General features: G+C 50.3%; 56 protein-coding genes and 5 pseudogenes (1 of these 61 cut by a window edge). 23 read left to right on the plus strand and 38 right to left on the minus strand.

Translation table 11 applies throughout. The annotated features are described in order from the left end of the window. The 33 genes and pseudogenes from WMO20_RS14545 to mobQ (WMO20_RS08165) all read right to left on the minus strand — a co-directional run. Positions 1 to 137 (minus strand): annotated as a pseudogene (locus tag WMO20_RS14545) (DNA topoisomerase); the annotation flags it as partial. Between the two features lie 19 nt (positions 138 to 156). Further along, on the minus strand, positions 157 to 378 hold the full coding sequence (locus WMO20_RS08010; protein WP_097777333.1) for a transposon-encoded TnpW family protein: 222 nt from the start codon (positions 376 to 378) through the stop codon (positions 157 to 159). Positions 379 to 500: 122 nt separating this feature from the next. After that, positions 501 to 2,378, minus strand: a complete 1,878-nt coding sequence (locus WMO20_RS08015) for an AAA family ATPase (protein ID WP_349186428.1) — start codon at positions 2,376 to 2,378, stop codon at positions 501 to 503. Positions 2,379 to 2,394: 16 nt separating this feature from the next. Beyond that, a complete protein-coding gene (gene mobQ, locus WMO20_RS08020; protein WP_435387762.1) occupies positions 2,395 to 3,903 on the minus strand; it encodes a MobQ family relaxase in 1,509 nt (502 codons plus the stop codon). A 231-nt stretch (positions 3,904 to 4,134) separates the two neighbouring features. After that, entirely contained in the window at positions 4,135 to 4,431 is a 297-nt protein-coding gene (locus WMO20_RS08025; RefSeq protein ID WP_128132530.1) for a DUF3847 domain-containing protein, read from the minus strand. Positions 4,432 to 4,520: 89 nt separating this feature from the next. Beyond that, on the minus strand, positions 4,521 to 5,237 hold the full coding sequence (locus WMO20_RS08030; protein WP_158420702.1) for a hypothetical protein: 717 nt from the start codon (positions 5,235 to 5,237) through the stop codon (positions 4,521 to 4,523). Further along, a complete protein-coding gene (locus tag WMO20_RS08035) occupies positions 5,234 to 5,794 on the minus strand; it encodes an RNA polymerase sigma factor (RefSeq protein ID WP_005922902.1) in 561 nt (186 codons plus the stop codon). The genes WMO20_RS08030 and WMO20_RS08035 overlap by 4 nt, the downstream gene beginning before the upstream one ends. An 84-nt stretch (positions 5,795 to 5,878) precedes the next feature. After that, complete coding sequence (locus tag WMO20_RS08040) at positions 5,879 to 6,193, minus strand: hypothetical protein (protein WP_097769766.1); 315 nt, start codon at positions 6,191 to 6,193, stop codon at positions 5,879 to 5,881. A gap of 170 nt (positions 6,194 to 6,363) precedes the next feature. Then, positions 6,364 to 6,690: a TnpV protein gene (locus WMO20_RS08045; RefSeq protein ID WP_349186429.1), complete on the minus strand. Its 327-nt coding sequence runs from the start codon at positions 6,688 to 6,690 to the stop codon at positions 6,364 to 6,366. Beyond that, the gene (locus tag WMO20_RS08050) at positions 6,687 to 8,561 is read right to left on the minus strand and encodes a recombinase family protein (RefSeq protein WP_055185909.1); all 1,875 of its coding nucleotides are present in this window, start codon (positions 8,559 to 8,561) and stop codon (positions 6,687 to 6,689) included. The genes WMO20_RS08045 and WMO20_RS08050 overlap by 4 nt, the downstream gene beginning before the upstream one ends. Positions 8,562 to 8,577: 16 nt before the next feature. Continuing rightward, complete coding sequence (locus WMO20_RS08055) at positions 8,578 to 10,020, minus strand: DNA topoisomerase (RefSeq protein WP_349186430.1); 1,443 nt, start codon at positions 10,018 to 10,020, stop codon at positions 8,578 to 8,580. A gap of 76 nt (positions 10,021 to 10,096) precedes the next feature. Beyond that, positions 10,097 to 10,828 (minus strand): DUF4366 domain-containing protein, encoded by a 732-nt coding sequence (locus WMO20_RS08060; protein WP_349186431.1) that lies wholly within the window; start codon positions 10,826 to 10,828, stop codon positions 10,097 to 10,099. Continuing rightward, positions 10,812 to 11,075 carry a DUF4315 family protein gene (locus WMO20_RS08065; protein ID WP_097785686.1) on the minus strand — a complete coding sequence of 88 codons (264 nt, stop codon included), beginning with the start codon at positions 11,073 to 11,075 and terminating at the stop codon, positions 10,812 to 10,814. The genes WMO20_RS08060 and WMO20_RS08065 overlap by 17 nt, the downstream gene beginning before the upstream one ends. A gap of 13 nt (positions 11,076 to 11,088) precedes the next feature. Beyond that, positions 11,089 to 12,822 (minus strand): C40 family peptidase, encoded by a 1,734-nt coding sequence (locus tag WMO20_RS08070; RefSeq protein ID WP_349186432.1) that lies wholly within the window; start codon positions 12,820 to 12,822, stop codon positions 11,089 to 11,091. After that, complete coding sequence (locus WMO20_RS08075; protein ID WP_349186433.1) at positions 12,819 to 15,209, minus strand: VirB4-like conjugal transfer ATPase, CD1110 family; 2,391 nt, start codon at positions 15,207 to 15,209, stop codon at positions 12,819 to 12,821. Before WMO20_RS08075 ends, WMO20_RS08070 begins: the two co-directional genes overlap by 4 nt. After that, positions 15,172 to 15,546 (minus strand): PrgI family protein, encoded by a 375-nt coding sequence (locus WMO20_RS08080; RefSeq protein WP_349186434.1) that lies wholly within the window; start codon positions 15,544 to 15,546, stop codon positions 15,172 to 15,174. Before WMO20_RS08080 ends, WMO20_RS08075 begins: the two co-directional genes overlap by 38 nt. Positions 15,547 to 15,559: 13 nt before the next feature. Then, entirely contained in the window at positions 15,560 to 16,426 is an 867-nt protein-coding gene (locus tag WMO20_RS08085) for a VirB6/TrbL-like conjugal transfer protein, CD1112 family (protein ID WP_349186435.1), read from the minus strand. Between the two features lie 264 nt (positions 16,427 to 16,690). Then, entirely contained in the window at positions 16,691 to 17,164 is a 474-nt protein-coding gene (locus WMO20_RS08090) for a hypothetical protein (RefSeq protein ID WP_149794206.1), read from the minus strand. Positions 17,165 to 17,196: 32 nt separating this feature from the next. Beyond that, positions 17,197 to 17,640 (minus strand): hypothetical protein, encoded by a 444-nt coding sequence (locus tag WMO20_RS08095; RefSeq protein ID WP_149794207.1) that lies wholly within the window; start codon positions 17,638 to 17,640, stop codon positions 17,197 to 17,199. Continuing rightward, complete coding sequence (locus WMO20_RS08100; protein WP_097839633.1) at positions 17,618 to 18,100, minus strand: DUF3990 domain-containing protein; 483 nt, start codon at positions 18,098 to 18,100, stop codon at positions 17,618 to 17,620. Before WMO20_RS08100 ends, WMO20_RS08095 begins: the two co-directional genes overlap by 23 nt. 84 nt (positions 18,101 to 18,184) lie before the next feature. Then, the gene (locus WMO20_RS08105) at positions 18,185 to 18,400 is read right to left on the minus strand and encodes a Maff2 family mobile element protein (RefSeq protein WP_055186938.1); all 216 of its coding nucleotides are present in this window, start codon (positions 18,398 to 18,400) and stop codon (positions 18,185 to 18,187) included. Positions 18,401 to 18,540: 140 nt separating this feature from the next. Then, positions 18,541 to 19,359 (minus strand): annotated as a pseudogene (locus WMO20_RS08110) (VirD4-like conjugal transfer protein, CD1115 family); the annotation flags it as partial. Positions 19,360 to 19,400: 41 nt separating this feature from the next. Further along, a complete protein-coding gene (locus tag WMO20_RS08115; protein WP_148336321.1) occupies positions 19,401 to 19,562 on the minus strand; it encodes a transposon-encoded TnpW family protein in 162 nt (53 codons plus the stop codon). Positions 19,563 to 19,704: 142 nt separating this feature from the next. Further along, complete coding sequence (locus WMO20_RS08120; protein ID WP_349186436.1) at positions 19,705 to 21,576, minus strand: AAA family ATPase; 1,872 nt, start codon at positions 21,574 to 21,576, stop codon at positions 19,705 to 19,707. Then, positions 21,573 to 23,069 carry a MobQ family relaxase gene (mobQ, locus tag WMO20_RS08125; protein ID WP_349186437.1) on the minus strand — a complete coding sequence of 499 codons (1,497 nt, stop codon included), beginning with the start codon at positions 23,067 to 23,069 and terminating at the stop codon, positions 21,573 to 21,575. The genes WMO20_RS08120 and mobQ (WMO20_RS08125) overlap by 4 nt, the downstream gene beginning before the upstream one ends. Continuing rightward, the gene (locus WMO20_RS08130) at positions 23,035 to 23,394 is read right to left on the minus strand and encodes a DUF3847 domain-containing protein (protein ID WP_046415456.1); all 360 of its coding nucleotides are present in this window, start codon (positions 23,392 to 23,394) and stop codon (positions 23,035 to 23,037) included. The genes mobQ (WMO20_RS08125) and WMO20_RS08130 overlap by 35 nt, the downstream gene beginning before the upstream one ends. A gap of 128 nt (positions 23,395 to 23,522) precedes the next feature. Next, positions 23,523 to 23,924 (minus strand): hypothetical protein, encoded by a 402-nt coding sequence (locus WMO20_RS08135; protein WP_033121559.1) that lies wholly within the window; start codon positions 23,922 to 23,924, stop codon positions 23,523 to 23,525. A gap of 328 nt (positions 23,925 to 24,252) precedes the next feature. Then, positions 24,253 to 24,396, minus strand: coding sequence for a hypothetical protein (locus WMO20_RS08140; RefSeq protein ID WP_164979630.1), 144 nt, complete (start codon positions 24,394 to 24,396; stop codon positions 24,253 to 24,255). 138 nt (positions 24,397 to 24,534) lie between these two features. Next, entirely contained in the window at positions 24,535 to 24,879 is a 345-nt protein-coding gene (locus WMO20_RS08145) for a TnpV protein (protein WP_257367346.1), read from the minus strand. Then, on the minus strand, positions 24,876 to 26,762 hold the full coding sequence (locus tag WMO20_RS08150; protein WP_349186453.1) for a DUF4368 domain-containing protein: 1,887 nt from the start codon (positions 26,760 to 26,762) through the stop codon (positions 24,876 to 24,878). Before WMO20_RS08150 ends, WMO20_RS08145 begins: the two co-directional genes overlap by 4 nt. A 147-nt stretch (positions 26,763 to 26,909) precedes the next feature. Beyond that, a pseudogene (locus WMO20_RS08155) lies at positions 26,910 to 27,290 on the minus strand (type IV secretory system conjugative DNA transfer family protein); the annotation flags it as partial. Between the two features lie 36 nt (positions 27,291 to 27,326). Next, entirely contained in the window at positions 27,327 to 27,500 is a 174-nt protein-coding gene (locus tag WMO20_RS08160; RefSeq protein WP_117554711.1) for a hypothetical protein, read from the minus strand. A 14-nt stretch (positions 27,501 to 27,514) separates the two neighbouring features. Beyond that, on the minus strand, positions 27,515 to 29,092 hold the full coding sequence (mobQ, locus tag WMO20_RS08165; RefSeq protein WP_349186454.1) for a MobQ family relaxase: 1,578 nt from the start codon (positions 29,090 to 29,092) through the stop codon (positions 27,515 to 27,517). A 104-nt stretch (positions 29,093 to 29,196) separates the two neighbouring features. Between mobQ (WMO20_RS08165) and WMO20_RS08170 the strand changes: the two genes are divergently transcribed. Both WMO20_RS08170 and WMO20_RS08175 read left to right on the plus strand, forming a co-directional pair. Continuing rightward, positions 29,197 to 30,009, plus strand: coding sequence for a PD-(D/E)XK nuclease family transposase (locus tag WMO20_RS08170; RefSeq protein ID WP_117533170.1), 813 nt, complete (start codon positions 29,197 to 29,199; stop codon positions 30,007 to 30,009). A gap of 16 nt (positions 30,010 to 30,025) precedes the next feature. Beyond that, positions 30,026 to 30,214, plus strand: a complete 189-nt coding sequence (locus WMO20_RS08175) for a hypothetical protein (RefSeq protein ID WP_349186438.1) — start codon at positions 30,026 to 30,028, stop codon at positions 30,212 to 30,214. 9 nt (positions 30,215 to 30,223) lie between these two features. Here the strand turns inward: WMO20_RS08175 and WMO20_RS08180 are convergent, their stop codons facing one another. Continuing rightward, complete coding sequence (locus tag WMO20_RS08180; RefSeq protein ID WP_349186439.1) at positions 30,224 to 30,541, minus strand: DUF3847 domain-containing protein; 318 nt, start codon at positions 30,539 to 30,541, stop codon at positions 30,224 to 30,226. 114 nt (positions 30,542 to 30,655) lie between these two features. On the opposite strand from WMO20_RS08180, the gene WMO20_RS08185 reads away from it, so the two are divergent. From WMO20_RS08185 to WMO20_RS08205, 5 genes are all read left to right on the plus strand, one after another. Beyond that, entirely contained in the window at positions 30,656 to 31,318 is a 663-nt protein-coding gene (locus WMO20_RS08185; protein WP_097784655.1) for a response regulator transcription factor, read from the plus strand. Next, a complete protein-coding gene (locus WMO20_RS08190) occupies positions 31,315 to 32,331 on the plus strand; it encodes a sensor histidine kinase (protein WP_349186440.1) in 1,017 nt (338 codons plus the stop codon). The genes WMO20_RS08185 and WMO20_RS08190 overlap by 4 nt, the downstream gene beginning before the upstream one ends. A 126-nt stretch (positions 32,332 to 32,457) precedes the next feature. Beyond that, positions 32,458 to 33,228, plus strand: a complete 771-nt coding sequence (locus WMO20_RS08195; RefSeq protein ID WP_349186441.1) for an ABC transporter ATP-binding protein — start codon at positions 32,458 to 32,460, stop codon at positions 33,226 to 33,228. Continuing rightward, entirely contained in the window at positions 33,215 to 35,230 is a 2,016-nt protein-coding gene (locus tag WMO20_RS08200; RefSeq protein ID WP_349186442.1) for an FtsX-like permease family protein, read from the plus strand. Before WMO20_RS08195 ends, WMO20_RS08200 begins: the two co-directional genes overlap by 14 nt. A 3-nt stretch (positions 35,231 to 35,233) precedes the next feature. Continuing rightward, on the plus strand, positions 35,234 to 35,368 hold the full coding sequence (locus WMO20_RS08205) for a hypothetical protein (RefSeq protein ID WP_349186443.1): 135 nt from the start codon (positions 35,234 to 35,236) through the stop codon (positions 35,366 to 35,368). A gap of 188 nt (positions 35,369 to 35,556) precedes the next feature. Here the strand turns inward: WMO20_RS08205 and WMO20_RS08210 are convergent, their stop codons facing one another. The 4 genes from WMO20_RS08210 to WMO20_RS08225 all read right to left on the minus strand — a co-directional run bounded on the left by WMO20_RS08210 (position 35,557) and on the right by WMO20_RS08225 (position 38,354). Further along, entirely contained in the window at positions 35,557 to 35,763 is a 207-nt protein-coding gene (locus tag WMO20_RS08210) for a hypothetical protein (RefSeq protein WP_349186455.1), read from the minus strand. After that, a complete protein-coding gene (locus WMO20_RS08215; RefSeq protein ID WP_349186444.1) occupies positions 35,756 to 36,073 on the minus strand; it encodes a hypothetical protein in 318 nt (105 codons plus the stop codon). Before WMO20_RS08215 ends, WMO20_RS08210 begins: the two co-directional genes overlap by 8 nt. Positions 36,074 to 36,177: 104 nt before the next feature. Then, a complete protein-coding gene (locus WMO20_RS08220) occupies positions 36,178 to 36,564 on the minus strand; it encodes a TnpV protein (protein ID WP_349186445.1) in 387 nt (128 codons plus the stop codon). Beyond that, positions 36,561 to 38,354: a recombinase family protein gene (locus WMO20_RS08225; RefSeq protein ID WP_349186446.1), complete on the minus strand. Its 1,794-nt coding sequence runs from the start codon at positions 38,352 to 38,354 to the stop codon at positions 36,561 to 36,563. The genes WMO20_RS08220 and WMO20_RS08225 overlap by 4 nt, the downstream gene beginning before the upstream one ends. Positions 38,355 to 38,616: 262 nt before the next feature. On the opposite strand from WMO20_RS08225, the gene WMO20_RS14550 reads away from it, so the two are divergent. From WMO20_RS14550 to WMO20_RS08305, 16 genes and pseudogenes are all read left to right on the plus strand, one after another. Next, the gene (locus WMO20_RS14550; RefSeq protein ID WP_242699903.1) at positions 38,617 to 39,636 is read left to right on the plus strand and encodes a DUF6017 domain-containing protein; all 1,020 of its coding nucleotides are present in this window, start codon (positions 38,617 to 38,619) and stop codon (positions 39,634 to 39,636) included. Between the two features lie 32 nt (positions 39,637 to 39,668). Beyond that, a complete protein-coding gene (locus WMO20_RS08235) occupies positions 39,669 to 39,887 on the plus strand; it encodes a DUF5348 domain-containing protein (RefSeq protein ID WP_156066441.1) in 219 nt (72 codons plus the stop codon). A 47-nt stretch (positions 39,888 to 39,934) separates the two neighbouring features. Continuing rightward, entirely contained in the window at positions 39,935 to 40,411 is a 477-nt protein-coding gene (locus WMO20_RS08240) for a PcfB family protein (RefSeq protein WP_156066439.1), read from the plus strand. Further along, complete coding sequence (locus WMO20_RS08245) at positions 40,408 to 42,177, plus strand: VirD4-like conjugal transfer protein, CD1115 family (protein WP_156066437.1); 1,770 nt, start codon at positions 40,408 to 40,410, stop codon at positions 42,175 to 42,177. Before WMO20_RS08240 ends, WMO20_RS08245 begins: the two co-directional genes overlap by 4 nt. Before the next feature lie 212 nt (positions 42,178 to 42,389). Then, positions 42,390 to 42,605, plus strand: a complete 216-nt coding sequence (locus WMO20_RS08250) for a Maff2 family mobile element protein (protein WP_045147112.1) — start codon at positions 42,390 to 42,392, stop codon at positions 42,603 to 42,605. 16 nt (positions 42,606 to 42,621) lie between these two features. Further along, positions 42,622 to 43,491 carry a VirB6/TrbL-like conjugal transfer protein, CD1112 family gene (locus WMO20_RS08255; protein WP_156066435.1) on the plus strand — a complete coding sequence of 290 codons (870 nt, stop codon included), beginning with the start codon at positions 42,622 to 42,624 and terminating at the stop codon, positions 43,489 to 43,491. Between the two features lie 32 nt (positions 43,492 to 43,523). Continuing rightward, positions 43,524 to 43,919, plus strand: a complete 396-nt coding sequence (locus tag WMO20_RS08260; RefSeq protein WP_156066433.1) for a PrgI family protein — start codon at positions 43,524 to 43,526, stop codon at positions 43,917 to 43,919. Continuing rightward, positions 43,876 to 45,369: pseudogene (locus tag WMO20_RS08265) on the plus strand (VirB4-like conjugal transfer ATPase, CD1110 family); the annotation flags it as partial. The gene WMO20_RS08260 and the pseudogene WMO20_RS08265, both read left to right, overlap by 44 nt. Positions 45,370 to 45,925: 556 nt before the next feature. Continuing rightward, positions 45,926 to 47,605 (plus strand): group II intron reverse transcriptase/maturase, encoded by a 1,680-nt coding sequence (ltrA, locus tag WMO20_RS08270; RefSeq protein WP_156066431.1) that lies wholly within the window; start codon positions 45,926 to 45,928, stop codon positions 47,603 to 47,605. 82 nt (positions 47,606 to 47,687) lie between these two features. After that, positions 47,688 to 48,611: pseudogene (locus tag WMO20_RS08275) on the plus strand (VirB4-like conjugal transfer ATPase, CD1110 family); the annotation flags it as partial. Then, positions 48,608 to 49,594, plus strand: a complete 987-nt coding sequence (locus WMO20_RS08280) for a DNA cytosine methyltransferase (RefSeq protein ID WP_156066427.1) — start codon at positions 48,608 to 48,610, stop codon at positions 49,592 to 49,594. The pseudogene WMO20_RS08275 and the gene WMO20_RS08280, both read left to right, overlap by 4 nt. A gap of 53 nt (positions 49,595 to 49,647) precedes the next feature. Then, a complete protein-coding gene (locus WMO20_RS08285; RefSeq protein ID WP_349186456.1) occupies positions 49,648 to 51,729 on the plus strand; it encodes a C40 family peptidase in 2,082 nt (693 codons plus the stop codon). A 41-nt stretch (positions 51,730 to 51,770) separates the two neighbouring features. Continuing rightward, on the plus strand, positions 51,771 to 52,031 hold the full coding sequence (locus WMO20_RS08290) for a DUF4315 family protein (RefSeq protein WP_156066425.1): 261 nt from the start codon (positions 51,771 to 51,773) through the stop codon (positions 52,029 to 52,031). After that, the gene (locus WMO20_RS08295) at positions 52,021 to 52,722 is read left to right on the plus strand and encodes a DUF4366 domain-containing protein (protein WP_156066423.1); all 702 of its coding nucleotides are present in this window, start codon (positions 52,021 to 52,023) and stop codon (positions 52,720 to 52,722) included. The genes WMO20_RS08290 and WMO20_RS08295 overlap by 11 nt, the downstream gene beginning before the upstream one ends. Beyond that, on the plus strand, positions 52,719 to 54,818 hold the full coding sequence (locus tag WMO20_RS08300) for a DNA topoisomerase 3 (protein ID WP_349186447.1): 2,100 nt from the start codon (positions 52,719 to 52,721) through the stop codon (positions 54,816 to 54,818). The genes WMO20_RS08295 and WMO20_RS08300 overlap by 4 nt, the downstream gene beginning before the upstream one ends. Before the next feature lie 126 nt (positions 54,819 to 54,944). Continuing rightward, a protein-coding gene (locus tag WMO20_RS08305) for a YodL domain-containing protein (RefSeq protein WP_156066419.1) crosses the window boundary here: on the plus strand, positions 54,945 to 57,064 show its 5' portion. Its footprint extends 1,081 nt past the window's final position; the window shows 2,120 of its 3,201 coding nt (coding positions 1-2,120); the start codon lies at positions 54,945 to 54,947; its stop codon lies beyond the right edge, outside the window.

Here is a 57,064-nt window from a genome sequence, read left to right on the forward strand (position 1 = left end):
TCCAGAAAGCCCTTCTGCACCAGCTTTTCAATGGTGGCTGCTCTGGTTGCCGGAGTACCGACACCCTGACGCTCCACACCCTCCGGCATACTATCCGCACTGGTGGTTTCCATAGCGTGCAGCAGGGTATCCTCTGATACGCTTTGTCAAGGGTGTTTAAGAAATTTTTTCGCTTTGTTCAAACTCTTTTGCACAATCATTCAAAATAAGCCGCTTAATCTTATCGGTCATCGTTTCCTTGCTCGTTTCGCTGAAATGCAGCTTGACACGATAGGTTGTCTTTCCAATCCTCTTTACCATAACGGGCTGCTGTGTGCCTTGTGCGGTCAGAGGGGAAGCGGTAGGGGTGGCGGTGCGGGTGTTGGTTTCGTTGCTCATAGGCTCTCCTTTCCATGAGAAAAGCCCCATGCGGTCATACATGGGGCGGTGGTTTTGAGGTTGAAGTGGCGAAGTGGCAAAGTGGCAAGGTATCTGGGTTTTGCCACTTGGATTTTGCCGTTTCACTTTTTAAGAGCGTGATACCATGCCGCGCCAATGCGCTTTGAGGTAATGCGCCCGTCAAGGTTTTTCTTTGCCGCCCGGACAGTACGGGCAGAAATCCCCGCGTCGGCTGCGGCTTTCTCTATGTCCTCGCTGGCAAGCTCTTTTCCGTCTGCCAGTAGGTCAAGTATCAGCTTTTCAGCCTGTTCGGTTTTGGTGGCGTTATTGCTGCCCGCGCCGGACAGCAGCTCGTCGGCGGTTATATCATATTCGCCTATCCACTCAAAGCCTGTTTCCGGGTCAAGGCAAAAGGCAACGGGCTTTCCCTCCGGCGCAAGGGAAGATTTGTCGTGAATGATAACGCGCACATTCGGCTCACGCTTCACGCGCCCAATTAAAAGGACGCTCCTTGCTGCGGCGCGGAAGTCGATAGAACCTAATCCCCGGTATGCGCTCTGCCCTCCGGCAGCTTTGTTGAGATGTCCGATAAGGATAACGGCGCACCCGGTACGCTCGGCAACATCGGCAAGGCGGCGGAACATGGGGCGCACTTCGTTTGCCCGGTTCATGTCGGTCTTTTCGCCCATATACGCCTGTATGGGGTCAAGGATAATCAGCCGCGCCCCGTTTTGCGTGATTGCTTTCTCTATGCGCTCGTCGGACAGGGTAAGCTCCCGCTTGGCTTCATCAATCACAAGCACCCGGTCAAGGTCGGCTTCTGCTTCCATCAAGCGGGGCTTGACGGTATCGCCCAGCCCGTCCTCGGCGGTCTGGTAAATCACTTGGAATGGCGGCAAGGATTTCATTCCCGGCAGCGTTCCCCCGGTGGTGCAGGCGGCGGCAAGGCGTAGGGCAAAAGTGGTCTTACCTTCGCCGGGATTGCCTTGCACAATGGTTACTTTCCCAAAGGGGATATACGGCTCCCATAGCCATTCAACGGTCTGTGTATCAACCTCGCTCATGCGGATAATCTCAACGGTTTCTTCCTGGGTTGGCTCTTTCAAGCCGTAAATCGCTTCACGGATATACTTCCCGTCTGTGATTTCTGCTCGGTGCTGCAATACCTCGTTCCAGTCCTTAAATAGCGGCACAAGACGGTGGACGGTCAAGCCCTCCGGCATAAGCCCCACAAGGCGGCTGCAAGCGTCGTTTCCGGCTTGGTCGCTGTCAAGGCAGAGGTAAACGGCCTTGATGTTCGGACGGTCAGAAAGGAAACGCAAAAGGGCTTTTTCGCCCACGCCGCCCAACGCCAGATAGCTTTGCCTCTGCCAGTCCTTTTTGAACAGACAGAGGAAAGATAAGAGGTCTATCGGGGCTTCAAAGGCAAACAACCTTTCGCCCTCACCCCGGTAGCAGAAGTTAAAGGCTTTGTCGCTGCCTTTCACATCAAGCCGGAAGCTCCCGGCTGTGCCGCGCTGGTGGGCGTAGCGTGGTACTCCGTCCTCGTCCCGCCCTACGAATACGGCGTTGTGGTGGGCGGCTTCCTCGTAAATATCCCCGGTGGCAAAGAAAAAGCCCGTCACATCTTCGTCAATGCGGCGGGCGGCTGTGAGGTAGTTCCTCGTTGTTCGGTTGTCGGTGTTCCGGGGTGGTAGCCGGAAGTTGGAGAGGGGCGCGGGGCTTGGTCTGTCCGGCGGTAGGGCGGCTCCTTTCTCGCCTGTGAGAAGTTCAACGGCTTCGGTAAAGCTCTTGCCGAAAAACTCCATGACAAAATCAATGGGTGCGCCGCCCTTACTCTGGCTGTGCCTGTACCATTTGTTTCCCCGGACGGTCAGGCTGTCGTGCCGTTTCCAACGGTATTCCTGTCCGGCGCGGGTAAGCTGCTCGCCCTGTGATTGCAGGAAAGAAACAAGGTCGGCTTGGTTGGCGCGGTCTATTTGTTCTTGGGTGTAATACATAAAAGTTCAACTCCTTTCAGCGGTCTATATCATGCCGCTTGGTGCGGTTCTGTGTCTGTTCCGGCTGGTCGGCGCGGAGTGCAATATCCACACACCTGCGGATTTTTTGAAGCTCGGCAACCTCGGCGCGGGTTTCTTTCAGTTTGGTATAATCGCTGTCCCTTTGTGTTTTGAGGTCAGCATATTCCTGTTCCCATTCCGCAATAGGCAAGGTCTTTGTTCCTTTCGGCAGATTTGCATGGAGATAGCGGTTTGCCGCGTCCCATAGGGTAAGCTCGGCGCGGCGGGCTTCCGCAAACTTCTCCTGTTTTCCTTTCCAGCGGATTTGCCGATACTCGTCCTGTATGGGCTTGTAGGTCTGATAATTTCTGCCTTGCTCCATGAGTTTTTGCAGTTCTTTCATGCGCTGCTCGGCGGTTTTCATTCCCTCCCGGATTGAATAGGCTCTATCACTGACAGAGGAAAGGGAAGCGTCCAGCTCATCAAGATTAGAGATACCATGCTCGGAAAGATAGTTGACCGCCGCCGCTATGGTTTTCAATTCATCGGCTGCGTGTTGGTGCTGCCAACTTTGCGAATACTTCCGGCTCTTTTCTCTCTGAACGCTCAAATACTTCATCAGCAGATTTGCAAGGTTGGGAGATTGCGGCGGCGGCTCCGGGGCGGTTTCCCGCGCTTTGAACAGGTCGGCAATCCATTCTTTGAGCTTCCCAATCTGCGCCCGGATTTCCCGGATAAGGCGGTTTGTCTTTTGAATACTGCGGTTCAGTTCGCCTTTCTCGGTGGCTACACCTTTCTTCTCCATCTGGCAAGCCGCCACGCCCATGTGGACGGTGGGCAGCTCGTCAATTCCTCTCTCGGCGTTGCTGCGGTGGTCGATACGCTCCGGGCTTCCGTTCCTCTCCAAAAAGTCGTTGGTATAGTCAGCCCATGCCTTGCGCCACAAGAGGGTGTTGTCCTTGTCATTCCAGCCTGTAAGGTCAATTTTGTGCGTCTTGTATCTGCCGCTTGGCAAGCGGATACGCTCGCCGTTTTCGTCAAGGTCATATTCCTTTTTGGATTTCGCTGTCCATGTGCCGCGCTCGTCAAGTGGTCGCATAGTCAGCATGATATGACAATGGGGGTTGCCCTTGTCGGTGTCGTGAATGGCAAAATCCACACACATTCCTCTGGAAACAAATTGAGAGGAACAGTATTCCCGGACAAGCCGGATCTGTTCCTCTCTGGATAATTCTATGGGGAGCGCTGCGTCAATCTCACGCGCAAGCTGGGCGTTCCCGGCTTTCTCATAAAGCTCCACGCTGTTCCACAAGGTTGAACGGTCAGAGAATGAGGGTGGCGCGTGGGGCGGCAGCATGATTTCTGTATGGACAACGCCGCCTTTGCGGGTGTAGTCATGGGTCATTCCGTCCCATTCGTTTGTCAGCTTTTCGCCGCTTCGGTAGGCGGCTGCGGCAACGGCTGATTTGCCTTTTCCTCGGCTCACAATGCCGATGTTCCAATGGTAAATGGCTATGGGTATCACCTCCCGGATAGGATAATAAAACCCGCAAAAAAGGTACAGACGCCAACGGCGGGTGTACTGTTTTTGTGGGTGTGCAGGGATAGCCGCAAAGCGGCGCAAGGGGTGCAGCCCCTTGTTGCGGCAAAGCCGCCATATCGTAGCGCGGGGAAAGTTCCCTGTGCGGAGATAAGCCCTCGGCAGAGCGCACACGCCCGCAAGGGTGTATAAGTGCGCCCTTAGTTCCTAAGGGATTTATCCGGCGTTCCCGCTTTCGGCTCGTTTTTTCAAAAACTCCCGCGCTGGCTCACTGGTTAGGGCAAGCCGGAGAAGCGCGGCAGCTTCCTCGTCGGTCATGGTCTTTGCTTCCGGCACAATGCTCTCAAAGACCGCGCCCCGGACGATAAGGTGGTGACTGCGCGTTCTGCGTTCCTCTTTGGATAGCTTCTGACGCAGCATCTTTTCCCGGTTCTCAAACTGCCGGATTTTCTTCTTTCCGTCCTCAATCTCGGCTTGCAATTCCTCGCGGGTTTTCTCTCTTGGCTTTGTCATGGTTGGGCGCTCCTTTCTGCTCATAAGCATAGAAAAAGGACAGTCGATTTTCTCGGCTGTCCTGATGGTAGTATTAAATTTTCATGGGGTTATCCGTTGAAAGAACTTAGGTCAAGCGCACCATTATTTATCAGCTCTTGGATAATGGTAGCCAAATCGTTTTTCACACTTTCGCTTTCAGTTTTTGCACCCGCATTTTCAACATATACGGTGCTATCTCCCAACTTAAAAGTCGCATAGTAAATTACATTCTGTTCTCCCACGCTGTTCCGGTCTGTTACAAAATATCCTGCCGTCACGCTTGTGCCATTTACTTCGCTACTTTCTTCACTTCCTACAATCTTCGTATCAAGTAGTGCTATATCCGTTGTAGATATTACCACTTTGGCATTTTCGATTTTTCCCTCAAAACCAATCAATTCTTTGTTGCTGTCGGAAACAGTATCATCAACACGAAAAACTGCATGAGCTGTAACGGTCAAGTTTGGAAAAAGAGATGCAGCTTCCGTTTCCGTAAGTTGCCTTGTTGTTATAGTCCCGTCAATGTCAATGCTTGAGCCAGCAGTTTCCGATTTTACAAAGATGATTTCATTTCCGTTGTCCAAAGTGGCAATGTCAGTTTTGTTCCCGAACAATCCATTTTGAAATACGCCTACGCCTAAAACAGCAATTACTGCAAAGCAAGCTGCAATAGCCCCCCACTTTACCCAAATGGGCTTTTTGGCTTTCTTCTTGTAGTTGAGAGCTTCATCGACATATTTTGTGTCAAGCTCGCTCATAGCGTCGGAAAACTTCTTTGCATTCATACGAATACCTCTCTTTCAATCAAATATTGCTTCATCTTCTCGCGGATACGGGTCAGCCGGACAGAAATGTTTTTTTCTGAAAGCCCCATAAACTCGGCTATGTCCTTATAGCTGTCGGAAAACCAATAGCGGCGCATGAAAATAACGCGGTTTTCGGTAGTCAGCGTGTCTAAAAATGCTTCAATGATACGGGCTAACTCTTTGGCTTCGATTTCTGCTTCTACTGTATTCGGGGCTGCTATACAGGCTTCAATTTCTTCCAAAGCAATCGTGTAATGGCTGCTTCGTTTGGCTGCTTCCTTTCTCCAATAGATTTTGAGTGAAATGTTCCGAACGATTTTAACAAGATAAGATAGCAGCGGGTTAGGTCGTGCCGGGGGAATGGCGTTCCATGCGCCTAAATAAGCGTCGTTTACACATTCCTCCGCGTCTTGTCTGCTGCCTACGATATGGTAGGAAAGATTGTGGCAGACCTTTCCGTATTTTATATCCAGCTCTCGTATGCCTTGTTCTGAACGTCCAAAAAACATTTCTATGATTTTTTCGTCGTCTATCATCTCACCGCCTCCTTTCGGGCTTCACCTATGTACTACGGTTTCAGCGGCAAATACTACATCTAATCCGAAACTTTTTCAAAAAAATTATAGCACATCTTTTTGAATAGGGTGTGTCAAGTTGCCGGAATGTTTCTTTGCCGCTTTGCTGGCGGCGTTCCTCCGTTCCTCACTGTATGGGGCGGTCAGACGGAAAGAGAAACGCCCCTTTGCAATATCAAACTCCATGCAGCCCGTTTCGGGGTCTGCGTCGGTTTGGCAGCACTGGTCGGGGTACTGTCCGGCGTAGGCGGCAAGCCGCTTCTTTAAGTCGGTGTTGTGGGTGCGGATATGGATAAGGGGGTCTTTCTCGTCAAACCAAATATCGGTGGTCTTTTCCTGCTTCGTAAGCCCTGTTCTCATAAACTCTCCTTTCTGCGCCCCTGTTACGCAATAGGGGCATTTTTCGGGTGTTTTTCCCGGCTCTTGACTTGGGGAAAATGAGGATTTTCAAATAGAAACCGCCCGGACGAGGAGTGTATCGTCAGGGCGGCTGTTATCGCAAGATTTCTGTTTTTTCCGGCTCTTGACCGTCAAGCATAGATTAGCTCATATTTTACGATTTCTTCTGCCTGTGCTTTGCAAGCGTTCATCAGTCCTACCCACTTCATAGGGTCGGCGGCTTTTAATTCCTCGGTGGCTCCCGCGCTCTTTGCAAGCTGCGGCATGATAAGGTCAATCCGGCTCCGGGCGGCTTCGTCAATCTCGGCGCAATGCTCATGCAGCTTCTCATTTGCGACAAGGGCGGTGTAGAGGTCGGGGCGGTACTGTTCAAGGTAGGCTTTCCGCAACCGCCCGTAATGCCCGATATACGGGCGCGGGGCGGCGGGGGTGTTGCCATTGTCAATGAGTATTCTCATGCTATGCGTTCTCCTTTCTCGGTGGAAGCAGCGGGTAATTCAAGAGCTTCCTGCTGTTCTTTCTCCCGTTCCTGTTGCTCTTTCCATTGTCTGCGCTTCTTCTCCATATAGCGGCGGTTATACTCGGCTTTCTTCGCCCTGCGTCGTTCCTGTTCCGCTAATGCTGCCTTTTCTTCCTCTGTTAGTTCAATTTCTTTGCGCGGGATTTCTACCTTGCCGATAAAGTTAAAGAAAATCTCGACTTCCTGTGTACGGCTTGCGCCTTTGCCCTCGGCTTGATGAACAAGGATTTTTTCAACAAACTCATTTATCATTGCGGGGGTGAGTTCGGAAAAATCCGTATATTTTTTGACAAGGGCAAGAAACTTCTCGGCATTGACGGTTTCCCTGCTTATGCGGTCAAGCTCCTGCTGGTCTTGTGTGATACTATCGGTCAAGCCCTCTAACTCGGCTTCAAAATCATGCAACATTTGTTCAAAGAGCTTGTCTGAAAGCCGCCCATTTACATTGTCCTCATAGAGCTTGCGAATTAAGCGGCTCAATTCGTCGGTGCGCTTTTCGCTGCGCTGTTTCCTCTGTCGGATAGCTTTAGCCGCTTTTGCCTGTCTGTCCTCGGAAGCGGAACAGACTTGCGCCATAAACTCGGCTTCGTTGTTCTGTGCATAGTCGCAAACTTCCTTTATCGCTTCAAGCAGTAATTCATTAACAACGGCAGTACGGATAAGGTGTGTGGTGCAATAATCATCAAAGTGTTGATTGCCTAAATCATAACGGGAACAGTTGTATTCGTCGCGGTCTGGACGTTTCTTTCCAGTTGGTCGCCCTGCCCAATCCCGCGCATTGCCAGCCTTGCCCCTGTGGTTATACATCTTCGCCCCGCAATCAGCACAGAACATCAAGCCTGTTAAGGGATTTGCTGTGCCTATGGTATCTGTCCTACGGATTGTCTTTCGCAAGGTCTGAACGCGCTCCCATGTTTCCTTGTCAATAATTGCTTCCTGCGTATTCTCAAAAATGACTAAATCCTCTTTTGGTGTCATTTTGGAGTGTTTGTCCTTGTAGCTCTCCTTATAAGTCCGAAAGTTTACCGTATGCCCGATATATTCCGGCTTGGATAGAATATCTGCAACTGTGCCGCCGCGCCATGTGTATGGCTCGTCGGGGTTGTAACTGGTTTTATGTTTGCCTAAACCGCGCTGTGCAAGGTAGTAGGACGGTCTTTCAACTTTTTCCGAAGCAAGAATACGAGCGATTTCATACGGGCCTTTTCCCTCTATCGCCATGCGGTAAATCCGGCGAACAACCTCGGCGGCTTCATCATCAACAATCCAATGGTTTTTGTCGTTAGGGTCTTTCTTGTACCCATAAATACCAATGGAATTAGTGTGTATGCCAGACATTCCCTTTGCCCGGAGAACGCTTTTGATTTTGCGGCTTGAGTCCCGAACATACCACTCATTCATAATGTTCAAAAAGGGTGCAAACTCGCTGCTTTCGCGCTTGTCGCTGTCAACGCCGTTTGCAATGGCAACGAAGCGAACGCCATGCTCTCTAAACATAACTTCGGTATAAAAACCCACTTGCAGATAATCTCTACCAACGCGGCTCAAATCCTTTACCAGCACATGGGAAACCTCTCCGGCTTCTATGGCTGCAATCATGCGTTTCCAATTAGGGCGGTCAAAGTTTGCGCCAGACCAGCCGTCATCAGTAAAGTGGACACAATTCGTAAATCCATGCTCCTTTGCATAATCTTCAAGCAGCTTCTTTTGATTGATTATACTGTTACTGTCGCCTGTGAGGTCGTCGTCGCGGGAAAGACGCTCGTATAGTGCGGTTATCTTGCCGTTGTCCGTTTTCTTTGCTTTCATTGAAAAACTCTCCTTTCTATGGGCGATTTCTTATCCCCCTTTCATAGCATATAACATCGGTAAAGTGCTTCGGCGGGGAGGTTTGGCCCTCTTTCAGTTCGGCATTGAGGATGCCGCACTCATTTTCTGCGACATTGGGCAGGGCGGTGAGTTCCTGCTTCCGGTTCAGGATGTTTGCCAGCACCTTGCGCTCCACAGCTTTCCAGCCTTCCTCCAAAACCTCCTTGCCCTTGGCGGTAAATTCCTCCCCGGCGCATTCGGTGGTCAGCAGGGTCTCCAGATAACGGAAGGGCTTGCTTACCGCCATCAGCGTCCGGGCGATGATGAGCTTCAGGACATTCTGCTCGCCCTTGGGCAGTGCGTCCAGATCTGCTTGCAGCATACTGCGAGTGGGCAGAATGGCGTGGTGGTCGGTGACTTTTTCCCGGTTGACGGTGCGCCGTGTCCGAGGCACAGCCTCGTCCACATCTGCCGAGGTAATGTCGAGAAAACCCTCCAACTCCTCAGTCAGTTCCTCCAGCATCTCCTCGTCATCGTCGGTGATATAGCAGCTATCAGTTCTGGGATAAGTGGTAAGTTTCTTCTCATACAGGCTCTGTACATAGTCCAAAGTCTGCTGTGCGCTGTACCCCAGCAAGCGGTTAGCGTCCCTCTGAAGGGTGGTCAGATCATACAGTGGTGGTGGATTCTCGGACTTTTCCTTGCGGGTGATGCGCTGGATCGTTGCTACCATCTCCTTTCGGCAGGCTTTCAACAGGTTTTCAGCAACGGATTTTTCAGGAATGCGGCGGCTGGATGCCGTGCAGCCGCTGGTCAGTTCCAGATCCACCGTGTAGAATTTTTCCGGGGTAAAGGCGGCGATGGCGGCTTCTCGCACCACCGTCATGGCAAGCACCGGGGTCATAACACGCCCCACCGCCAGCGGCTGACCGTACAGGCACGAAAAAAGCCGGGATGCATTGATGCCGACCATCCAGTCGGCGCGTTCCCGGCAGAGTGCTGCGTTGTACAGCGCATCGTATTCAGTTGACGGTTTGAGGTGGGCGAACCCTTCCCGGATAGCGTTTTCCTCCATGCTGGACAGCCATAGACGAGAGAAGGGCTTTTTGCACTCCGCTTGCTGGTAGACAAGTCGGAAGATCAGTTCTCCCTCCCGTCCGGAATCGCAACTGTTCACAATGCTGTCTACATCCGGGCGGTGCATCAGTTTTTGCAGGATGCCAAACTGCTTTTTGGTACTGGCAGACACCAGATACTGCCACTTCTGCGGTAGGATGGGCAGGTCTGCAATGCTCCACTTGACGTATTTGTCATCGTAGACATTAGGCGGAGCCAGTTCCACCAGATGACCCACACACCAGCTCACCAGATAGCCGTTGCCCTCAAGGTAGCCGTCCTGATGATTGGTGGCACCAAGAACTTTGGCATAGGACATGGCAACCGACGGTTTTTCTGCCACGATCAATTTTGCGATAAGAATCCCTCCAATCTGTTTCGGATTGCAATATGTACGGCGGCAAATGCCGCCAATAGAATTATTCTTCTGCGTTATCCTCCTCGCCGGTCTCATCCGGCTCATCCTCCACAGGGATTTCAAAGTCGCCCTTGTCCTCAGTGTAGTTTGCATCGGGGTCAAGGGCTTCTTTTTCTGCCTGCTTTTTCTGCTTCTGCTTCATAAAGGTGTAAATGCCACCGCCAGCAACCAAACCGACCAGTGCCAGTACGCCTAAGAACGTAGCAGCATACTTCGTAACTTTGTTGCCACCAGTCTGTTCCGAACCGGATGCCGCCGCTTCTTCCGCAGCCTTTTGCGCATCCTCCTCGGCCTGTTTGCGCTCCTGTTCTGCCTGCGCCGCCGCTTCTTTTTCAGCGGTGTAGGCATCGGCATCTTCATCTTCCATCAGGGAAAGAAGGTCGGCTTCGTCCACAAGATTCATGAAATGAACGGTGTTTTCCCCCTTGTCGTTGCGGTCGATGACCAGATAGAATGTGTTGCCAGACTTCGACACCAGCGTGATGAACTGCTGGCCAGAGCCATCCGAATAACTGGTGTGGTAATCATCCACCAGCGTCAGATTGCCCTCTGGGGTCAGGGCACCAGAGGTTTCGTCCGTGATGGTGACAACATCCTCCTCCACGACCTCCGGCAGAATCGGCTGCTCCACCGAGGCAGCTTCGCCCTCAAAGGCAAAGGCAGGAGCCGCCATACCAGCACACAGTGCCACCGACACCAGCAGTGCGCTCAGTTTCTTAATCTTCATCTGCATCCTCCTTCTCGAAAGTGGCACCCACGGCAGACAGCGCAGCCGGGTTCGGGGTGGTGGTGGCAGACTGCCGCAGCAGGGCGGCAAGCTGTTCCGGCGTGACTTTTGCAGTTCGCACCATCTCGTTGACCTCGGCGGAATCCTCCTCCTGAATGCGCCGCTCCAAAATCTCGATGCGGTTGTTCAGCTTGATGCGGCGCTCCTTCTCTTTTGCCAGCATCGCCCGCAGCTTATCCGATTTTTCGCTCATAAAACTCCTCCAATCATTTTGAAAGCCGTCCAAACCCGGCGAGATGCTTCTCCCAGTAGGACGAGTGAATGTTTGCGTACTTGATGGGGTCTCCGGCACTGACCATCATGCCGTTGCCGAGATAGATTCCAACGTGGCTTTTTCCCGGCGTATCATACGTTCCTTCAAAGAAAACAAGGTCTCCGGGCTTTGCTTCTGCTTCAGAAATGTGCTGGCTTTTCTGCCATAATCCGTTGGCGGTGGTGCGTCCCACATCGTAGCCGTTCTGGTTGTACACCCAGCAGACGTAGCCCGAACAATCAAAGCCAGTTTCCGGGGTAGAGCCGCCCCAGACGTAGGGTGTGCCCGCATACTTTTGGGCTTCCTTGTAGATGGCGGCAAATTCGCTGTCGGTCAGTGCTTCTGCCGGAACCTGATAGTCGATGCCCGGTGCGCCGGAACCGTCGGAGCCACCGGGTGGCAGACCGCCGTTGAACAGATAAGGCCGACCACCCAAGGTGTCTTGAAAAATTTCGTACCGTTTCCACTGGTCGTTGTCCAGTTCCTCCCGGATGACCACCTCCAATCCACGGTTCACCAGCTTGGTGTGGAAGATGCGGTACTCATAGGGCACCTGCGTGGGGATGGGCACACCCACCGGGCTGATGACCCACACCGTCATATACCGGGTCTGCACCTCCACCCATGTGGTGAGCTTGTACTGCTTTTTGAAGGTCTCCTTCAGCTTGCCCTGCACCTCCGACCGGGTGTAATCATCATACAGGGTGGTCAGGAACGAAGTGAGCTGCCACGGGTCGTGCTCGATGGGGTCAAGGTGGTACTGGTACTCGTTGTAGCCGGGGTGGTCGGTGGGGGTGCGCTTGATCTTTTTATCCAGTTCCTTTTCCAGCTTCTTGTAGTCCTGCTCTGCGCCCCGGATGTTCCGATCCTCGGCAGAATACATGGTCTGCCCGGACACCTGCGTGGTGCCGGAAAAGAGGATTCCGCAGGAGGAAAAGCCCGACATCACCATAAGAATGAGCAAAAGAAAAACGCCCACGATCACCAGAACGTGTGCGTTGCCTTTGGCGGCATTCATCAGTCCCTTTACGGCAGTGCTGACGGCGGTTTTACCTTTTTCTACGGCTTGTTCCACGCCGGACCGGGCAGTGGATACACCATTGGATGCCGCCTTGCCGCCTGCGGTCTGCGCCGCCGTGCCCGACCGGGCGGCGGTATAATAGCTTTTGTGAATTTCTTGCCGCTGTTTCCAACGTGAAAGCCAGTTGGAGCCGCCCTCACCGGTACCGGATGCGCCTGCATCTTGTGCTGGAGTCGGCTTCTGTGCAGAAGATCTTGCGGTTTTGGAGCCTTTCTTGCCCTGCAATTTGGCTTTTTTCTTGAGTTTGCGGGCATAGCGGCTCTTGGAAATATCCCGGACATTGCCAGCCGTCTTTTCGCCCTCACTCAGAGCCTGCGTGCCCACATTGTCGTCCTCATACTGGTCGATCTCCCGATGCACCGCAGATCGGGCGGCATGGGCGGCGTACATTTCCCGCTTCTGCGCCTTGCTCAACCGGCTCAGTTCGTCCGGGGTCAGTTCCGCCTTGCCAAACCGTAGGTGCTGCGTCTTTTCCGCAGCTTTATCCGCGTCGGTTTTCAGCTTCTTCTTTTTGGGCACCGACTGCTCCACCTTGGCTTTTTTCGGGGGTGAACGGGTCTTTTTGGCGGACGATTCCTCTTTGAGATTCAGCTTCGGATTGCTCATTTCTGCCCCTCCGAAACTTCACCCAACTTGGTGGTCATAATGTGGTAGAGTTCCAGATCAGTCGGGAAATGGTCAACGAAGGGCAGAATGACGTTGCCGAAGAACAGCAGCCCTTCGCCCTCGCCGGAGTGGGTCACATAGGAAAGCTGGTGAGGCGAAATATTGAGCTGTTTTGCGAGGATCTGCCGATCGCCGTTCGCCTGATTGAGCATATAAACGAAGTCCGAATTTTCAAAAATGTTCGATACTTCGGGGCTTGCCAGCAGATCTTTGACGTTCTGCGTTAGGGCTGTCGGGATGCCGCCCCACTTGCGGAAACGCTTCCAAATCTCCACGGAATAAGCGGCGGTCTGCTCCTCTTTCAGCAAAAGGTGGAACTCGTCTGCATAGTACCGAGTCGATTTGCCGGCAGAGCGATTGGCAGTTACACGCCCCCACACGGCATCCTGCACAATGAGCATTCCCAGCTTTTTGAGCTGCTTGCCGAGCTGCTTGATGTCAAAACAGACGATGCGGTTGTGGATATCCACGTTGGTGTGGTGGTTGAAGATGTTCAAAGAACCTTTAACGTAAATCTCCAACGCCGCCGCCACATGACGCGCTTCCGGTTCGTCCTGCGTCAGCAGGGCATTGTACAGATCTTCCAGCAACGGCATATTTTCCGGGGTGGGATTCTCAAAATACTTGCGGTAGACCACATGAACACAGCGGTCAATGACGGTTTTCTCCACCGGCAGCAGACCTTCCTTGCCGCCCACCACCAGCTCACACAGAGAAAGAATAAAGTCCGCCTTCAACGCCAGCGGATTGTCCTCCTCGCTGTAATTGCTGTTGATGTCCATCGGGTTGATATACTGCGTGCTGGCAGGACCGATGTGGATAACCTGCCCATGCAGACGCTCCACCAGCGGAGCGTACTCTGCTTCAGGGTCGCAGATGATAATATCATCGTCCGTCACCAAAAAAGCGTTGGTGATCTCACGCTTTGCGCTGAAAGATTTGCCAGAGCCGGGAGTGCCCAAAATCAAGCCATTCGGGTTTTTCAGCTTCTTCCGGTCCACCATGATAAGGTTATTGGACAGGGCGTTCAAGCCGTAATACAGGCTTTCCTTGCCGTTGTCGAACAGCTCCTGCGTGGTAAAGGGCACAAAAATCGCCGTGCTGCTGGTGGTCAGCCCCCGCTGAATTTCGATCTGGCAATCCGCCAGTGGCAGGCTGCTCATCAAGCCCTGCTCCTGCTGGAAATCAAGGCGGCACAGATTGCAGTTGTGCTTCTGGGCGATGGAGCTGGCCTGAAAGACGTTGTTTTCCAGCTCCTGCTCCGTGCGCCCGGTGTTCAGCACCAGAAAAGTGACGAGGAACATCCGCTCGTTCTGGCTTTGCAACTCTTTGAGCAGGGCTTTCGCATCCCGTCCGTAGGTTGCTAAATCCGACGGGATGATGTCAATATCATACCCGGCACGGATGGCTTTTTTCTGTTCCTCGATCTTACTTCTGTCCAGTTCCGTGATGGTGCGCTTCACCGTCTTGATGGCACGGTTCTGGTCAACGGACTGGATGTGCATGGTGACGATCTGGCTGGAATCCATGTCCAGAAAGTCCTTCAAAAGCTGGTCGCTGATGTCGGATGCCGTGATGCTCAGAAAGCTGGCAGCGCAGAAGATACCGCCCATCTGGAAGGTGCGGCTGTTCTTGAACGCAAAGGCGGTGGGCGCAATGGCATCCTTCACGGAAAGGCCGCTTTTCACAAGGTCTTTCCAGTCAAAGTGGAACTTGCTGGCACCGTCCATGTTGAACATATCGTGCATGAGCTTCAACCGCTGGGCACCGTTCAAGGGCTTTGCCTGTACCCCCAGCCGGTGGAAGTTATTCAGCAGGTCGTTCTGGATGTGGTCGAGCCGGGGCTTGACCTGCGCCATGCTTTCGCCCTCAACCCCAAAGGTGATGAACTTGGTCTTGGTCAGACCATTATTGCCCTTGGCAAGCTGCTGGCGCAGCATCTGGGAATACTCCGCACGAACATCGTCAAAGCCGTCCTTCTGAAACGGAATGCGGATGCTCTTTTCAAACTCGGTGCTGTCGGTTGCCATGTTCACGAAGGACAGCTCAAATTTGATGGAGCTGTCGAAGAAGTTCAGAAAACTGCACCATTCCTCGAAAATAGCGGTCTTATCCTCCTGCTGGGCGAGCTGATAATTGATGTCCTGATACTGGATGGTGCGGGTGTAGTAGTTTGCCTTCACCCGGCAGGTGCCATCCTCAAACATCCGCTGCATGGGGATGGACTGCTGGGCGGTCCGGGGCACAGCAGGCTTTGCGTTCTGCCTGCGCTTCTGCGCAGACTGCGGCTTACTGTGCTTGCCGGTCTTTTTCCAAAACGGGATCATGGGTCATGCCTCCCTTCATCAAAATCGCATAGTAGTTGTTGGTCTTGTAGGGGCGGATTTTCGGGCGGAGAAACCGGGACTGCACATAGTACGACAGCAGCTTTTCCAAAGGCTGACCGTTTTTCTCGTACATCCCAAGGAAGAACGCCGGCAGCATCACCGCCATCATGCCGAGGGTGGCGGCGGTGTTGCCGCCGGAATCCCGGAGAACAAAAAACAGCGGCACTCCAATGAGAGCCGCTGTGCCAAAGCAGACAAGCTGCCGTTTGGTCAGGTTGAATGCCACTTTGGATTTGACCTTGGTCAAATCACGGGGCACAGAGATATACGCAGCCAATAAAGCACCTCCTCTAGTGCGCTCCGAGGACGGATTTCGTCACGGAGCTGGTCTTGAACAGACTGAAACAGAGCAGAACGGTGTAGCCCACAATGCTCCAAATGGAGTTGATGGCATCCCCAGAAATCGCTACCGACTGTATCAGCACCGCGTAAATCGCCACGCAGATGAGGATGAGAAAACCCTGAAAACCCAGTGCAAACAGGCATTTCAGGTAGTTCTGCCCCATGTGGCTTTGCTCGTGGTTGCCGAAGGTTGCCATGGGGATGGGCGCAAGACTCACCATGCAATAGATCTCAATCATACGCCCGTAGACGATGACGAAGATCACGATGCTCAATATCCGCATGGTGATGCCGATGAAAAAGGATTGCAGGAAAAGTCCGAACAGGGGGCCGACATCCATCTGCATCAGACTGGATTGCAGCATGGACAAACCAATGTCATTGACACGGGTGTTTCCGGCAATGATGCTGCTGGAATCGGACACCACCTTCTGGGTGATGTCGAACACTGCCATCACAATATCGAAGGTGTTGGAGATAAACCACACCGACACCGCCGTTTTGAAGATCCAGCGCATGATGAGGGCAGGCTCAAACTGTGCCATGTTGTTGTGCTGGGTGATCATCTCAATCAACTCATAACAGGCGATGAAGGTCAGGATGATGCCTGCAATGGGCAGCACTACATTCCGGGAGAGGGCTTCGATCATAGCGAACACTCTCGGCTCAAAGCTGGAGGGCTTGGTGCCCACCTGCTGGGCGATATTGCCGACCTGCGTGTTCACATCGTCGAACAGGCCGGAAAGGTTTGACATAATGCCTGCCGTCAGGATGCCTTTGATCCAGTCGGCAATGGCTTTGAGAACGGTTTCCATTCAGTCACCGCCTTAGCTGAAATGGTTGATAAGGGTCTTGAGGAGGTTCAGGAGAAAAATAATGTGGGTCAAAAACTGCATAATAGCACCGCCTTTCATTGATGGGTGGATAAAAACGCGGCTTGGAGTACGGACATTCAATAAACCTGCAAACCGCAGAGGGCTATCCTTTGCTGCTCAAGCCACCGTATGGAATAATCGCCTCAGAAGCCGATGAAAACAAAAATGCCGACTGCTTTTGGCAATCGGCAATGGCAACAATATTTATATAAGTTCTTCCCAAGGCTCCAGTCCCATTTCTTCCCATGTGACACCATAAGGGGCACCGCCAGAAGTATAACCAGCAATAAAGAAGAAATCATCATTCTGTTCTAAGAGCGGCTCAAACACCTGCTTCTTTTTCTTCTTTCTGTGGGGCTGTGTCGTTTTTACAGCGGGATGATTCGGTTTTTCCTGCCTGCGTTCCTCACGATGAAGCAGATGTTCCGGCAATCCTTTCTCTGCAAGGCGCTGTTCAATAGCGGAATGCTTTTTATTATATACGGCATAGAACTCATCGAAGGAAACACGGTATGGAATGTGCGAAAAAATTTGGCGAGCAAGCAATTCATGTTCATCTGGGGTATCAGGAAACCGTTGATTATCAGAAAAGAACTGATGAAGCTCTTTATATATCCGCTCTACAACTTTAGCCTTCTGTTTCTGCTTGAGCTGTTTGTAAGGCTTGTAATCGTTCATTCACTATGCTCCTAGCGGTAAGAAAGTGGGAATCAAGCAAGCATTTTGCCCTCCAGATAGGAGCAGCGGAGATAATCAGGATTGGTGTAGTACACGTTGGAATTGAAATCGGAGATCTCATCCGTGATAAACGACGAAAAAACATCCAGAATTGCCTGTGCAGCATCCTCATCCTTCATGGTGGACAGCACTAGCCCCTGATACAGCATTCCGATGGAGGTTGCAGCAGGGACCGTATAGCGGCACTCTGCGGCGGTATCAAAATCCCCATCCGGGATGTTGAGATCCTCGATCAGTTCATCCGAAACCTGCTCAAAGGACAGGCAGTGGTTTACTTCTGCCAGCCGGAGCTGCCGTTCGATGTCGGCTTTTGTGAAGTGACGGATCACATCCTGCCGATGATTTTTGGTCTTGCGGGCAATGGTCTCGATCAGGCTACAAACATAGAGAACATCATTTTTCTGCTTTTCGGTCATGGATGGGTTCACTCCTCTCAAAGGCCAGGCAGTGCAAAGCGTTCACGGTATGAAAGCTGATTTGGTGTGTTGGATGCTTGAATTTCGCCAATGCCCAAAATGCTTCACGGCTGATCTGCCCGGACGTAAATCCGTTGACGTAATCCCAAATGGTGTCGTCTGCCATGGGTCCCTCCACAATATCGTAGGGATGGGTTTCGCCTGCACGACATTTTGCAATAAAATCCAGCCATTCGTCCGACATTTCAGGGAAACGCAGGATCTTCAGGTCGGGATTTTCTACATAGCGATAGACGTTCACAAGGCCATCGGCAGAACGGCGGTCTGCCCAGCGGTAGGCTTGCTGATAGTTGTTCGTGCAGTAGAATCCCCAAGAAAAGTCCTTTGTATACCGTGTGATGCGGATTTCGGGATAGACAACTTCTTCTTTACTGCCATGATACAATAAAATCTCGCTCATCTGCTTCACCTTCTGTATGAGAGATCGTTACTATGGCTTTCCTTATTATAATATGTACCGGGCGGCAATCGCCGCCCACTGTTCTTAACCGAACAGACCGCTCAGCAGGGGAATCAGGGTGATGCCCACCAGAGCGACACCGCCGCCAGCCATGAGCTGCTTCATGCCCTGACTCTTACTGCCGGGGTTGTCGTTACCATAACCTTCCAGCAGGTTGATGGCACCCCACACGCCGAGACCGGCACCCAGAGCCACGACCAGAGTCTGAAGAACTTCGATAGCAGAGTTGAAGAATTCCATAGTCTTTTCTCCTTTATTATAAAGCGTTTTCGATCATTTGTACACACCCGAAATCTTATTGTTTTACACTGCATAACCGCAGCAAGGTTGATTTTCTGGTGCACTTTTCTGACCGGGATAAATTAAAAACGCCTACCGAGTCAGGCAGGCGGGAGCGAATCAGCGTCCACCACGATGAACTCATCACCGGGGTGGATTTTTTCTTTTCGGTTCAGATATTTTTCAATATCGAAGATATTTTTGGGGTCGTAATCCGAGGTCAGCTTATAGTTGGGGTGCTGGGTCAGGTCGTATTTGTCCGAAAGGAAGGGGCGCACACCACGCAACTGCAAAATGCACTTGCCGCCGTCCAGCACCGCCAGCTCGTCCCGGCTCAATAATTCATGCCCCATCTTCTGGAACGTAGTGCCGTAACTGGGGCTGTTGCCACGGGTGTCCGAGGTGTTGAAGGCGTCGATTGTTTCCTTGCCCAGCATTTCGGACAGGTCTTTCAGGGTAGTCGGCTCACTGCCGCCGAGAAAAATCTGGCTGTCCATGTTACCCACGATGGTGTCCGCATTGTCCTTGTAGATGGCTTTCAACTGACTTCTCGCCTGCAAAACAAGGCAGGCAGAGATTTCACGGCTGCGAATGGTCGCCACCAGCTTTTCCAGATTGGGAATCTGCCCGATGTTGGCGCACTCGTCGATAAGGCACCGCACATGGATGGGCAGCTTGCCGCCGTACACATCATCTGCTTTATCGCACAGTAAATTGAAAAGCTGGGTGTAAACCATGCTGATGAGGAAGTTAAAGGTTGAATCCGTGTCCGACATGATGAGGAACAACGCCGTCTTCTTATCGCCCAGCGTGTCCAGTTGCAGTTCATCGTACATGGTAAGGTCCCGCAACTCTTGGATGTCGAAGGGGGCTAATCTGGCACCACAGGAAATGAGGATGGATTTTGCGGTCTTTCCAGAGACGAAAAGTCAAGGACTTTTTCATCAAATTCAAAAAGAAGTTACATTTTGCGGACTTCCTCACGCAGCAGACGCTTGATTTTGTCCTCCATCGTCTCTTTTGCGGTCTCGCTGAAATGAACACGGACGATATAGGTGGTCTTGCCAATCTGCTTTCTGACAGTCGGGCAAGTGGCGGTGTTGGTTGCGGTATTGTTGTTCATTCAAAATCCTCCTGCAAATGAAAAATGCCCGGTGACTGTTCATCATCGGGCGGTGTCGGTATGAGGGAACAAGGCAAGGCGGCAACACTAAGGTATCTATAAAAACCTTGCCGTCTTTGCCACGCTTGCCGTGTTCCTGCTGTCAGTCTCGGAGATAGCAGACCCATGCTGTGCCGTCTTTCTCGGTCACAAGCCTGTCTCCGATACGGCTTTTTGCCGTTCTCATGGTGCGTGAGGAAATCCCACGCTCATTGACTGCCTTTTCCAGCTCTGCGCTCGGCATACGCTTTCCGTCTGCCAGCAGTTCCAGTATCAGTGCTTCTGCCTGTGCGGTCTTGCTTTCGGTCTTGGCGGTGTCTGTCCCGGCAAGAAGCTCGTCAGCGGTAATGTCATAAGCTCCTATCCATTCAAAGCCTTTCTCGTCTCCCAGAGAAAAGGCAAGGGACTGTCCGGGCGGCGCAAGGGAGCTTTTCTCATGGATAAGCACCCTCGTTGTGGGGCTGTCCTTCAGCTTGCCGATAAAAAGCAGACTGCGGACTGCCGCCGTAATGTCGATAGACCCTAATCCCCGATAGGTGCTTTGCGTTCCTGCGGCTTTGTTCAGGTGTCCAATCAGCACGATAGCGCACCCGGTAGCCTGTGCAATGTCTCCCAGACTGCGGAATATCGGGCGCACCTCGTTTGCCCTGTTCATGTCCACATCTGCGCCCAGAAACGCCTGTACCGGGTCAATGATAACCAGCCTTGCGTTGTTTTCCCGGATTGCCCTTGCTATGCGTTCATCGGCAAGGGTCAGCGGCGTATCCCTGTCATCAATGACAAGCACTTTTTCGAGGTCTGCGTCTGCTTCCATCAGTCGGGGCTTAACAGTATCGCCCAGACCGTCCTCGGCGGTCTGATAGATGATATTGAAAGGCTCAAGGGTTTCCATACCGGGCAAGGGCTTTCGGTTGGTGCAAGCCGCCGCAAGACGCATGGCAAAGTAGGTCTTGCCCTCGCCGGGGTTGCCCTGTATAATCGTCAGCTTTCCAAAGGGGATATAGGGAAACCATAGCCAATCCACGCTCGTCAGCTCCACATCTGCCATGCGGAGCATGGGAACAGGCTGGGCGGTGGGCAGCTCTCGCAGCGTGATTGTCTCGGCTATGAATTTGCGGCTGGGAATGTCCCCTTGCTGACGGAGAACATCGTTCCAGTCTTTCCTTGCCGGGACAAGGCGAATGACGGCGATCTCGCCGGGAATGGACTGTGCCAGTCGGGTACAGGCTTCGCTTCCTGCGGTGTCGCTGTCAAGGCAGAGGAACACTTTTCGGGTGTCCTTGCGTTCAGAAAGAAAACGGTCAAGGGCTTTGCCTGAAACGCCGCCCAGGGCAAGGTAGCTCCTTGTCTGCCAGTCCTGCGGATAAAGGCAGATAAAGGACAAAAGGTCAATCGGTGCTTCAAAGACAAAGAGCTGGTTGCCGTTTCCCTCATAGTGGAACGGATAGGACTTGTCAGACCCGGTAATATCCTGTCTGAATGTGTCTGCCGTTCCTCGCACATGGGCGTATCTCGGTGTGCCGTTTCGGTCTCTGCCGACAAACACAACATTGTGCCGCTTTGCGTCCTCGTAAATATCCCCGGAAAGAAGAAAAGCCTCAACAAGCGTTTTGTTGAGACCTCGGCTTTCGCAAAGATATTGAATTGCTCTGTCGGCTGTTCTGTTGTGCAAGGGCAAGTGGAACGCTGTGTGCGGTGCTGTGCTGGCTTCGCTCTGTCCCTCGCCGCTTTCGCCGGTCAGGAGCTGGACGGCTTCGGGAAAGGATTTTCCGTAAAACTCCATGACAAAATCAATGGGATAGCCGCCCTTGCTCTGGCTGTGGCGAAACCATTTGTTTCCACGAATGGTCAGGCTGTCATGTTCTTTCCAGCGGTATTCTCGTCCGCTTTTGATAAGCGTCTCTCCCTGTGTACGGAGAAAATCTTCCAGACTGACGGCGTTTGCCCGGTCAATCTGTGCTTGGGTATAATTCATCGGGATAGTTCCTCCTTTTTGTGTCGTGTTTGGGGTCGATTTTGGAGCATTTGTTCCTCTGTGCGCTCGTTAAATCGGGCGGCAGTATCTATACATGACTTGACCTTCCAAAGACGGTGTAAATCGTCTCTGACGGTCTTAAACTCGCCATAGGTGGTGTTGTGCGCCTGTTCCAGCTCGTCATACTCTTCGGTCAGCTTTTTCATATCCACCTTGCCGTCCGGGAACTCTCCGGTCAGCTTGCGTCTGGCGGCGTAGAACTGTTTCAGTTCCGCTTCATGCTCTGCCTTGTACTTGGCTCTGGGCTTCTCAAACTTGATTTTCTGCAAGCCGTCATAGACAGGCTTCAAGCTCTGGAAAGCAGCAGAGCTGTCATAGAGCTGCTTAATTGCTTTCATTCGGGCGGTCTGTTCGTCCAGCGTTTTCTTCAAGCTCTCTGTGGCAGCACTGTGTTCGCTGACACGGTGTTCCAAATCTTCAAGGGAATAAATGCCGTTTGCCCGGAGATAATTGAAAGTTTCGTTCATCTCCTTTAGGTTGCTGACCTTGCCTTTCTGCGAATAAGCCCCGGCTCTGCGGCTGGTGTAATAGGCGTTCAGCAGAGAAACAAGGTTTGGTGCCTGCGGCTTGGCAAGCTCCGCTTTTGCTTCGGCAATCCAATCAAACAGGAGAGCGATTTTCTTCTTGATGTCCCGGATAACGGCATTGGTTGCCTTGATCCAGCGGTTGAACTCGCCTTTCTCGGTGCGTATGCCTTTCTTCTCCATTGCCCGGACGGTTGCGCCCTCGTGGACGGTGGGAAGAAGCTCCACGCCCTGACGCTCATAGCTTCGGTGGTCGATACGAACGTCAAGCCCCTTTTCCGCAAACTTGGCATTGCACATCTCCGCCCATGCTTCACGCCAATGTTCCAGCGTTTCGGGACTGCCCCAGTCGGTAGTGGGAACGGCGTTGAAAACAAACTCTCCGTTCTGGTCTCGGATACGGTTGCCGTCCTCGTCCAGTTCGTACACCCGGCGTTGCTTTAGTCCCCATTTGCCGTTCTGCTCGATGGGGCGGATGGGGCAAAGCACATGAAAATGCGGGTTTGGTATGCCGCCGTCCTCCCGGTCTGGCTGGTGTACGGCGAAGTCAACCACCATGCCCCGGCTTACAAAGTTCTCCAATAAAAATTGCCTTGCAAGAGCGATGTTTTCCTCAAGGGAAAATTCATTCTGCAAGGCAATGTCAAAGCTGTATGCAAGCTGGGCGTTCTTTCCACGCTCGGCTTTTTCCACGGCGTTCCATAGGGTCTGGCGGTCTGCGTATTCGGGCGGTGCATGGGACGGCAGGAGAATGTTGGAGCAAATCACGCCGCCCTTTCTGGTGTAGTCGCTGTATTCGCCGTAATACTCGCTATACAATCGCTCCCCGGCACGGTAGGCGGCAGAAGCAATAGCGGACTGTCCTGCGCTTCGCTTAGTCTGCGTGACGCTCAGATGAAATAGTGCCATCGGCTTTCAACTCCTTTTCTCTGTTTGCTTGGCTGATGTGGGTAATCGCCATGTGACGGACGGCTCGCTGGACTTCGGACAGAGAAAAGATGTGTTCCATCAGCTCTGTCATTTCGGTGCGTGTGAGATCTTTGACCTCCGGGGCAAGGCTCTCAATCGTTCCGCCCAGATTGCAAAGGCGGTGGGTGCGTTTCTTTCGCTCGCCCTGTTCCAGAAACTTCTTTCGGTTCTCCAGACGCTCCAGCTTGTGCTGTTCCTGTGCAAGCTGCGTCTCGGCTCGTTCCTTTTCGGCTCGAAGCTGTTCAAGGGTTTTCGGTTTTGTCATTGTAATTGACCTCCTTTTTTGATTTTGCGGATAAAAAAAGACCGTCAACTTTTCGCATAGTGCGACCAGTCAACGGTCTGATTTTCGGTATTCGGTTTTTGTGTTCAGTTAGACAAACTGGAATTGGGTTAGTTAATCGGTGGAGCAGAAGGATTGCTTACCTTGTAGTAGCTCCCACCAATGATAATATATGCTTCGCTACCTCTATCTTCGTAGGTAAAGGCACTTTCACCTTTCACATAGAATTCATAACTTTCCGAGCCTTCTACTGCTTCTGGCTCATCGCAAGCAGTCAGCTTCAAATCATAGAACCAGTTAATAACAGGGGTTGTAGATAAATCATTGGAGTCATATTCCTCTGAACCAATTTCAAATGCAGTTTCTTCTCCTTGTGAGTAGAAAGACACTGTAATCATTGTTGTAGGTTCGGGGAAAGAGTACACTTCTGAAGCACTAACAGCCTTTTGATTGCAACCGACCAAACCTAACACACAAACTAATGCTAAGACAAGTGTTATCAACTTCTTCATACAATCACACTCCTTTGTCAAATTCCGATTTGCTTGTTCCATAAAATTCATTTTATTCGCCTTCAAACTTGCTGGCGGCGAACAGCATTTTATGCTGTTTGCGGACGGCAAGTCCACAAGGGATAGCCGCTTTAGCGGCGCAAGGGGGTGTAGCCACCTTGACGGAACGAAGTGACGCAACATTCTCGGTCAAGCAGTTTTCTTCTGCTGACGGAGAATGAAGCTCCGCAGGACGCACGATACTCCCGATAGGAGAGTATAGAAGTGCGCCCTTTAGTTCCTAAAGGGATTTGCTCCGGCTTAACTTCTCGACAAATTGGAAGTTATTTTACTTGCGTTCCATAAATCCTATGATTGAAAAAATCAATCCTACAATCCCAATCCCGATAACGAGCAGCCCCATTCCTGATGAGCAAAGAGAAATTATAATGGCAAAGAGTAGTATTGCAATACCTAATCCAATTTTCTTCATTGTAAATCCTCCTTTACAAATGTCGATTTGTTTCTCAATTTCATATTTAAATTATACCATAAAACTTGTGAACAATTCTACCGCAACTTTGGACTGTATGAGAAAAGTCCGGACGGTTTTCTGCCCGGACTTTCTCACTCAATCATAAATCAATTCCGCTTTCACAATCTCATCTGCCTGTGCCTTGCAAGCGTTCATCTGCCGCACCCATTCCATTTGGTTTTCAGCTTTCAGTTGCTCTGTCACGCCGTACTGCTTTGCCAGCTCTGGCACGATCAGCTCCATGCGATTTCGTGCCGCTTCGTCAATCTCGGCGCAATGCTCAAAGAGCTTGTCGGATAGTACCAGCTCATTGAACAGTATCGGGCGGTGCATTTTTAGATACGCTTTGCGGAGTCTGCCGTAGTGCCCGAGGGGCTTGGTCTTGCGGATAATGATGTTCGGGATAAGATAATCGCTGTTCTGTGTGTAAGTGATATTCATGCTGTTTGTACTCCTTTCATCGGCTCTCTCTGCGGTAAACTGCTGACCGGGACGAACACGCCCTTTGCAATATCCTCCGCACGAATGGCGGCTTTCTTGGCTTCGATTTCTGCCTTTTTTCTCCCCTTGATTTTGTCCTCGTATCGCTTCTGTGCTCCGCTGGCTTTACGCTTCAAGTAGTTCTGATGAAGCCTGTCCTTGCGTTCCTCACGCTTGCGGATTTCCTCCAATTCCTCCGGGGTCAGCTCTACTTCTCCAAACGCCGGGGGAACGAATCGCCCAACGAAATTGAAATAAATCTCGACCTCCTGTGTGGTCTGTATACTGCCTTTACGGTCACGCTCATGCACAAGGATTTTCTCGATAAACTCATTGAGCATGGCAATGGTCAGCTTGTCGAAGTTCTCGTATTTGTCAATCAGAGCGATAAAACGGTCAGCGTCCTTTTCGTGCGTTTCATAGCTCTTGATAGCCTTTTCCAGAACAGAGATTTCAGCGGTAAGCTCGGACTGTTCCTTTTCGTATTGAGCGTCCAGAGTGGCGTATCTGCTGTCGGACAGCTTTCCCAAAATGTTGTCCTCATAGATTTTACAGAGCAGGACTTCCAGCTCGGAAACTCTCTGCTTGGCGGCAGCAAGGCGTGTGCGCTGTTTCTTAACCTCTGCTGTCTGCTGGCTGGACTGCGCTTCCTGCACCACACGGACAAACTCGGCTCGGTCATGCTTGGCATACTCGGCAATAGCTTTGAGCATTTCGGAAACAAGGGACAGTACCACATCTTCATTGATACGGTGCTGGGTCTTGCAGAGTGTCCCGCAAGGAACTTTGGTGTACTGTGAGCAGGTGTATTGAGAAATACGCTTGCCGTTGTTGGTACGGTGGACATACATCTTGCCGCCGCAATCGGCGCAATAGAGCAAACCCGTGAGGGGAGCTGCTTCGCCCCAGCCGTCCGGGTAGCGTCTGACATTCCCTCGGATTTTCTGCACAAGGTCAAAGGTCTGCTGATCAATGATAGGCTCATGGGTATTCTCGAAAATTGTCCATTCGTCCTCCGGGACATAATGGCTTTTCTTGTCCTTGAAGTGCTTTCGGGTCTTGAAGTTGATGGTATGTCCCAGATACTCACGCTTTTCAAGAATGTTGCAAATGGTGGAAGAACCCCAGCCGTACACATCTTTGAAAGTCTTGTTTTTGTTCACGCCCTCGCCGTGCTGGGCAAGGTAAGCGGACGGAATGAGGACTTTTTCTTCTTTCAGCCTGCTGGCGATCTGATACGGACCGTAGCCGTCAATCGTCATGGCAAATATGCGCTTGACCACCTCGGCGGCTTCGGGGTCAACCAACCATTGGTCTCTTGCTTCGTTCCAAAGATAGCCGTAAATGACCGTGCCTGTGAGGTGCTTGCCGGACTTGCCTTTGGACTGGAAAGTGGAACGGATTTTACGGCTGGTATCTCTGGCGTAATACTCGTTCATAATGTTGCGGAAAGGGGTAAAATCATCATCACCTCTGGCACTGTCCACGCCGTCATTGATGGCGATAAGGCGAACGCCACGCTGACGCAGGATTTCCATAATCTGACCAACTTTCAGATAGTCACGACCCATGCGGCTCATGTCCTTGATGCACAAATACTCCACATTCCCGGCTTCAACCTCTTTCATCATTGCTAAAAATCCGGGACGGTCAAAGCAAGTGCCGCTAATGCCATCGTCCGTGAAATGGACAATGTTTGTAAAGCCCTGCCGTGCGGCGAACTCCTCCAACATTGCTTTTTGATTCGATATGGAGTTGCTCTCACGCTGTTGGTCATCATCTTTGCCAAAGTCATCACGGCTCAGTCGTTCATACAGAGCTGTGATTTTCTCGTTTTTTCTCATAACTTGCGCTCCTTTCTTCGGTTTTAGGTTGTGTGTTCTAAGAGACTTCCCAACAGCTTGATTAAGAAGTCTTTTAGAGCATACAACACCTGCGGCCAGCTTGTAAAGTTTGTACTGCCGCCCGGCAAAGCTGTTGGGCTTCTTTTTTGCCAGTTCTTCAAACAGCAGATCCACCGGGTTCTGGTATTCTTCATCGTCCTCCAGCACCTGCATGGTGTTCAGCATCTCCAGCAGAGTAGCGAAGTTTTGCTCCTCCACCGGGGCTTCATAGTGCAGATAGGCAATCAGGGCGGTGAGCAAAAGACGCTCCGATTTTTCCCAGAATGGGTCCCCGCCGGACCCTTCCCCCTTGGTGTTGGTCATCAGGGTTATGACCAGTTTCAGAATGTCCTTTTCGCTGTGGACATAGGCGAAGGGGTTATAGTGCATGGACTTTTTGAAGTTGATGGTGTTCAGGATTTTCAGCTTGTAACCGTTTTTCAGAAGTGCGTTCCCGCACTCGACCACGATACTACCTTTGGGCTGCATTTTGTCAAGATAAAAAATCAAGATGCTGCCGCAAATTTAAAAATTGCCAGCTTTCGCTTCTTTTTGGATGATTTTTCGCATTTGAGTATCCAATGTGCTCTTTGCATTCGGATTGAAAAAGATGTTGACGTTGTAAGTTGTGTTTCTGACTCGCATGGTCAACAGTCCGTCAGCGGGGCGATGTTCGGTCAATGTGATAGTTTTGCTCATTTGCGCTTCTCCTTTTACAATGTGTGTTCGCTTTCTTTTGGCTGGGTCTGTAATTTTTTCTGTTCAAGTGCTGCCTTGCTATCGTTCAACTTCTTCAGCACCGATTCCTTCTCCGGGGTCTTGCCGCCCGGTGTGGAAAGCTGCTGCTTATTCAGCACCATGTCAATATACTTGCGGATATTTTTCAGAGCAGAGATGTCCGGCTGCAAGGTTTCCAGTTGGGTGCGCAGCTCTGCGCTGCTCGATTGCAGCGCAGAAAATTCGGCATCCAATGCCGAAACATCCACCGCGGTGCTGCCGTTCAGCTTCATCAGGGTGCGGACAGCTTTATTAAAGGTGTCAAGCTCCTCTTTGTGCTGGGCGGCATAAGCGTCCTTGGTCAGCTTGAAGTTCTTCTTGATAAAGGTATCATGGATGGGCTTCAGCTTGGCATGGACGGCGGCAGCGTCCTTGATTTGGGCGATTGCCCGCATACGGTTTTCGTTCTGCTTCAACTGCCTGCGGAGAGGGGCGGCGGTCTGATTTAAGCTGTCAATGGCTTGGTTCAAATCCTCAACGGTGTTCAGTGAATGGACTTTCAGATAGTCCACCGCCCGTTTGACTTCCTCAAAGTCCCGGACAGTGCATTTCAGTTTTGCCTTGCCAGACCAATCGCTGCGCTGCTCATTGCGAAGGTTGAAGTAGTCCACCAGCAAATCAGAAAGCGTGGGTTCCTTCGCCTTTTCCAGAGCGTCCAGAAGAAGCTGTTTCTTTTCATTCAGGTCTGCGATCCAGCGTTGCAGCCCACGAATCGCACTGCGGATGGACTGCATCAGACTGTTGGCGGCTCGAATGTCCCGGTTCAGGTTGCCGAGAAAGGTTTCAACTCCACGCTTTTCCATCTGGTGTGCAGCGGGGCCGAGATGGACGGTCGGTATCTGCTGGATGCCCTGCCGCTCAAAGGAGCGCAGGTCAACACGTTCCGGTCTGCCCGCTGCCTCCAGATAGCGGTTGGTGATGGTTTCCCAGCTATGCCGCCAGATCTCGGCGTACTTCTGGTCGTTCCAGTCCACGGTGTTTTCCTTGTGGCACTTCCAGTTGCCGGAAGGAAGCTGAATGCGCTCACCGTTTTCGTCAAGGTCGTATACCTTTCGGGCTTTCGGGAGCCACTTGCCGTGTTCGTCCATTGCCCGGAGCGTTAACAGAATGTGGGCGTGTGGGTTACCATCGCCCTTGTCGTGGATAGCAAAGTCGGCGATCATGCCCTTGGCAACAAACTGCTCCTGACAAAATTCCTTTATCATGGAGAGATACTGTTCTTTCGGAACCTCCACCGGAAATGCCAGCACGATGCGCCGGGCAAGTTGGGAGTTCCACTGGTTCTCCACGGCTTCTACTGCGTTCCAGAGGGTTGCCCGGTCTGCATATCCGGGCGGCGCATGGGAAGGCAGCATGACTTCGGCGTGGACAAGTTCTTTCTTCTTGTTGTAGAATTTCGTTTTCTGGTCGTACTCACTGAACAGCCGTTCGCCGCTCTGGTAAGCGGCCCCGGCAACGGCGGACTGCCCTTGGCTGCGCTTGACGATGGTAATTTTGAAATGCGGACACGGAATAGGCATCCCCCCCCCCGTTGATAACATCTGGAACGTTCTCTTGTAAAAATTACGAACTTATGGTACTATTAGCTTGAACAAGCAAGCAGAAAGTTGGTGAGCCAATGTCGGAAAGAAAATCACAACAGGAACTGGATTTTGAACGGAAACATGAAGAAGATTTGCAGCGGTTGCGTGGATTGCGGTTGATTGATGATGATTTCATGGCTGCGGTGTTTGAAGAACGTGCCTGTGCTGAGTTTCTTTTGCAGATCATCTTGAAACGGGATGATTTGACCGTCAAAGAGGTTCACGGCCAGTACAGCATCAAAAATCTGCAAGGGCGTTCAGTCCGATTGGATATTTTGGCAGTGGATCGGGAAAACCGTGCATATAATATTGAGGTGCAGCGCAGTGACCGTGGTGCTAGTGAAAAGCGCGCACGGTACAATAGCAGTCTGCTGGATGCAAACTTGACTGATGCGGGCGATGATTACGATGCGCTGAACGAAACATACGTTATCTTTATCACTGAAAATGACGTATTAAAGGCCGGCCTTCCAATTTATCATGTTGACCGTACAGTTCGGGAAACGGGAACGTTTTTCAACGATCAGGCGCACATCGTTTATGTGAACTCACAAATCAAAGACGAAACTGCATTGGGAAAACTAATGCATGACTTTTTCTGTACCAACTCGAAGGATATGAATTATTCCATTTTGGCACAGAGAGTTCGTTATTTCAAAGAAGATACGAAGGGAGTGGCAGCTATGTGCAGAGCTATGGAAAAAATGCGAGATGAAACCGAGCATGAAACATCGATCAAGCACGCATTGGCAATGTTGGCAGATGGTGTGCCTTGTGAAAAGGTGGCAAAGTACACCGACCTTTCAATTGAGGAAGTCCGGGCATTAGCTGAAAAGAAATCTGCCTAACAAAAAGATAAGCCGATTGGAAATGTTTCTGTTTCCAATCGGCTTTTTCTATGTGTGTTTTATGGTAGCGGGCAAAAGGATAGCTGCGGAGCAGCGCAAGGAAAATGCAGTTTTCCTTGGGATGGAATCGGACTGGCGCACAAACGCCAGCTTCGATTTCATCGAGCCGTCTGCAAGACCGCAATTTCACCGGAACGGTGTATAATTGCGCCCTTTATCCTAAAGGGTTTTGGACGTTGCTGCGTTCGTGAACATCATGCACCATTTTTGCAAGCGCCAGCACGACTTCCGGCTGACGGAACGAGATCTTCAAAAGCTCCATCACCTGATCGTCGGTCAATTCTCCCGGACAGACCAGAAAACTTTCCAGCATTCCGGCACGAGTGCAAAGACGATGCACACGCTCTCTCCGGTTCAGCTCTGACATCTGACGTTCAAGAATCTTCTCTCGGTGCTGACAAGAGCGCAGCTTTTGTTCTGCTTTGGCTTTTTCGTTGCGGAGGTAGGCAAGGGCGGCTTTGGGCTGGGTCATGGCATCGCTCTCCTTTTTCAAAAGTTTTTATTCGGTTACAAACATTTTATAATTCATATTTACCGCCTTGTATTCTTTGAGATAACGAATATAATACGTCTAGGAGGTGTGAGCATGAAAATCTTCATTATAGAAGATGAACCGGCAATCCGCGAGGAACTTGTTCAGCTTCTTCAAAAGTACGGCTACCAATGCGACAGCAGCGATGATTTCCACCACATTGTGCAAGCTGCTCTTTCATCAGGAGCCAACTTGATTCTCTTAGACATCAATCTGCCCTATCAGGATGGTTTCCAAGTATGCAGAGAAATCCGACAGAAATCCAATCTTCCTATCATTGTACTTACCAGCAGAAACAGCGATTTTGACGAGTTGATGAGCTTGAACATCGGCGCAGATGATTATATTGCAAAGCCGTACAATGCACAGATTCTTTTGGCGCGAATCCAAAAACTTCTGGCTCGGACCTATGAAGTACAGGACAACATCGTTCTCACGCACAAAGGCTTGACCTTAAATTTGCTCAAGGCGGAAATCAGCTATCAAGGGAACAAAAAATCACTTACCAAAAATGAACTTGGGATTTTGCGCCTGCTTATGGTGAATAAGGGCAACATTATTCCCCGTGACGCTATTATTGATGAACTCTGGCAGAGTGAACAATTTATAGACGAAAACACATTGAATGTCAACATCGTTCGGTTACGGAAAGCACTGACCGAAATCGGTCTGCCGGACTATCTGGAAACGAAACGTGGTTTAGGGTATTGCGTATGAAGTTATCCGAGTATCTGCTTGACCGTATCTTTTCCCTGATTTGTATGCTGGTGGCTGCACTCGTGCTGCTTGCGCTCCTCTGGCTGATTGAAACACCTGCTGTGTTTATTCTGTTTGCCGAGGTGATTTTACTTGCAGCGTACAGTACAGCGCTGCTGTATGACTTTTTTCGCAAGCAGAGTTTTTATAATCTGCTTCAAAAAATGACAGAGCAGCTGGACATAAAAACACTTTTAGGTGAGTTAATGGTACCGCCTCATTTTTTAGAGGGGCAGATTTTGGTGGACGTTCTGCGGTGCTGCAACAAATATCAGAACGACCAGCTTGCCTGTGCAGAACAGGAGAACCGTGAATATCGGGAATACCTTGATTCATGGGTGCATGAAATCAAAACGCCTATCACCTCTGCCCGGCTGATCGTTGAAAATGAAAAGAATCCCACCACACTGCGAATTGACGATGAACTGCGGAAAATTGATGCTTATGTGGAGCAGGTGCTATATTACGCCCGCAGTACCGATGTGGAAAAGGACTTTAAGGTGGAGAAAACCACCTTGCAGGCATTGGTGTACGCTGCGCTAAAAACGTACTCAAAGCCGTTGATTCAGGCCGGTGGAAAGCTGGTTCTAAAGGAACTGGATATTCCCGTGGCCGCAGACAGCAAGAGCTGCACCTTTGTGATCGGACAGATTCTGTCCAACGCTATCAAGTATCGGAAAGATAGTTTACAAGTTGAATTTTCAGCCAGAGCAGAGAAAAACACGGTATCTCTTTTCATTTCCGATAATGGCATTGGTATTTCTGCTGCTGACTTGCCGCGTGTGTTCGACAAAGGCTTTACCGGTGAAAACGGCCGCCGTTATTCCAAATCAACCGGCATTGGTTTGTACTTGAGCCAAAGGCTATGTCGAAAAATGAATATCTCACTTTCTATTTCCAGCGTTCCGGGACAGGGAACGACTGTGACGATGGTTTTTCCTACGGAAAGCTATTTGCAGGCGGCGGGGCTGTAAAGCCTCGCTTTTTTCAACCTTACATTTTGGTAATACAAATGTAATCCAATTTAATGGCATCGGAAAATTCCTTGTGGTAGAGTAAAAGCACAAAAGCAAAGCGCTTTTGAGAAAGGAGCCTGACCTATGGGCGATACGATCTTACGGGTGGATGACATCCAAAAATTTTACGGTAACAAAGGCAACCTGACAAAAGCCATCGACCACATTTCTTTTTCTGTTCGCAAAGGAGAATTTCTCGGCATCATGGGTGCTTCCGGCTCTGGCAAAACCACCTTGCTGAACTGCATTTCCACGATTGATACCGTCACCAGCGGTCATATCTATGTAGAAGAAAAGGACATCACGATGCTGCATAGAGCACAGCTTGCAGATTTCCGTGGAAAAAAGCTGGGGTTTATTTTCCAGAATTTCAATCTTCTGGACACCTTGACCGCCTATGAAAATATCTCTCTGGCCCTTTCCATCGCAGGTGCCAAACCCAGTGAAATAGAGCAGCGTATTCCACAGATTGCCCAAGCGCTGAACATTCAGGATGTATTGGGTAAATATCCCTATCAGATGTCTGGCGGTCAGCAGCAGAGAGTAGCTGCCGCAAGAGCGATGGTGACAAATCCCGCCATCGTACTGGCAGATGAGCCGACCGGCGCACTGGATTCCAATTCTTCCCGAATGCTGTTGACAATGTTGACCGAATTGAATGAACAGCTTTCAGCAACGATTCTCATGGTAACGCATGACGCTTTTTCTGCCAGCTATTGCAATCGCATTTTGTTTATCAAAGATGGGCAGGTGTTCAACGAACTGCATCGTGGGACGGATACGCGCAAAGAATTTTTTACAAAAATTCTGGAAGTAGTTTCCGTCTTGGGAGGTGAACAGAGTGAACACATGTAAGCTGATTTTCCGAAATGTGTGCAAGAACATTCGTGACTATCTGATTTACTTTCTTACGCTGACCCTTTCGGTCAGTTTGTTCTATGCGTTCAATTCCATTTCTGACCAGCCGGCTTTTTCCAATATGGGCATGACCGGCACGCTCTTATATCGTCAGCTCGGCATTATGCTTTCTACGCTTTCCACTATGATTGCGGTTGTTCTGGCTTTCCTGATTCTTTATGCCAATCAGTTTTTATTGAAACGTCGCAAAAAGGAATTAGGCGTGTATATGATGCTCGGCATGAAAAAAGGGCGTATTTCCCGGTTGTTTGCAGGCGAAACGCTTTGTGTTGGCATCATTGCGCTGGGCACAGGATTGCTTTTGGGCTTTTTCTTTTCGCAAGGGTTTTCTTTGATTGCATTGCGGCTTTTTGCAATCAATCTTGAAAAGTTTCGGATCGTGTTTTCAGCCGGAGCGCTTCGCCAGACCGTGTTGTGTTTCACAATCATCTTTTTTATTGTCATGCTTTTCAATATTCGGTCTGTCACCAATGTTAAATTGATTGACCTATTTACGGACGGCAGAAAAAACGAAAGTATGCAGACTGAAAACCGTATCTTGCCGGTTTGTCTGTTCCTGCTCTCGCTGCTTTGCATCGGAATTTCTGCCGCGCTGTTAAACAAAAACGGGATTCTGCCATCTCATGAAAATAATCTGTTCCAGTTAGCAGCGGCGGCATTGGTCGCGGGAACTTTTCTGCTGTTCTACTCGCTGTCAGCCGTTTTCATGCAAGCAGCAAGTGCAAGGAAATGCTTTTACCTGAAAGGTCTGAATACGTTCCTTGTCCGTCAGATTGGCAGTAAAATCCGAACCAATTATCTTGTGGTAACGGTTGTATGCGGATTGCTGACCATCACGATCTGCGCCGTGTCGATTGGCGCAAGCACAGCGCTTGCTATGAACAAAATGTCTCGATCTGCAACGCCCTATGATTTGAACGTGCTTTCCAATGTTTCTGTTGATGGGGACAGCGATATTGCTGCCTATCTCGCTGCACACGATATTACCATAAGCAACTACGCCAAAGCTACAGAGCAAATCAGTGTTTACGAGGCCGATATGACCTACTCTGAACTATTTGAAGGACAGAAAGTCAAATTTTGGCCAATTGATGAAAAAGTTCCTGACAGCAAGGTTTCCGTAATCTCCATTTCGGACTTGAATCGTGCCTTAGCCATGCAGAACAAAGCACCCATCACGCTGAACGATGGCCAATACCTGTTGAACTGCAACTACAATGGAACGTATCGGTATATTGCTGCTGCATTGCAGAGCCACCCGGAAATCACGGTTGGCGGGGCGACTTTACAGCGTGCAGAAGATAAAGTTTTGCAGGAAACATACATTATGACGTCGGTTGGCAACAATGACCGCGGCACCTTGATCGTTCCCGATTCCGTCACCGCATCTCTTGAAAAAGATGTAAATGCGCTTTTGGTGCAATATGAGCCTAATGCAGATTCCAATGAAATTTTGCAAAAGATGATTCCGATTGGATTGGATAGTACACACGGCTATCGGTATGCCGAAAAGAACATGATGTATGAGACATTCTACGGCCTCGATGCCTTGGTGAGCTTCCTTTGCTGCTATATCGGGTTGGTCTTTTTGCTGATTTGCGCCGCACTTCTAGCGTTAAAACAGCTTACCGAAACGACCGACAATGTGTATCGTTATGGCTTGCTGCAAAAGCTGGGTGCAGGCCGCAGGCAAATCGATCATACGCTTTTTGTGCAGACAGTCGTGTTCTTTGCCATTCCTCTAGTCGTCGCTGGCGTGTATTCTGCTTTCCTGATTGGCAAAGCAATGGCTGTGGTGGAAGAATTTATGAATATCCATATCGCAACCAATATCGGACTGACAATCGTTCTTTTTCTGCTTGTCTACGGAAGCTATTTCCTTGCAACGTATCTTTCCTGTAAACGTATTGTCACAGAACAGCGAGAATTGGAGGTCTAAACTATGTTGCCCGAAAATGTAAACTGGAATGCCGTATTGCAAAGCATCACCGACACATGGCTCCCTTTAATTGGTACGGTCGCCGCAATTATTTTAGTTGCCATAATCGTCCATGTAGCACAAAAGAATAAAAAGTAAAAACACCTGCCGCACGACGGCAAAAGAAAAAAAGCCGTCGTATAGTAGACATATCCACGCGCCCATTTTGAAGCGGCGGCTCAATTTTCAGAGCCCCCGCTTCTTTTGTTTACACAAACCAATGATGACTTGCAGGGATACGGTAGCCGATTGGAGATTATTTTACCATAGCAGATCGGTTATCGCTTTCAGGAGCCCCGCACGGGCTGGATAGCCAGTGCGGCACCCCTGACCTGATACGTTACCCCGTCAGCTTCGCCCCTTGCCTTCCGCTGGCACACCTCCGGGTGCTGTGTGGCAAGGGCGGCAAGCTGTTTCTGCAAGGTGGGATTCAGCGTAAACACGCTGTTTGTTCCGTCCTCGCTGGCGTAGATCATGGTTTCCAGCTTAAACATCGTCAATCAGTTCTTCCCCCTCGGATTCGTCAAAGATGGTCGGTCCCCAGTCCTCGTCCTCCTCGATGTCCCGTGACATTTTCTGCATCATGGTGTAATGCTCCATCTCGGAACGGACGAAGTAGAACATCTGATCGTACCAGTCTGCCAGCGTTTCGTCCTCCAGCTTCCGGCAGAAGTCAAGCACCAGTTTGTTCTGGTCTGGATCAACCGTCAGCCCGGCGACTCCGTACAGCCGCTTGCGGGTCAGCTCCAGATCGGCGCAGCCATAGGTGTAGAGCAACTTCTTTTCTTCAAACGTCAGTTTCATAGGCTTGTTCCTCCGTATTAAAAAAGGGCCTGCCCTGTGCAGACCCGATGTAACAAAAAAGACCGCCGTGCGTTGTGCAGGGCGGTCAGAGATGCGATATTGTATTAGACAAAAATCAGCTCAGTCTTGATGATCTCTTCGGCACGGTTGCGGATGCTGTTCATCCGGCGCACCCATTCCAGTTGATCGGCAGCTTTCAGGGCTTCGGTCACGCCCTCGGCTTCCTGCATCTGCCGGATGGTCAATGCAAGCTGTTCTTCGGCCTGCTTGTCCAGCTTGGCAAGGTAGCTGCCCAGCACACCGGACAGGAGCAGTTGGTTGTACCGGATGGGGTGCTGCTCCTTCAGATACGTCTTATGTAAGCGGCCCCACCGCCCGGTGGGGTGCTCTGCCGGGGCTGCTGCGGTCAGGTTCGGCAGATAGTGGTTATTAACAAGGGTGTAGTCCAGACCGGTAGTGTTGTCATGGATGGATTTCTTCAGTTCGTTCATGCGGATTCTCCTTTCATTTCTTCAGATGGTTCAAATTGAATGGGGACTGTATCAGCAGACTCCTGTTGAGCCAGCTTTTTATTTTGGGCATACTTGCGGCATCGTTCACGGCCTTTCTGCAAGAGGGCTTCATACTCTGCTGCCGCCTGTGGATCAGTTTTAGCAGCTTCACGCAGAGCAGCACGTTTCTTTTTGCGGTTTTCCCCGGCAGTTTTCTGATATTTCTTACGCTTGGCAAGTTGCTGTTCTGTAAGATTTTTCTTGTCGCCGCGACTAATCTCAATTTGACTAGGGAACGTATCACCGATAAAATTGAAGTAGATGTCGATTTGCTGCTGACGGTAGATCGTCCGTCCGCCAGATGCGGAATGAATCACCACTTTTTCTACCAGTTCGTACAGCATTTCATCTGTCAGCGTTTCACAGTCCTTGTATTTCCGAATCAGTTTGATAAAGCGTTTCAGATCAACTTTCGTTGTTTCAACGACGTCCAGTTCTTTCTTCAACTCGGCAATGCGAGCTTCGCAGACAGTTTGTTCCTCATCATATTGCGCCATCAAACGCTGATACTGTCGTTCGGGGATTTTTCCTAAGACGCTGTTTTCATATAGGCTCCGAATCAAAGCGTCCAACTCGTTCATTCTTTTTTGAACTGAATGCAGTTCTTTTTTACTCTCGGAAGATACCTGTGTGTTTTGGTTTTCCCATGCAGCTTGAAGCTGCTCGGCAAATTCATCCTCATTTTCAATAATTTCTTTTGTCATCGCTTTGATTGCATTGAGAATAGCGGTTTCAATGGTTGAGGTCTTGATAAAATGGGATGTGCAGGAAACGTACATATTACGGTATTTGCTGCACTGCCATGAAGAATCCGAATCATACACCACATCAGAATCCCGATGTTTAGATTCGGGGCTGGAAAAGCTCATTCGGGAGCCACAGTCGGCGCAGAATACCATTCCGGCTAACCGGTGCGAGTATGTTCCACTCGGAAGTTTTTTCGGATTCCTCTTGCGCAGCCTCTGTGCTTTATCCCATGTTTCTTGGTCGATGATAGCCTCATGAGTGTTTTTGAATATGATCCTTTCTTCCGGGGTTGCAGCACGGCGCTTTTTCAACTTGAAGTTCTCACGGATACTTTTACATAGCACTGTATGGCCGAGGTATTCCTGCCGGTCAAGAATATAGGTCAAGGTGGTCGTATTCCACCGATAGGGGTCGTGGTACGAATGGTGCCGAGCAGATTCAGGATGATACCGTTCTTCGTATGCAGACGGAATCAGCACTTTTTCGTCCGAAAGCGTCTGACCGATTTGCGCAAGACTGGCACCGCTGGCTGCCATATCGAAGATCCTGCGGACAACGGCAGCGGCCTCCGCATCTATATGAAGGGTTTGCTTATCACCGGGAACCCGCTTATAACCGTAGGGAATACTGCCGCTACACCGTTTGCCGTCCTGCATCCGCGATTTGAAAACGGCACGGATTTTATTGCTGGTGTCCTTAGCGTACCACTCGTTCATGATATTCAGGAAAGGGGTAAAGTCATTGTCCGTGGGATTGGCACTGTCAACATTATTGTTGATAGCGATGAACCGAACACCCTTTGATGGAAACTGAATTTCCGTGTAAAATCCAACTTCCAGATAGTTCCGTCCAAAGCGGCTCATGTCCTTTACAATGACAGTTGCAATATGCCCGGCTTCAATTTCGGCAATCATGGACTGGAAGCCGGGACGATTGAAAGATGAAGTTAGATAACGATACTTTTGAAAACACAGTAAAATCAAGGTTTTTTCGTATGACGGACAAGCAGGTATTATACTAAAACTGAACACAGACCGTAAAATGCGGCGTTTCTCACTTCCAAAATCGGAAGAACAGGAACGCCGCTTTTTTTATGCCCTTATGTTACGGAGTAGGGGCGAAAAAAGGCTTGTATTTCAAGGCTTTGCAGACACAGGTTTTAAGGGGGCAAGGGGTTTATACCTTTTCCCTCAAAATCAGCCTTTAACTGCGTAACAGAAACCACAGCAAAGGAGTGAAAAAACTATGGCAGTTTTCCGAGTGGAGCGCAACACGGGATATACCGTAATGAGCAACCACCACCTACGCAACAAGGAACTTTCCTTAAAGGCAAAGGGGCTGTTATCTCAAATGCTGTCCTTGCCGGAGGATTGGGATTATACCCTTGCGGGGCTGTCCTACATCAACCGGGAAAAGATAGACGCTATCCGGGAAGCGATAAAGGAGCTTGAAAAAGCCGGATATATCAAACGTTCAAGGGAGCGCGACGAAAAAGGACGCCTGCGCGGTGCCGACTATGTAATCTATGAGCAGCCGCAGCCTGACGAGGAACAGGAAGCCACGCCGCCTATATCGGATTTACCTACATTGGAAAATCCAACATTGGATAATCCAACGTTGGAAAAACCTATGTTGGAAAAACCTACGTTGGAAAATCCAACGCAATTAAATAAAGATATATTAAAGACTAACTTACCAAAAAAAGAAAAATCAAATACGGATTTATCAATTACCCATTCCATTCCTATCCATTCCCCAAACCCCTTGCCTTTTGGCGGGGACGCAGCAAGAGCCAACGGCAACGCAAGCGCAGCCGAGGAAAGGAAGCGAAAGGAAAGGAACGACGCATACAGAGTGTATGAGGAAATCATCAAGGACAATATCGACTATGATATTCTGCTTCAGGACAAACGCATTGACAAAGACCGCTTGAATGAAATCGTTGACCTCATTCTTGAAACCGTCTGTACCGCAAGGAAGCAGATACGAATTGCCGGGGACGATTACCCCGCCGAGCTTGTCAAGGCAAAGTTTATGAAGCTGAACAGCAGCCATATTGAATTTGTGCTTGACTGTATGCAGGAGAACACAACGAAAATCCGTAACATCAAGCAGTATTTGAAGGCGGTGCTTTTCAATGCCCCGTCTACCATTGACAGCTACTATACCGCCCTTGTCGCTCACGATATGGCAAGCGGCAAGTTATACGGCAATCAGAAATCAGGCATACCCGACTACTCTTGCAGCGAGTATGAAACCCTATAACCCATTCACAAAGAACAGGAGGACAAAAAACTATGACACAGAAAACAGGAGCTTTGGTATTTAACGAACATACCGACCGTTACGACATTCGTTTTGATGTAGCCGACTATTACGGCGGCCTGCATTGTGGGGAGTGCTTGGAGGTATTCACAGGCGGCAAATGGAAACCGACCCGCATTGAGTACGGGGATAATTGGTATCTTGTGGGTATTCGCGCCGAGGACTTGAACGGCTTGCGCGTTCGTATTTGACGGGTGCTGCCCCAAACAACACTACCGGGAAAGGAGGACGGTAAACAATGCAGGACGAAATCAACGAAAAAGTGGTTGCGCTCTCTATCAAGGGCGGCAAGCTGACCGCCGCCACGCTTCAAAAAGCTGTCAAGGCTATGCTTGCACAGATGAAGAAACAGCACGAAAAACAGCCACAGGGCAAGCAGACCCTAAAACAGCTTGCGAAACAGAACGCCGGATTATCCAACATTGAGATTACCGAGGGCAATATCAAGGCTTTTGAACATACGGCGAAAAAATACGGCATTGACTTTGCCTTAAAAAAGGACGCCACCGAGCAGCCGCCCCGTTACCTTGTCTTTTTCAAAGGGCGGGACGCCGACGCGCTGACCGCAGCTTTCAGGGAATTTTCCGCAAAGAAGCTGACACAGGAACAAAAGCCCTCTATCCGCAAAGTTTTAGTTGCGTTCAAAGAAAAAGCAAAGGAACTTAACGCTAACCGTCAACAGACAAAACACAAAGGCAGGGGGATTGACAGATGAAGCCCGAAATCAAAAAAATGCTTATCCTGAACGCCCCGTATCTTATCTTTGTGTATGCCTTTGATAAAATCGGGCAGGCGTTCAGACTTGCGCCGGGGGCTGACCTCACGGGCAAGCTCTTATCTATCGGGGACGGATTTTCAGCCGCCTTTTCAAATGCACTGCCGAGCTTTGACCCTATGGACTTGTTGATTGGTATTGCAGGCGCGGCAATCATAAGACTTGCGGTGTATATGAAAGGCAAGAACGCAAAGAAATACCGCAAGGGCATTGAGTACGGCTCTGCCCGTTGGGGAAATGCCGAGGACATAAAGCCGTATATCGACCCCGTATTTGAAAACAACGTGCTTTTGACCCAGACCGAAAGGCTGATGATGTCAAGCCGCCCGAAGCACCCGAAATATGCACGAAATAAAAATGTGCTTGTAATCGGAGGAAGCGGAAGCGGCAAGACAAGGTTTTTCGTCAAGCCTAACCTTATGCAAATGCACTCAAGCTATGTTGTAACCGACCCGAAAGGCACCGTCTTAATCGAGTGCGGGAAACTCTTGCAGCGCGGCGGGTACAAAATCAAAGTGCTAAACACAATCAATTTCAAAAAGTCAATGCGGTACAATCCCTTTGCCTATATCCGCAGCGAAAAGGACATTTTGAAACTTGTAAATACCATAATCGCAAACACCAAAGGCGACGGAGAAAAAAGCGGCGAGGATTTTTGGGTAAAGTCCGAACGGCTTTTTTACTGCGCCCTTATCGGCTATATCCATTACGAAGCCCCGGAGAATGAAAAGAACTTTACGACCCTGCTTGAAATGATAAACGCAAGCGAAGCCCGCGAGGACGACCCGGAATTTCAATCCCCCGTTGACCTTATGTTTGAACGGCTGGAGGAAAAAGACCCGGAACATTTTGCGGTGCGTCAATACAAAAAGTTTTTGCTATCGGCAGGAAAAACAAGAAGCTCTATCCTCATTTCCTGCGGCGCCCGTCTTGCCCCTTTTGACATTCGGGAACTGCGGGAGCTTATGGAAACAGACGAAATGGAGCTTGACACATTGGGCGACCGAAAGACCGCACTTTTCGTTATCATCTCCGATACGGACGACACCTTTAACTTTGTTGTGAGTATTCTTTACACACAGCTTTTCAATCTGCTTTGCGACAAGGCAGATGATGTGTACGGCGGCAGGCTGCCCGTTCACGTTCGCTGCCTGCTTGATGAATTTGCGAATATCGGGCAGATACCGAAATTTGAAAAACTGATTGCCACCATACGAAGCCGTGAAATATCGGCTTCTATTATTTTGCAATCACAATCACAGCTTAAAGCCATTTACAAGGATAACGCCGATACGATTGTCGGCAACTGCGACACGACCTTGTTTTTGGGCGGCAAGGAAAAAACCACCCTCAAAGAAATATCGGAAATCTTGGGAAAGGAAACCATAGACAGCTTCAACACTTCCGAGAACAGAGGGCGGGAGCTTTCCCACGGGCTGAACTATCAGAAGTTAGGCAAGGAGCTTATGAGCCAAGATGAAATTGCCGTTATGGACGGCGGCAAATGTATCTTGCAGTTACGAGGGGTACGCCCCTTTTTCTCCGAGAAATACGATATTACCAAACACCCCAACTACAAATACCTGTCGGACTATGACAAAAAGAATACGTTTGATATGGAAAAGCATTTAAGACGCCGCCCCGCAATCGTCAAGCCCGACGAAGTATTTGACTATTACGAAGTAGACGCCGCCGAACTTGAATAGGCGGCGCGGAAAGGAGGCTTTTATCAGGAACAGAAAACCCCGCTTTTATTGGGTGCGCGCCCCTACTGATGAAGCGCATAACCCCGAACAATCCACACCGACGGGACACGGTGCGGAGGCTGCCGCCGTATTTCTACGGCGGTTTTTTTGTACCCAAAACCAAACAACAATTATTTTGACAGCCGCAAAGCGGCAGAAAGTGAGGAAAATATATGGCATTTTTTAATTCAGCAGTAGGCGTATTACAGACACTCGTTATCGCTCTTGGTGCAGGCTTGGGCATCTGGGGAGTAATCAATCTTATGGAGGGTTACGGAAATGATAACCCCGGCGCAAAATCACAGGGTATGAAACAGCTTATGGCCGGCGGCGGTGTTGCCCTTATCGGTATGACCCTTGTACCTTTGCTTTCCGGGCTTTTCGGTTAAGCGCGGGTAACGGCTTATGCAGAGCATACTTGACGCGATTAACGAATGGATAAAGGAAATCCTTATCGGAGCCATAAACGGTAATCTGTCAACTATGTTCGGGGACGTAAACGAAAAAGTCGGAACTATCGCCGCAGAGGTAGGCAAGACCCCGCAGGGGTGGAACGCAAGCATATTTTCTATGATACAGACCCTATCGGAAAATGTGATTGTACCCATTGCGGGGCTTGTCATTACCTATGTTCTATGCGTGGAGCTTATTTCAATGATAACCGAAAAGAACAATATGCACGACATAGACACATTTATGTTTTTCAAGTGGTTTTTCAAGGCGTGGGTAGCGGTATATCTCGTTACCCATACCTTTAATATCACAATGGCGGTATTCGATTTAGCGCAGTACGTCGTATCCGGCGCAGCCGGGGTAATCGGCGGCAACACAAATATAGATGTGGACGCCGCCCTATCCTCTATGCAATCAGGACTTGACGCTATGGAAATCCCCGAACTGCTTCTGCTTGTAATGGAAACAAGCCTTGTAAGCCTGTGTATGAAAATTATGTCGGTGCTTATTACGGTTATCCTTTACGGCAGAATGATAGAAATATACCTTTACTGTTCGGTATCGCCTATCCCGTTTGCAACAATGACTAACCGCGAGTGGGGACAGATAGGAAACAACTACCTAAAATCCCTGTTCGCCCTCGGTTTTCAAGGCTTCCTCATTATGATATGTGTCGGCATTTATGCGGTTTTGGTAAACAGTATGATTATAGCGGATAATCTGCACAGCGCGATATTCTCCCTTGCGGCATACACCGTTATCCTCTGCTTCTCCCTGTTCAAATCCGGCGCACTTGCGAAGTCGATTTTTAACGCACATTAAGCGGGTACACCCCGCAGAAAGGAGGTTTTGGCGTGGCTTATGTACCCGTACCCAAAGACTTATCCAAAGTCAAAACAAAAGTCGCTTTCAACTTGACGAAGCGGCAAATCATTTGCTTTGCGGCAGCCCTTGCGATAGGACTACCGCTTTTCTTTTTGCTCAAAGGAAGCATAGGAACGAGCGTTGCGGCGTTCGTGATGATTGTTGTAATGCTCCCTTGCTTCCTCTTGGCTATGTATGAAAAACACGGGCAGCCCCTTGAAACCGTGATAAAGAATGTCATTCAGACAAAGTTTATCCGACCAAAGGAGCGCCCCTACCAGACCGACAATTTCTATGCACTCATAGAAAAACAAAGAAAACTTGAAAAGGAGGTATCGGCTATTGTCAAAGGAAACCACAAGACAGAAAAGCCCCGCAGGGGCTAAACGGAAACTGACCCGCGCCGAAAAAAAGGAAATCGCCGCCATTATCCAAAGGGCAAAGGGCGACGGGAAACCCCATACGGCACAGCAGACAATCCCCTATGTGCAGATGTACCCGGACGGAATTTGCAAGGTATCGGAAAAGAAATACAGCAAAAGCATTGTGTTTGAGGACATCAACTACCAGCTTGCACAGGCTGACGACAAGACCGCCATTTTTGAGAATTGGTGCGACTTCTTAAACTATTTTGACGCTTCCGTATCGGTGCAGCTTTCTTTCATCAATCAGGGCGCAAGGAAAGAAAAGGCGCAGGAGGCCATTCAAATCCCGCAGCAGGACGACGCTTTTAACTCTATCCGTGCCGAGTATGCGGATATGCTGAAAAACCAGCTTGAAAAAGGCAACAACGGACTTGAAAAGGCAAAGTACATTACCTTTTCCGTTGAAGCGGATAATCTGACCGCAGCGAAGGCAAGGCTTTCCCGCATTGAAACCGACGTACTCAATAATTTTAAGGTGCTGGGAGTATCAGCCCACCCTATGACGGGTTATGAACGTTTGCAGACCCTACACGGGATTTTCCACCCGGAGGGCGAGCCGTTCCGTTTCTCCTTTGATTGGCTTGCCCCGTCGGGGCTTTCCACAAAGGACTTTATCGCCCCGTCCTCTTTCCGTTTTGGCGAGGGGCGAATGTTCCGTATGGGGAAAAAGTTAGGTGCGGTTAGCTTCCTTGAAATCCTTGCGCCGGAACTGAATGACCGTATTTTATCGGAAATCCTTGACCTTGAAAACGGTATTATCGTCAATCTCCACATTAAGAGTATCGACCAGACCGAAGCTATCAAGACCATTAAGCGCAAGATTACAGACCTTGACAAGATGAAGATTGAGGAACAGAAAAAGGCGGTGCGAAGCGGTTACGATATGGATATTATCCCGTCCGACCTTGCCACATTCGGCAGCGAAGCGAAAAATCTTTTGCAGGATTTACAGAGCCGCAACGAGCGTATGTTCCTGCTTACTTTCCTTGTCGTGAATATGGCAGACACAAGGCGGAAACTTGAAAATGATGTGTTTGCTACGGCGGGTATCGCACAGAAAAACAACTGCGCCCTGACCCGTCTTGACTACTTACAGGAAGCGGGCTTTATGTCCTCAATTCCTCTTGGGGATAACCTTATCCCTATCCAAAGGGGGCTGACGACTTCCAGCACCGCTATTTTTATCCCGTTCATCACACAGGAGCTTTTTCAGAGGGGCACAGCCCTTTACTACGGCTTAAATGCCCTGTCTAACAATATGATTTTGTGCGACAGGAAGAAGCTCAAAAACCCAAACGGGCTTATCTTGGGAACTCCGGGAAGCGGTAAATCCTTTGCGGCAAAAAGGGAAATCACAAACATTTTCCTCATTACCGACGACGATATTATCATCTGCGACCCCGAAGCCGAGGTGCGACACGAAGTCGCGTAACAAATTGCCTAAAAAAGCTGCCCTATCCATTTGGGGTAATCCTACCACAGCCTGCGCCGCTGGTAACGGCGGGGTGGGGAGCCTGTGGGACAACGTGGGAAATCTGAGAGCCTAACTCAGCCGTACTGCAAGGATAAGTGCGTCATGGAGAACGTAAAGTGAATCATCGTAAGGGTCGTTACAGGGAATAGGCGAAATCAGGCTGACACGCCTACACCAAAAGGTGCGGAGGCGGCTGTGGGAACTTTCGCAATCCCCCAGCAAATGGACACAAATCCTCCCGGCTCAAAGATGGCTCCTAAAACGCACACAATTATTTGTTGCGCGGAACGTGGTAAGCCCTATGCGTTCCTTTGCAGAAATGCAGAGGTATCGACCCCGCAAGGGGAAGAAATGGCGCAGAGGGTAGAGGAACGGGATAAAAAGCGAACGCCCGCCCTGTAATGGGGTGGGATAGGGGTTCAGACTTTGCCCCGGCCCGAAAGGGCGCTGACTTATCCCACGGTATTTCATAGCAAGAAAAGGAGGTAAACCTATGAACGGTAATTGTTCAACGACGGGGTGTAAAAACCCTGAGAGATTGCCGGACGCGGCGGCGCTGGAACGACAGTGGAAATCCATCGACTGGAAGAAAGCAGAAGCCGAGGTTAATAGGCTGCAAGCCAGGATTGCTAAGGCGACCCAAGAGAATAAATGGAACACAGTGAAACGATTGCAGTATCTTTTAACTCATTCGTACTATGCAAAAGTGTTGGCGGTGCGGAAAGTGACCACCAACAAAGGGAAAAAGACACCGGGCGTGGATGGTGTGCTGTGGTCTACCCCAGCCGCTAAAATGCGCGGTGTTCTGACCCTGACAGACAAGGGCTACAAGGCAAAGCCACTGCGTCGGGTATTCATTGAGAAAAAGGGCAAAAAGACGAAACGCCCGCTGGGCATCCCCTGTATGTATGACAGGGCCTTGCAGGCGCTCTACGCACTGGCCCTCGACCCGGTGTCAGAGACAACAGCGGATACGAAATCCTTTGGCTTCCGCAAGGGGCGCTGCGCGCAGGATGCCTGTGAATATATCTTCACGGCGCTCAGCCGAAGCTACTCCCCGGAATGGGTGCTGGAGGGCGACATCAAAGGGTGTTATGACCATATCAGCCACGACTGGCTCATTAAGCATATTCCCATGGACAAATCTGTATTGAAACAGTTTCTGAAAGCGGGATTTGTGTTCCGCGATGAGCTGTTCCCCACCGATGCGGGCACACCCCAGGGCGGCATCATCTCCCCCATACTTGCAAACTTGACGCTGGACGGAATGCAAAAAGTCCTGAGTGACCACTTTGATTTGAGTGCCAAGGGTGAGGTCAGTGCATTTGTCCACAACAAGAGCAGGGTCAATCTGGTGCGCTATGCCGACGATTTCATTGTCACAGCGGCCACAAAAGAGATTGCGGAAGAAGCCAAAGACATCCTCCGCGATTTTCTGCAAGCCAGAGGGCTGGAACTGTCCGAGGAAAAGACGGTCATCACCCACATCGACGACGGTTTTGATATGCTGGGCTGGACATTCCGAAAATTCAAAGGAAAGCTCATCGTCAAGCCATCCAAGAAAGCCTTAAAAGCCCTGAAAGCCTCTCTGTCCGAGACGATCCTCGGACGCGGTAAGGCGTGGAAGCAGGAAGTCCTGATTGGAGTGTTGAACCGGCTGATCCGTGGTTGGGCAAATTATCACCAGTCGGTCTGCGCCAGTGAAGCATTTTCCCATATCGACTACACTCTCTATGAATTACTATGGCGGTGGGCGAAACGCCGCCATCCTCACAAGGGACAGTGGTGGGTCTCCACCAACTATTGGCACCGTAGAGGTGACCGGAATTGGGTGTTCTCCACCGAGGACAAAGTGCTTCAGCGAACAGACAGTATCCCGATTATCCGCCATACCAAGGTACGAATGGATGCAAACCCCTACTTTGACACCCAATACTTCACAAATCGGAAATTCAGACATGGAATGGAGCGCCTGTCCGGACGTTTTAAGCAGGTCTGGAAGAACCAAAAAGGGTGTTGCTATCACTGTGGACTCCCCATGGACATCGGTGACGAGAGGGAGATTTTCTTCAAAGTCCCGAAATCCATGGGCGGCAAGGACGAGGTGCGCAATATGGCTTACGTCCATAAGCATTGCCAGCAAATTCTCTTGGAGCGCCGCGCGAAAGCGTGATGAAATGCTTGAGCCGTATGAGTGGAAACGCTCACGTACGGTTCTTAGACGAGAAAGCGGGAGTAATCCCGCCGACTTAGTCGACTATTACCCCCTTGTAGAACGTCTGCACGGGCAGGTAATCCGCCTTTCCCCGACAAGCCCCCACTATGTAAACCCTATGGATATTAACCTCAATTACAGCGAGGACGACAACCCGCTTGCGTTGAAATCCGACTTTATCCTTTCCCTCTGCGAGCTTGTTATCGGCGGCAAAGAGGGCTTGCAGCCCGTTGAAAAAACAGTTATCGACAGGGCGGTTAGGAATGTGTACCGACCTTTCCTTGCAGACCCCGACCCTGCGAATATGCCTATCTTGGGCGACCTTTACAACGAGCTTTTGAAGCAGCCGGAGCCGGAGGCCGCGCGTGTCGCTGCCGCATTGGAGCTTTACGTTTCGGGAAGCCTGAACGTCTTTAACCACAGGACGAATGTAGAACTTTCAAACCGCCTTATCTGCTTTGATATTAAGCAGCTTGGAAAGCAGCTTAAAAAGTTAGGTATGCTCATTGTGCAAGACCAAGTATGGAACAGGGTTACGGTAAACAGGGCGGAAAAAAAGGCTACCCGTTACTATATGGACGAATTTCATTTGCTGCTCAAAGAGGAACAGACCGCAGCCTATTCCGTTGAGATTTGGAAGCGATTTAGAAAATGGGGCGGCATACCGACCGCTATCACGCAGAACGTCAAAGACCTTTTGGCAAGCCGTGAGGTTGAGAACATTTTTGAGAACAGCGATTTTGTCCTTATGCTCAATCAGGCCGCAGGCGACAGGGCTATCCTTGCAAAGCAGCTTAACATTTCCCCACAGCAGATGAAGTATGTAACCCACACCGACGCAGGCGAGGGGCTTATCTTTTACGGGAATGTGGTGCTGCCTTTTGTTGACCGCTTCCCGGCAGATACCGAGCTTTACAGGGTAATGACGACGAAGCCGGAGGAAGTCGGAGGTGCCGCCCATTGAAAGAACTGACCCATTTAAGCCTGTTTTCGGGGATAGGCGGTATTGACATAGCCGCAGAAGCGGCGGGGTTTACTACCGTCTGTCAATGTGAATGGGCTGACTATCAAAACGAAGTCCTGAAAAAGCATTGGCCGCAGGTGCCGCGCTTTCAGGATATTACTACACTCACAAAGGAGGCTTTTATTGAAAAAACAGGAAAAGAAACCGTTACCCTCATATCGGGAGGCTTCCCCTGCCAGCCCTTTTCAAGTGCCGGAAAACGGAAAGGCTTTGAGGACACCCGCTACCTGTGGCCCGAAATGTGCAGGGTTATCACAGAACTGCGACCCGCTTATGTGCTTGGAGAAAATGTTGCTGGCTTCATCAATATGGGGCTCGACAAAACGATTTTTGACTTGGCAAAGGCGGGTTACGCCGTTAGGGTTTTCGTACTGCCTGCTGTCGCCGTCGGCGCGTGGCATGAGCGCAAACGAACTTTTATCGTGGGGTTTAATGTTTCCCACACCCCTTGCCTGCGACACGAAGCCGCAGGCGGAAACAAAAAATGTACGGCTTTCGGACACCGGCTCGGTGCGGGTAGTCAAGAAGAACGGGACGGAATGGTCGGCAAAGTTATCAACAGCGGTTTACTTTTTAACCCCTATGGCGTCGGACAGCTACCGTTCGACGCTGAAACCCGAAGCCGTGAAAAAGGGCAAGCCGACGGGCAGCCTTGCGGCACAGATGATATTTGCGGAAAATCCGAAGTCGGAGAAATCGGCACTCAACCCGGATTGGGTGGAATGGCTGATGGGCTTCCCCCACAAGTGGACGGACGTTCAATCTGGAGAAAAGAGCCTGACGAAATCCCGCGCCTGACCGAGATAACCGAAAACCGTGCGGAACGCTTAAAATGTCTTGGAAACGCCGTTGTGCCTGCACAGGTATATCCTATCCTCAAATACATTGCGGATATTGAAACCGGCAGGTGCTACCGGCCATAAGGAGGTGAAACCGCTTGAAAGAATACAAACCCCGTGACAAAATCACGCAGAAAATGACCCGTGACGGGGCTGTCGAAGTCAACGAAACCAAACAGACCGCCGAGCGTATCAGCAAACGGGAACAGGAAACGGATTTACAGAAAACCCCCGAACAGCAGGCGGCACAGGACGCGGCGCAGCTGACAACCCCCATTCCCGAAGCCGCCCCTTTCCCGTCTGCCCCGTTTACGGCTTCCAAAGCCGACACAGGCACAGCCGAGCGCATTATGGGACACCTTGACGCCGCCCATACCCGCAAGGCTTCCAAAAAGGCGGTGCAAAAGGCACAGGCGGAAATGGCGGCAGAAACAAAATCCTCACGGCTGAAATTCACGGAAGAAGAACTATCCGCACCGGAGCTTGAAAAGTATATCCGAAAATCCGACAAAGCCGCAGACCGTCTGGACGCGGCAAGGGCAGCTATCCCAAAGGAAAAGAAACTTGTAAAAACAAGGACTTTTGACGAAGCCACAGGCAAAGGGAAAAACCGCCTGCACTTTGAGGAAAAGGACAAGCCGCCCGGATTTAAGGAAAAGGCCAACCCGCTATCCCGCCCCACACAGGAAGCGGGCGTTTTTATCCACAACAAGATACATTCGGTTGAAAAGGACAATTCGGGTGTTGAGGGGGCGCACAAATCGGAAGAACTTGCCGAGCGCGGCGCAAAGTACGGGGCAAGGAAACTCAAACAGGGCTACCGCAGCCATAAGCTGAAACCCTACCGGGAGGCGGCAAAGGCAGAAAAAGCAGCGTTCAAGGCAAATGTGGATTTTCAATACCACAAGGCTTTGCACGATAACCCGCAGCTAAAAAGTAATCCCGTTTCCCGCTTCTGGCAGAAACGGCAGATTAAAAAGCAGTATGCAAAGGAAGCAAGGAACACCGCAAAAGGTATCAAGAGCGCAGCCGAGAAAACGGGCAAGGCGGCAAAAAAGGCAGCCGAGCAGACAAGGAAAGCGGCGGCGTTTGTGGCAAGACACCCGGCAGGCGTGGGGGTAGCTGTCGGTGCATTGCTTCTGTTTATCCTGATTATGTCCGGGCTGTCCTCTTGCGGGGCAATGTTTTCCGGCGTGATGAACGGCGTTCTGGGAACTTCCTACACTTCCGAGGACAGCGACCTTGTAGCAACGGAAAATAACTATGCCGCAAAGGAAAGCGAACTGCAAAGAAAGATTGACAATATCGAAAGCGAATATCCCGGCTATGATGAATACCGCTATGACCTTGCAAATATCGGGCATAACCCCCACGAGCTTGCGTCATATCTGACCGCACTTTTGCAGACCTACACCCCGCAGAGCGCACAGAGCGAAATTAACCGCGTCTTTGATATGCAGTACACTTTGACGCTGACCCCCGAAACCGAGATACGCTATCGAACGGAAACGAGGACAGGCAGCTATACCGTTACTGACCCGGAAACAGGCGAAACAAGTACGGAAACTTACGAATACGAAGTTGAAGTACCCTATGAGTATTACATACTCAACGTGTCGCTGACGAACAAGCCCATTTCCTCTATTGCACAGGAGCAGCTGACCCCGGAACAATTTGAAATGTACGGCGTGTATATTTCCACAAGCGGAAACAAGCCGCTTTTGTTTGGCGGCGGCTCTCCCGATACGGGAGCGTCGGAGGATTTAAGCGGCGTACAGTTTGTAAACGGCACCCGTTCCGGCAATACCGCCCTTGTGGAGCTTGCGAAAACGCAGGCGGGAAATGTGGGCGGTTATCCTTATTGGAGCTGGTACGGCTTTAACAGCCGTGTGGAATGGTGCGCCTGCTTTGTATCTTGGTGCTATGGGCAGGCAGGGCTATCCGAGCCGAGATTTGCGGCTTGTCAATCACAGGGGGTTGCTTGGTTTACCTCTCACGGACAATGGGGAGCGCGGGGCTATGAGAATATCGCACCCGGCGACGCCATTTTCTTTGATTGGGATTTAGACGGAAGCGCCGACCACGTCGGACTTGTGATAGGCACAGACGGAAGCCGCGTTTACACCGTTGAGGGCAATTCGGGCGACGCCTGCAAGATAAAGAGCTATGCCCTTGACTATGCCTGTATCAAAGGGTACGGGCTGATGAATTGGAACTAACAAACACATATTTTTTTGAAATCTGAAAGGAGAATTTTATTATGGCTATGAACAAAATTGAGCGTATCGACAAGGAAATCCAAAAGACCCGTGAGAAAATCACGGAGTATCAGAACAAGCTGAAAACCCTTGAAGTACAGAGGACGGAAGCGGAAAATCTGCAAATCGTCCAGCTTGTGCGCGCTATGAACATGACCCCCGCCGAGCTTACCGCCCTGCTTTCCGGCGGCGGTATTCCCGGTATGACCCCTATCCCCGCAGACCACTACAACGAACAGGAGGACAGCGAAAATGAGGAATAAAGGATTTATCCGTATTATGAGCGTGCTTTGTATCGCGCTTGTGTGCTTGGGCGGTTTTTCCGTTACCGCCTTTGCACAGACACCCGCAGAGGAAACCGAAACCGACGACAGCGGGGTTATCTATGACCCGCAGCCCTTAACGCCGGAGGGCAATATGAGCCTTGTGGACGACATAGAGGGCGAAGCCGCCGAGGATAAGCAGTTTATCGTTGTGCAGAGCAGAAACGGAAACTATTTCTATATCGTTATCGACCACGCCGCCGAGGGAGAAAACAAGGTGCATTTCTTAAATCAGGTGGACGAAGCCGACCTGTTGGCGATTATCGAAAGCGAGGAAACCGAAGCCCCGCCTGCCGTATGCAACTGTACCGACAAATGCGGAACGGGCAAAATCAATACGGCCTGCCCCGTTTGCAGCGTTGCTATGAATAACTGTACGGGCAAGGAAGCCGAGCCGGAGCCTGCCGAGCCGCAGGAGGAACAAAACAATATGGGCGGGCTTGTGATTTTCCTTGTCGTTGCCCTGCTTGGCGGCGGCGGTGCTTTGTACTATTTCAAAGTGATGAAACCAAAGCAGGCAGCAAAGGGCAATACCGACCTTGAGGACTTTGACTTTGAGGAATACGACGAGGACGAGCCGGAGGACGAAACCGAAAGCGCAGACAACGGACAGGAGGACGAGGACGAATGAAACTTGTAATTGCAGAGAAACCGAGCGTCGGGGCGGCGATTGCCGCCGCCCTTGGCGTTACGGGTAAAAAAGACGGATATATTGAAAATAACGGCTATATCATTTCTTGGTGTGTCGGGCATTTGGTAGGGCTTGCGGAAGCTGCCGCCTACGGCGAACAATACAAAAAGTGGGACTATGACAGCTTACCTATTCTGCCGCAGGATTGGAAATATACGATTGCCGCAGACAAGGGAAAACAATTCAAAATCCTTAAAGGGCTTATGCACAGGGCAGATGTTACGGAGGTTATCAATGCTTGCGACGCAGGACGCGAGGGCGAGCTGATTTTCCGTTTTGTCTATGAAACGGCGAACTGCAAAAAGCCTATGCGCCGCCTTTGGATTTCCTCAATGGAAACCGAAGCTATTAGGCAGGGCTTTGAAAGCCTAAAAGACGGGCGGGACTATGCCCCCCTTTTCGCTTCTGCTTTGTGCAGAGCAAAAGCCGATTGGATTATCGGTATCAATGCGACCCGCCTTTTTTCCTGCCTTTATAGCAAGACCTTGAATGTGGGGCGCGTTCAGACCCCGACCCTTAAAATGCTTGTTGACCGTGATGTTTCTATTACGAACTTCAAGAAAGAAAAATACTATGTTGTATGCCTTGATTTACCCGGCGCGGAAGCGGCAAGCGCGAAGATCCGCGCAGCTACGGAAGCTGCCGAACTGAAAGCGGCCTGCGAAGCGTCGGCGGCGGTATGTCTTTCTATCACGAAAGAGAAAAAGACGGTTGCACCCCCAAAGCTCTTTGACCTTACGAGCCTGCAAAGAGAAGCTAACCGCATTTACGGCTACACGGCAAAACAGACCCTTGACCTTGCACAATCTCTGTATGAAAAGAAGCTGCTTACCTATCCGAGAACGGACAGCAGCTTTTTAACTGATGATATGGAAGCTACGGCGGCGGGGATTGCCGCCCTGCTTCTGAACAAGCTGCCGTTTATGCAGGGTGCAAATTACACGGCAAATATCGCCCGTGTGCTTGACAGTAAAAAAGTATCAGACCACCACGCCATTATTCCCACAATGGAGCTTGCGAAAAGCGACCTTGCAGCACTTCCCGAAAGTGAGCGAAATATCCTTACGCTTGCAGGGGTACGGCTTTTGACCGCTACCGCCGAGCCGCATATCTTTGAAGCGGTTACGGCGGTATTCTCCTGTGCAGACCGAGAATTTACGGCAAAGGGTAAAACGGTGCTTTGCGGCGGGTGGAAAGAGCTTGAAGCACGATACCGCGCTTCTCTTAAAAAGAAACCCGACAGCGACGACGAGGAAAACGCCCTTGTGCTTGATGTGCCGCCCTTTACCGAGGGACAGCGATTTGAAAAGCCTGCCGCAAGGGTAACAGAACACGAAACCACGCCCCCGAAGCCGCACAATGAAGCAAGTTTGCTTTCGGCTATGGAACACGCAGGAAGCGAGGAAACCGACGAGGACGCAGAGCGTCGCGGGCTTGGTACTCCCGCCACCCGCGCAGCCGTCATTGAAAAGCTCATTAAAGGCGGCTTTATCGAGCGCAAAGGCAAGCAGCTACTTCCTACCAAAGACGGAATTAACCTTGTCTGTGTGCTGCCGGATAGCCTTACCTCTCCGAGCCTTACGGCTGAATGGGAAAACACCTTGACGCAGATTGCAAAGGGCAAGTCTGACCCTGCCGTTTTTATGTGCGGTATTGAGGATATGGCGCGTGAGCTTGTGAAAACCTATCCTTTCCTTTCCGATAAAGACAAGGCGCGTTTTCAGAGCGAAAAGACCGTAATCGGCAAATGCCCGCGCTGCGGCTGTGATGTATTCGAGGGCAAGAAAAATTACTACTGTTCGAGCAAGGAATGTTCCTTTGCTATGTGGAAAAATGGCCGTTTCTTTGAGGAACGCAAAACCGCTTTTACTCCGAAAATTGCCGCCGAACTCCTAAAAAGCGGCAAAGCAAAAGTAAAAAAGCTGTATTCTCAAAAGACGGGCAAAACCTACGACGGAACGGTACTTTTAGCCGACACGGGCGGCAAATATGTAAATTACAGGGTATCTGTTCAGAGGGACAAAGAACTTGAATAGCAAGCATAGGAAACGGGTACCCATTTCCGTAAAATCTCCGCTTTTCTCTACCAAGAACGGCGGGGATTTTGCTTGTTGGGATAATCCCAAACCCTTATACCAAAACAACGAAAGGAGCGATTATTTATGTCCTATACTTCATACGACCACGACAGATTAGAAGCCGCCGAAAAGCTGAAAATCGAGCGCACTATCTATTTTCAAAGTGAGAAATCGGATATAGCCGAGCTTACCGCCCTACCTCTTGCAGAGCTTATCAGACAGAAAGAAGAAAGCGCGGCGGCAGAAGAAAATATTTACAGCAGCCTACGGGAGCAGGCGACAGCTTGGGAGGAACAGGCGGGCAAGACCTTATCCCTTGAAAAAGCCATTGAATACGCGAGGACGCCCGCCGTACAGCATACCTCTAACAAATGGCAGGAGCGCGACCACGACCGCCGCGAAATCAGTAACGCGGTATATCGAATGAATTACTATGTTTATGAAAATACCCGCTATGACCGCGAGAAAAAGGAAAGCGTACCATATTCCTATTCTCTCACTTGGAACGTCTACACCAACGGACCCGAAAGAAACAGGCAGATGAAAATTGCGGGACAGGACAGAAAGGTTTTTGCAGACAGGGCGGCTATGGAAAAATACCTTGCAGGGCGACAAAAAGCCTATGCAAATCTCTTTACCGAAGTTTCCCCGCAAATCCCGAAACAGTATGCAGAGTGCTTTAAGGTAAACGGCGTTTTGCTTCCCGGCTACACGATTGAGGGCGAGGAAAGGGGCAAGCCCGAACAGGCACCCGCCGAGCAAAGAACAACGACGGAAAGCAAAGACGAACAATTTGCTATCTTGCTTGACAGCCGCAGCCGTTTTGAAACGGGTGAAGCAGGCGGCTATTGGTTATCAATGCCCGCAACAAAGGAGCAGCTTCAAGAGGCATTGGCGGGTATCGGACTTACCGCCGACAAGCCGCAGGATTTATTTATTCGCGGCTTTTCCGACACCGAAGAAAAGCCGCTTGCCCTGCCATACGATATGGTATGTTCCGCAAATATTGACGAGCTTAATTTTCTTGCCGCACGTCTTGAAAATCTTGACGCTTCCGGGGTTGCCGCATTAAACGCGGCGGCACAGAGAAAACAGGGCTTTGAAAATGTCGGGCAGATAATTGACTTTACCTATAACGAGGACTTTTTCGTACATATCCCCGAAGTGCGAACACCCGCCGAGCTTGGTAATTATTACTTGAACAAATCGGGTATGGTACAAATGCCTGATGAATGGAAAGCAGGCGTTGACCTTGCCGCTTTTGGACAGAACGCAGCCGAAAAAGAAAAAGGCAGCTTTACCGACTACGGTTATATCTTGGAAAGTGGCGACGATTGGGTAAAGCATTATGAGGGGCGCGAAGTGCCGGAGGAATACCGCATTATGAGCAGCGCACAAGCTCCGCAGATAGACCCGGCAAAGGTGGATATGGATATATCCGCAGTACAGACCGCCGAGCAGATAAACGTACAGACCAAAGAGCCGCAGCCTGTTATCCCGATAATTCTGACTTCCGAAAATCCCGCAGGCAAGCTAAAAGAAATTACAGACCGCTTGGAACAGGGCATTACCGAACTGTTTAACAGCGAGCGTTTCAAAGAATACCTGCAGGTGATGTCAAAGTTTCATAATTACAGCTTCAATAACACGCTGCTTATCGCTATGCAAAAGCCCGACGCTTCCCATATCGTAGGCTTTTCCGCTTGGAAAAACACCTTTAAGCGCAACGTAATGAAAGGACAAAAGGGTATCAAAATCCTTGCCCCGTCTCCGTACACGGTTAAAAAGGAAATAGAGAAAATCGACCCCCTGACACAAAAACCCGTTATCGGCAAGGACGGGAAACCCGTTACCGAGGAAAAGGAAATCACGATACCCGCCTTTAAGGTGGTATCTGTCTTTGACGTATCACAGACCGAGGGCAAGGAACTCCCGAATATCGCCGTTGATACCCTGACGGGAAATGTGGAACTGTACGAGGACTTTTTTAAGGCGTTAAAGGAAACTTCCCCCGTACCGATTGCCTTTGAGAAAATCGAGGGCGGCGCACACGGATATTATCACTTGGAGGACAAGCGGATTGCCATTGACGAAGGAATGAGCGAATTACAGACCATTAAAACCGCCATTCACGAAATCGCCCACGCAAAACTGCACGATATTGACCTTACCTCTCCTATGGACGGGCAAAACCGTGTTGACCG

Origin of the sequence: Faecalibacterium intestinale (genome assembly GCF_040096575.1) — a bacterium.
Lineage (GTDB): Bacteria > Bacillota > Clostridia > Oscillospirales > Ruminococcaceae > Faecalibacterium > Faecalibacterium intestinale.

Excerpts from the sequence above, each read along its gene's own strand:
- WMO20_RS08010 (WP_097777333.1), bottom strand. The coding sequence starts at position 378 with ATGAGCAACGAAACCAACACCCGCACCGCCACCCCTACCGCTTCCCCT.
- WMO20_RS08015 (WP_349186428.1), bottom strand. The coding sequence starts at position 2,378 with ATGTATTACACCCAAGAACAAATAGACCGCGCCAACCAAGCCGACCTT.
- WMO20_RS08025 (WP_128132530.1), bottom strand. The coding sequence starts at position 4,431 with ATGACAAAGCCAAGAGAGAAAACCCGCGAGGAATTGCAAGCCGAGATT.
- WMO20_RS08030 (WP_158420702.1), bottom strand. The coding sequence starts at position 5,237 with ATGAATGCAAAGAAGTTTTCCGACGCTATGAGCGAGCTTGACACAAAA.
- WMO20_RS08035 (WP_005922902.1), bottom strand. The coding sequence starts at position 5,794 with ATGATAGACGACGAAAAAATCATAGAAATGTTTTTTGGACGTTCAGAA.
- WMO20_RS08040 (WP_097769766.1), bottom strand. The coding sequence starts at position 6,193 with ATGAGAACAGGGCTTACGAAGCAGGAAAAGACCACCGATATTTGGTTT.
- WMO20_RS08045 (WP_349186429.1), bottom strand. The coding sequence starts at position 6,690 with ATGAGAATACTCATTGACAATGGCAACACCCCCGCCGCCCCGCGCCCG.
- WMO20_RS08050 (WP_055185909.1), bottom strand. The coding sequence starts at position 8,561 with ATGAAAGCAAAGAAAACGGACAACGGCAAGATAACCGCACTATACGAG.
- WMO20_RS08060 (WP_349186431.1), bottom strand. The coding sequence starts at position 10,828 with ATGCAGATGAAGATTAAGAAACTGAGCGCACTGCTGGTGTCGGTGGCA.
- WMO20_RS08065 (WP_097785686.1), bottom strand. The coding sequence starts at position 11,075 with ATGAGCGAAAAATCGGATAAGCTGCGGGCGATGCTGGCAAAAGAGAAG.
- WMO20_RS08070 (WP_349186432.1), bottom strand. The coding sequence starts at position 12,822 with ATGAGCAATCCGAAGCTGAATCTCAAAGAGGAATCGTCCGCCAAAAAG.
- WMO20_RS08075 (WP_349186433.1), bottom strand. The coding sequence starts at position 15,209 with ATGATCCCGTTTTGGAAAAAGACCGGCAAGCACAGTAAGCCGCAGTCT.
- WMO20_RS08085 (WP_349186435.1), bottom strand. The coding sequence starts at position 16,426 with ATGGAAACCGTTCTCAAAGCCATTGCCGACTGGATCAAAGGCATCCTG.
- WMO20_RS08090 (WP_149794206.1), bottom strand. The coding sequence starts at position 17,164 with ATGAACGATTACAAGCCTTACAAACAGCTCAAGCAGAAACAGAAGGCT.
- WMO20_RS08095 (WP_149794207.1), bottom strand. The coding sequence starts at position 17,640 with ATGACCGAAAAGCAGAAAAATGATGTTCTCTATGTTTGTAGCCTGATC.
- WMO20_RS08100 (WP_097839633.1), bottom strand. The coding sequence starts at position 18,100 with ATGAGCGAGATTTTATTGTATCATGGCAGTAAAGAAGAAGTTGTCTAT.
- WMO20_RS08105 (WP_055186938.1), bottom strand. The coding sequence starts at position 18,400 with ATGGAATTCTTCAACTCTGCTATCGAAGTTCTTCAGACTCTGGTCGTG.
- WMO20_RS08115 (WP_148336321.1), bottom strand. The coding sequence starts at position 19,562 with ATGAACAACAATACCGCAACCAACACCGCCACTTGCCCGACTGTCAGA.
- WMO20_RS08120 (WP_349186436.1), bottom strand. The coding sequence starts at position 21,576 with ATGAATTATACCCAAGCACAGATTGACCGGGCAAACGCCGTCAGTCTG.
- mobQ (WP_349186437.1), bottom strand. The coding sequence starts at position 23,069 with ATGGCACTATTTCATCTGAGCGTCACGCAGACTAAGCGAAGCGCAGGA.
- WMO20_RS08130 (WP_046415456.1), bottom strand. The coding sequence starts at position 23,394 with ATGACAAAACCGAAAACCCTTGAACAGCTTCGAGCCGAAAAGGAACGA.
- WMO20_RS08135 (WP_033121559.1), bottom strand. The coding sequence starts at position 23,924 with ATGAAGAAGTTGATAACACTTGTCTTAGCATTAGTTTGTGTGTTAGGT.
- WMO20_RS08140 (WP_164979630.1), bottom strand. The coding sequence starts at position 24,396 with ATGAAGAAAATTGGATTAGGTATTGCAATACTACTCTTTGCCATTATA.
- WMO20_RS08145 (WP_257367346.1), bottom strand. The coding sequence starts at position 24,879 with ATGAATATCACTTACACACAGAACAGCGATTATCTTATCCCGAACATC.
- WMO20_RS08150 (WP_349186453.1), bottom strand. The coding sequence starts at position 26,762 with ATGAGAAAAAACGAGAAAATCACAGCTCTGTATGAACGACTGAGCCGT.
- WMO20_RS08160 (WP_117554711.1), bottom strand. The coding sequence starts at position 27,500 with ATGAGCAAAACTATCACATTGACCGAACATCGCCCCGCTGACGGACTG.
- WMO20_RS08170 (WP_117533170.1), top strand. The coding sequence starts at position 29,197 with ATGTCGGAAAGAAAATCACAACAGGAACTGGATTTTGAACGGAAACAT.
- WMO20_RS08180 (WP_349186439.1), bottom strand. The coding sequence starts at position 30,541 with ATGACCCAGCCCAAAGCCGCCCTTGCCTACCTCCGCAACGAAAAAGCC.
- WMO20_RS08185 (WP_097784655.1), top strand. The coding sequence starts at position 30,656 with ATGAAAATCTTCATTATAGAAGATGAACCGGCAATCCGCGAGGAACTT.
- WMO20_RS08190 (WP_349186440.1), top strand. The coding sequence starts at position 31,315 with ATGAAGTTATCCGAGTATCTGCTTGACCGTATCTTTTCCCTGATTTGT.
- WMO20_RS08195 (WP_349186441.1), top strand. The coding sequence starts at position 32,458 with ATGGGCGATACGATCTTACGGGTGGATGACATCCAAAAATTTTACGGT.
- WMO20_RS08205 (WP_349186443.1), top strand. The coding sequence starts at position 35,234 with ATGTTGCCCGAAAATGTAAACTGGAATGCCGTATTGCAAAGCATCACC.
- WMO20_RS08210 (WP_349186455.1), bottom strand. The coding sequence starts at position 35,763 with ATGTTTAAGCTGGAAACCATGATCTACGCCAGCGAGGACGGAACAAAC.
- WMO20_RS08215 (WP_349186444.1), bottom strand. The coding sequence starts at position 36,073 with ATGAAACTGACGTTTGAAGAAAAGAAGTTGCTCTACACCTATGGCTGC.
- WMO20_RS08220 (WP_349186445.1), bottom strand. The coding sequence starts at position 36,564 with ATGAACGAACTGAAGAAATCCATCCATGACAACACTACCGGTCTGGAC.
- WMO20_RS14550 (WP_242699903.1), top strand. The coding sequence starts at position 38,617 with ATGGCAGTTTTCCGAGTGGAGCGCAACACGGGATATACCGTAATGAGC.
- WMO20_RS08235 (WP_156066441.1), top strand. The coding sequence starts at position 39,669 with ATGACACAGAAAACAGGAGCTTTGGTATTTAACGAACATACCGACCGT.
- WMO20_RS08240 (WP_156066439.1), top strand. The coding sequence starts at position 39,935 with ATGCAGGACGAAATCAACGAAAAAGTGGTTGCGCTCTCTATCAAGGGC.
- WMO20_RS08245 (WP_156066437.1), top strand. The coding sequence starts at position 40,408 with ATGAAGCCCGAAATCAAAAAAATGCTTATCCTGAACGCCCCGTATCTT.
- WMO20_RS08250 (WP_045147112.1), top strand. The coding sequence starts at position 42,390 with ATGGCATTTTTTAATTCAGCAGTAGGCGTATTACAGACACTCGTTATC.
- WMO20_RS08255 (WP_156066435.1), top strand. The coding sequence starts at position 42,622 with ATGCAGAGCATACTTGACGCGATTAACGAATGGATAAAGGAAATCCTT.
- ltrA (WP_156066431.1), top strand. The coding sequence starts at position 45,926 with ATGAACGGTAATTGTTCAACGACGGGGTGTAAAAACCCTGAGAGATTG.
- WMO20_RS08285 (WP_349186456.1), top strand. The coding sequence starts at position 49,648 with ATGACCCGTGACGGGGCTGTCGAAGTCAACGAAACCAAACAGACCGCC.
- WMO20_RS08290 (WP_156066425.1), top strand. The coding sequence starts at position 51,771 with ATGGCTATGAACAAAATTGAGCGTATCGACAAGGAAATCCAAAAGACC.
- WMO20_RS08295 (WP_156066423.1), top strand. The coding sequence starts at position 52,021 with ATGAGGAATAAAGGATTTATCCGTATTATGAGCGTGCTTTGTATCGCG.
- WMO20_RS08300 (WP_349186447.1), top strand. The coding sequence starts at position 52,719 with ATGAAACTTGTAATTGCAGAGAAACCGAGCGTCGGGGCGGCGATTGCC.